General features: G+C 66.8%; 44 protein-coding genes and 2 tRNA genes. 29 read left to right on the top strand and 17 right to left on the bottom strand.

The window, feature by feature from the left end:
* The 3 genes from BB334_RS07625 to BB334_RS07615 form a co-directional block, all read left to right on the top strand.
* The coding region (locus BB334_RS07625; protein ID WP_332835032.1) for a UDP binding domain-containing protein at positions 1-473 on the top strand (473 nt) is incomplete at its 5' end.
* 46 nt (positions 474-519) lie between these two features.
* Positions 520-1,455, top strand: coding sequence for a transglycosylase SLT domain-containing protein (locus BB334_RS07620; RefSeq protein WP_068806681.1), 936 nt, complete (start codon positions 520-522; stop codon positions 1,453-1,455).
* Positions 1,452-2,273, top strand: a complete 822-nt coding sequence (locus tag BB334_RS07615; RefSeq protein ID WP_232756684.1) for a S1 family peptidase — start codon at positions 1,452-1,454, stop codon at positions 2,271-2,273. Before BB334_RS07620 ends, BB334_RS07615 begins: the two co-directional genes overlap by 4 nt.
* A 45-nt stretch (positions 2,274-2,318) precedes the next feature.
* Here the strand turns inward: BB334_RS07615 and BB334_RS07610 are convergent.
* Positions 2,319-2,393 (bottom strand) — tRNA-Arg (locus tag BB334_RS07610).
* 70 nt (positions 2,394-2,463) lie between these two features.
* Complete coding sequence (locus BB334_RS07605; RefSeq protein ID WP_083200339.1) at positions 2,464-4,665, bottom strand: site-specific recombinase; 2,202 nt, start codon at positions 4,663-4,665, stop codon at positions 2,464-2,466.
* Between the two features lie 117 nt (positions 4,666-4,782).
* Here BB334_RS07605 and BB334_RS07600 point away from each other — a divergent pair, with 117 nt between their 5' ends.
* Complete coding sequence (locus BB334_RS07600) at positions 4,783-6,699, top strand: ATP-binding cassette domain-containing protein (protein WP_068806678.1); 1,917 nt, start codon at positions 4,783-4,785, stop codon at positions 6,697-6,699.
* Here the strand turns inward: BB334_RS07600 and BB334_RS07595 are convergent.
* Positions 6,696-7,601 (bottom strand): hypothetical protein, encoded by a 906-nt coding sequence (locus tag BB334_RS07595; protein WP_068806674.1) that lies wholly within the window; start codon positions 7,599-7,601, stop codon positions 6,696-6,698. The genes BB334_RS07600 and BB334_RS07595 overlap by 4 nt on opposite strands.
* 22 nt (positions 7,602-7,623) lie before the next feature.
* Entirely contained in the window at positions 7,624-8,199 is a 576-nt protein-coding gene (locus BB334_RS07590) for a LemA family protein (protein ID WP_068806671.1), read from the bottom strand.
* 156 nt (positions 8,200-8,355) lie between these two features.
* Here BB334_RS07590 and BB334_RS18785 point away from each other — a divergent pair, with 156 nt between their 5' ends.
* From BB334_RS18785 to BB334_RS07575, 4 genes are all read left to right on the top strand, one after another.
* Positions 8,356-8,487, top strand: coding sequence for a hypothetical protein (locus BB334_RS18785; RefSeq protein ID WP_269798996.1), 132 nt, complete (start codon positions 8,356-8,358; stop codon positions 8,485-8,487).
* A 90-nt stretch (positions 8,488-8,577) separates the two neighbouring features.
* The gene (locus tag BB334_RS07585) at positions 8,578-9,573 is read left to right on the top strand and encodes an oxidoreductase (protein WP_068806668.1); all 996 of its coding nucleotides are present in this window, start codon (positions 8,578-8,580) and stop codon (positions 9,571-9,573) included.
* Entirely contained in the window at positions 9,566-10,747 is a 1,182-nt protein-coding gene (locus tag BB334_RS07580; protein WP_068806665.1) for a GGDEF domain-containing response regulator, read from the top strand. Before BB334_RS07585 ends, BB334_RS07580 begins: the two co-directional genes overlap by 8 nt.
* 75 nt (positions 10,748-10,822) lie before the next feature.
* Positions 10,823-12,715, top strand: coding sequence for a propionate--CoA ligase (locus tag BB334_RS07575; protein WP_068806662.1), 1,893 nt, complete (start codon positions 10,823-10,825; stop codon positions 12,713-12,715).
* Positions 12,716-12,819: 104 nt separating this feature from the next.
* Here the strand turns inward: BB334_RS07575 and BB334_RS07570 are convergent, their stop codons facing one another.
* Both BB334_RS07570 and BB334_RS07565 read right to left on the bottom strand, forming a co-directional pair.
* Positions 12,820-13,569 (bottom strand): PEP-CTERM/exosortase system-associated acyltransferase, encoded by a 750-nt coding sequence (locus tag BB334_RS07570; RefSeq protein WP_068806659.1) that lies wholly within the window; start codon positions 13,567-13,569, stop codon positions 12,820-12,822.
* A 185-nt stretch (positions 13,570-13,754) separates the two neighbouring features.
* A complete protein-coding gene (locus BB334_RS07565; protein WP_158014376.1) occupies positions 13,755-15,311 on the bottom strand; it encodes an FAD-binding oxidoreductase in 1,557 nt (518 codons plus the stop codon).
* 387 nt (positions 15,312-15,698) lie between these two features.
* Here BB334_RS07565 and pepA point away from each other — a divergent pair, with 387 nt between their 5' ends.
* A complete protein-coding gene (pepA, locus tag BB334_RS07560; RefSeq protein WP_068806652.1) occupies positions 15,699-16,529 on the top strand; it encodes a flocculation-associated PEP-CTERM protein PepA in 831 nt (276 codons plus the stop codon).
* 87 nt (positions 16,530-16,616) lie between these two features.
* Here pepA and proB read toward each other — a convergent pair whose 3' ends face one another.
* The 5 genes from proB to BB334_RS07535 form a co-directional block, all read right to left on the bottom strand.
* Positions 16,617-17,732 (bottom strand): glutamate 5-kinase, encoded by a 1,116-nt coding sequence (gene proB, locus BB334_RS07555; protein ID WP_068806649.1) that lies wholly within the window; start codon positions 17,730-17,732, stop codon positions 16,617-16,619.
* Between the two features lie 34 nt (positions 17,733-17,766).
* Positions 17,767-18,975: an Obg family GTPase CgtA gene (gene cgtA / locus BB334_RS07550; RefSeq protein ID WP_068806646.1), complete on the bottom strand. Its 1,209-nt coding sequence runs from the start codon at positions 18,973-18,975 to the stop codon at positions 17,767-17,769.
* 120 nt (positions 18,976-19,095) lie between these two features.
* Complete coding sequence (gene rpmA / locus BB334_RS07545; RefSeq protein ID WP_068806643.1) at positions 19,096-19,359, bottom strand: 50S ribosomal protein L27; 264 nt, start codon at positions 19,357-19,359, stop codon at positions 19,096-19,098.
* 20 nt (positions 19,360-19,379) lie between these two features.
* A complete protein-coding gene (gene rplU / locus BB334_RS07540) occupies positions 19,380-19,691 on the bottom strand; it encodes a 50S ribosomal protein L21 (RefSeq protein ID WP_068806640.1) in 312 nt (103 codons plus the stop codon).
* 63 nt (positions 19,692-19,754) lie between these two features.
* Positions 19,755-21,482: a SulP family inorganic anion transporter gene (locus BB334_RS07535; protein ID WP_068806637.1), complete on the bottom strand. Its 1,728-nt coding sequence runs from the start codon at positions 21,480-21,482 to the stop codon at positions 19,755-19,757.
* A gap of 197 nt (positions 21,483-21,679) precedes the next feature.
* Here BB334_RS07535 and BB334_RS07530 point away from each other — a divergent pair, with 197 nt between their 5' ends.
* From BB334_RS07530 to BB334_RS07515, 4 genes are all read left to right on the top strand, one after another.
* On the top strand, positions 21,680-22,462 hold the full coding sequence (locus BB334_RS07530) for a PP2C family protein-serine/threonine phosphatase (RefSeq protein ID WP_068806634.1): 783 nt from the start codon (positions 21,680-21,682) through the stop codon (positions 22,460-22,462).
* Between the two features lie 204 nt (positions 22,463-22,666).
* Positions 22,667-23,791 (top strand): NAD(P) transhydrogenase subunit alpha, encoded by a 1,125-nt coding sequence (locus BB334_RS07525; protein ID WP_068806631.1) that lies wholly within the window; start codon positions 22,667-22,669, stop codon positions 23,789-23,791.
* Between the two features lie 14 nt (positions 23,792-23,805).
* Entirely contained in the window at positions 23,806-24,114 is a 309-nt protein-coding gene (locus tag BB334_RS07520) for an NAD(P) transhydrogenase subunit alpha (RefSeq protein WP_068806627.1), read from the top strand.
* Positions 24,111-25,490 carry an NAD(P)(+) transhydrogenase (Re/Si-specific) subunit beta gene (locus BB334_RS07515; protein ID WP_068806623.1) on the top strand — a complete coding sequence of 460 codons (1,380 nt, stop codon included), beginning with the start codon at positions 24,111-24,113 and terminating at the stop codon, positions 25,488-25,490. The genes BB334_RS07520 and BB334_RS07515 overlap by 4 nt, the downstream gene beginning before the upstream one ends.
* A gap of 151 nt (positions 25,491-25,641) precedes the next feature.
* Here the strand turns inward: BB334_RS07515 and BB334_RS07510 are convergent, their stop codons facing one another.
* Both BB334_RS07510 and rlmM read right to left on the bottom strand, forming a co-directional pair.
* Entirely contained in the window at positions 25,642-27,147 is a 1,506-nt protein-coding gene (locus tag BB334_RS07510) for a DEAD/DEAH box helicase (protein ID WP_068806620.1), read from the bottom strand.
* Between the two features lie 113 nt (positions 27,148-27,260).
* A complete protein-coding gene (gene rlmM / locus BB334_RS07505; protein WP_068806618.1) occupies positions 27,261-28,358 on the bottom strand; it encodes a 23S rRNA (cytidine(2498)-2'-O)-methyltransferase RlmM in 1,098 nt (365 codons plus the stop codon).
* Between the two features lie 136 nt (positions 28,359-28,494).
* On the opposite strand from rlmM, the gene BB334_RS07500 reads away from it, so the two are divergent.
* From BB334_RS07500 to BB334_RS07450, 11 genes are all read left to right on the top strand, one after another.
* Positions 28,495-29,532, top strand: coding sequence for an aldo/keto reductase (locus tag BB334_RS07500; RefSeq protein ID WP_068807909.1), 1,038 nt, complete (start codon positions 28,495-28,497; stop codon positions 29,530-29,532).
* A 115-nt stretch (positions 29,533-29,647) separates the two neighbouring features.
* A complete protein-coding gene (locus tag BB334_RS07495) occupies positions 29,648-30,922 on the top strand; it encodes an extracellular solute-binding protein (protein WP_068806615.1) in 1,275 nt (424 codons plus the stop codon).
* A gap of 79 nt (positions 30,923-31,001) precedes the next feature.
* The gene (gene ispB / locus BB334_RS07490) at positions 31,002-31,970 is read left to right on the top strand and encodes an octaprenyl diphosphate synthase (protein ID WP_068807906.1); all 969 of its coding nucleotides are present in this window, start codon (positions 31,002-31,004) and stop codon (positions 31,968-31,970) included.
* 28 nt (positions 31,971-31,998) lie between these two features.
* A tRNA-Pro gene (locus BB334_RS07485) sits at positions 31,999-32,075 on the top strand.
* A gap of 299 nt (positions 32,076-32,374) precedes the next feature.
* Positions 32,375-33,805: a cytochrome-c oxidase, cbb3-type subunit I gene (gene ccoN, locus BB334_RS07480; RefSeq protein WP_068806610.1), complete on the top strand. Its 1,431-nt coding sequence runs from the start codon at positions 32,375-32,377 to the stop codon at positions 33,803-33,805.
* An 18-nt stretch (positions 33,806-33,823) separates the two neighbouring features.
* A complete protein-coding gene (gene ccoO, locus BB334_RS07475) occupies positions 33,824-34,456 on the top strand; it encodes a cytochrome-c oxidase, cbb3-type subunit II (RefSeq protein WP_068806606.1) in 633 nt (210 codons plus the stop codon).
* A 13-nt stretch (positions 34,457-34,469) separates the two neighbouring features.
* Positions 34,470-34,637 carry a CcoQ/FixQ family Cbb3-type cytochrome c oxidase assembly chaperone gene (locus BB334_RS07470; protein WP_068806603.1) on the top strand — a complete coding sequence of 56 codons (168 nt, stop codon included), beginning with the start codon at positions 34,470-34,472 and terminating at the stop codon, positions 34,635-34,637.
* Positions 34,638-34,649: 12 nt separating this feature from the next.
* Positions 34,650-35,540, top strand: coding sequence for a cytochrome-c oxidase, cbb3-type subunit III (gene ccoP / locus BB334_RS07465; protein WP_068806600.1), 891 nt, complete (start codon positions 34,650-34,652; stop codon positions 35,538-35,540).
* Positions 35,541-35,640: 100 nt separating this feature from the next.
* Positions 35,641-37,065, top strand: a complete 1,425-nt coding sequence (ccoG, locus tag BB334_RS07460) for a cytochrome c oxidase accessory protein CcoG (RefSeq protein WP_068806597.1) — start codon at positions 35,641-35,643, stop codon at positions 37,063-37,065.
* 1 nt (position 37,066) lies between these two features.
* Complete coding sequence (locus BB334_RS07455) at positions 37,067-37,579, top strand: FixH family protein (RefSeq protein WP_068806594.1); 513 nt, start codon at positions 37,067-37,069, stop codon at positions 37,577-37,579.
* 37 nt (positions 37,580-37,616) lie between these two features.
* Positions 37,617-37,853, top strand: a complete 237-nt coding sequence (locus tag BB334_RS07450) for a hypothetical protein (RefSeq protein WP_068806590.1) — start codon at positions 37,617-37,619, stop codon at positions 37,851-37,853.
* A gap of 62 nt (positions 37,854-37,915) precedes the next feature.
* Here BB334_RS07450 and BB334_RS07445 read toward each other — a convergent pair whose 3' ends face one another.
* Complete coding sequence (locus BB334_RS07445) at positions 37,916-38,359, bottom strand: universal stress protein (protein ID WP_068806587.1); 444 nt, start codon at positions 38,357-38,359, stop codon at positions 37,916-37,918.
* 123 nt (positions 38,360-38,482) lie between these two features.
* Here BB334_RS07445 and BB334_RS07440 point away from each other — a divergent pair, with 123 nt between their 5' ends.
* Positions 38,483-39,892, top strand: coding sequence for an MBL fold metallo-hydrolase RNA specificity domain-containing protein (locus tag BB334_RS07440; protein WP_068806583.1), 1,410 nt, complete (start codon positions 38,483-38,485; stop codon positions 39,890-39,892).
* A gap of 15 nt (positions 39,893-39,907) precedes the next feature.
* Here BB334_RS07440 and BB334_RS07435 read toward each other — a convergent pair whose 3' ends face one another.
* The gene (locus BB334_RS07435) at positions 39,908-40,588 is read right to left on the bottom strand and encodes a Crp/Fnr family transcriptional regulator (RefSeq protein ID WP_068806580.1); all 681 of its coding nucleotides are present in this window, start codon (positions 40,586-40,588) and stop codon (positions 39,908-39,910) included.
* 98 nt (positions 40,589-40,686) lie between these two features.
* Between BB334_RS07435 and BB334_RS07430 the strand changes: the two genes are divergently transcribed.
* Positions 40,687-41,073, top strand: a complete 387-nt coding sequence (locus BB334_RS07430) for a SirB2 family protein (RefSeq protein WP_068806577.1) — start codon at positions 40,687-40,689, stop codon at positions 41,071-41,073.
* Between the two features lie 15 nt (positions 41,074-41,088).
* Here the strand turns inward: BB334_RS07430 and fnr are convergent, their stop codons facing one another.
* Positions 41,089-41,829, bottom strand: coding sequence for a fumarate/nitrate reduction transcriptional regulator Fnr (fnr, locus tag BB334_RS07425; RefSeq protein WP_068806574.1), 741 nt, complete (start codon positions 41,827-41,829; stop codon positions 41,089-41,091).
* Positions 41,830-41,957: 128 nt separating this feature from the next.
* Between fnr and hemN the strand changes: the two genes are divergently transcribed.
* Complete coding sequence (gene hemN / locus BB334_RS07420) at positions 41,958-43,349, top strand: oxygen-independent coproporphyrinogen III oxidase (protein WP_068806571.1); 1,392 nt, start codon at positions 41,958-41,960, stop codon at positions 43,347-43,349.
* Positions 43,350-43,428: 79 nt separating this feature from the next.
* Entirely contained in the window at positions 43,429-44,142 is a 714-nt protein-coding gene (locus BB334_RS07415; RefSeq protein ID WP_068806568.1) for a sulfite exporter TauE/SafE family protein, read from the top strand.
* A gap of 22 nt (positions 44,143-44,164) precedes the next feature.
* On the opposite strand, the gene BB334_RS07410 is transcribed toward BB334_RS07415, so the two are convergent.
* On the bottom strand, positions 44,165-44,575 hold the full coding sequence (locus tag BB334_RS07410; protein ID WP_068806565.1) for a MerR family transcriptional regulator: 411 nt from the start codon (positions 44,573-44,575) through the stop codon (positions 44,165-44,167).
* Positions 44,576-44,644: 69 nt separating this feature from the next.
* Between BB334_RS07410 and BB334_RS07405 the strand changes: the two genes are divergently transcribed.
* The coding region (locus BB334_RS07405; RefSeq protein ID WP_198531204.1) for a cation transporter at positions 44,645-45,045 on the top strand (401 nt) is incomplete at its 3' end.

The raw sequence follows: 45,045 nt of genomic DNA, 5'->3' as shown, positions 1-45,045 counted from the left end.
TGATCGGTTACCAGCCGCAGGTCATCCTGGCCGGGCGACGCATCAACGACAGCATGGGCAAGTACATCGCCGAGCAGACCGTGAAGCAGATGATCGCCGCCGGTTCGAGCATCAAGGGTGCCGACGTGATCGTGCTCGGCCTCACCTTCAAGGAGAACTGTCCCGACTTGCGCAACAGCAAGGTCGTGGATGTCATCCGCGAACTCGAGAGCTACGGCTGCCGGGTCCACGTTCACGATCCGGTCGCCGCTGCGGACGAGGCGATGCACGAATACGGCGTGCAGTTGCGCGACTGGGACGAGTTGCCCGTGGCCGCCGCGATCGTCGCCGCGGTGGGTCACCAGGCCTATCTCGACATGCCGCCGCAGCAGCTGCTTGCCAGGCTCGAGCCCGGCGGTGTGTTCGCAGATGTAAAGTCGTGCCATGATAAGAAGGCACTCGCGGCGGGAGGGGCCTCGGTCTGGCGCCTGTGAAGCACGTCCGAGCCGGCCGGGTGCGCATGTCGCAAGGGAGGCGAGGATGGTGCGAGACCGGGTGGTGAAGGGCTTCGGGAGTTTTCTCGGCGGCTTTGCTCTGGCGTTGTTCGTTGCAGCGCCGGCGCAGGCGGAGCCGCTCAGGAAGGCGGAAGCAACCGGCGGGCAGGGCGAGGCGCTGTTGCGACAGGCGCTCGCTCTCGAACACGGGGAAGGCGTGCCGCAGGACATGGCGCGTGCGGCAACGATCTACTGCGAATCCGCCCGCCACGGCCATCCGGAAGCGATGTATTCGCTCGGCTGGATGTACGCCAACGGGCGCGGCATGGACCGCAACGACGCCTACGCAGGCACACTGTTCGCGATGGCGGCCTTCCTCGGCCATCCCCAGGCGGCCCGCATGACGCGCTTCACCGGCCCCTATACCGGTGCCTTGCCCGACTGCATGCACCCCGTTCCCGGCCGCACCCCGGGCACGCTTTCGCCGGAAAAGCTCATCGGTTCGATGTCGCCTTCCCGGCGCGAGGTCGCCCGTTTGCTCGTGCAGCTTGCGCCCAAGTACGGCATCCAGCCCGAGTTCGCGCTCGCGATCGCGCTCACAGAGTCCAACCTCAATCCGCAGGCGCTCTCGCCCAAGAGCGCGATGGGGGTCATGCAGCTGATTCCCGCGACCGCCGAGCGTTTCAACGTCACCAAGCCCTACGACCCGGAGCAGAACATCCGTGGCGGCCTGGCCTATCTGCGCTGGCTGCTCGCCTATTTCGAAGGCGACATCCGGCTTGCCGCGGCGGCCTACAACGCCGGCGAAGGCGCGGTCAATCGCCACGGCGGCGTCCCTCCCTACCGTGAGACCCGCGCCTACGTCGAGCGCATCGTGGGCTTCGTCGGCGATGCGCTTCATCCCTTCGATCACCGGGTCACTGCGCCCAGCCCGGCCCTGCGAAAACTGCGTGCGATCAGCGAAGAGGAAATGGGGTCGTGAGATGGATCGTCGGCGAGGGCGTGCGCCAATGTGAAACGAAGTCTTCGCGCCGCGGGCTGCTGGCGGCGTTGCTGGCGGGCATCTGCCTCGCGGTCCTGCCGTCCCCCACGCGGGCTCAACTGAGCGACACCCTGCTCAAGGTCAAGCCGTCCGTGGTGGCGGTCGGGACCTATCAGCGCACCCGCAGCCCGGCCTTCCGCTTCCGTGGCACCGGCTTCGTCGTCGGCAGCGGCATGGAGGTTGCCACCAATGCCCACGTCGTCCCGGACAAGCTCGATGCCGGAGGAATGGAGCAGCTGGTGGTGGTGGTGCCGGGAAATGCGCACAGCGGGACGGTGCGACCGGCGTCGACCGTCGCCACCGATCGCGGCCGGGACCTGGCGGTGCTCAGGCTGCAGGGCGGTCCTCCACTGGCGGCGTTGCGGCTGGGACGGCCGAACGGCGTGCGCGAGGGCCAGGAGGTGGCGTTCACCGGCTTCCCGATCGGGAACGTCATTGGGCTCACCCCGGTGACGCATCGCGGCATCGTGTCCGCGATCACGCCGATCGGCATCCCGCAGGGCAGCGCCCGCGATCTCAATCCCGCCCTGGTGCGTCGGCTGTCCGGCGAGGCGTTTCGGGTGTATCAGCTCGACGCCACTGCCTATCCCGGCAACAGCGGCAGTCCCCTGTTCGATCCGGCCTCCGGCGAGGTGATCGGCGTGATGAACATGGTGTTCGTCAAATCGACCAAGGAGAATGTGCTGAGCGACCCGTCGGGCATCAGCTACGCGATTCCGGTGGAGCATCTGCGCGCGCTGCTCGCCACCGTGCGCTGAGACGGCGGAAAGGATGACGGCCTGCACGTGTGCAGGCCGTCGGTCTGGCCTCGCCACCGGGAATCGAACCCAGATCTAGCGCTTAGGAGGCGCTTGTTCTATCCATTGAACCATGGCGAGCGAGGGCGACATTCTAGCCCGGAGGGCCGTCGCCGACCAAGTGCCTTCGCGCGCCTTGCCGCGTCCGTGCTCATTGCCCGCCGGGGCGGGGTTTGCGTTCGCCATTCCCGCCGGGGACCTGCTTTTCCGTCGCCGCGCTGGCCGCCTTCTGCTCCGCGGCCGGCCTCGCGTCGGTGCGCTCCGGCTTGCTTGCCGGCGCGGTCTGGGTGGCGCCCTTGCCGTTGGCTTCCTTCGTTGGTGCCGGCGCCGGTGCGCGCGAGCCGAGCAGCGGCGGCATCAGGAACTCGAGCGGGCGCGTCAGCAGGCGCATGCCCAGGATGCGGAACAGCGTCCGGCTCTGGGCGAAGCTGATGCGGCGGGCGCGCATCGCCATCGTGAGCGTCAGCGAGAAGCTGATCGTCAGGTTGACGATGCCGATCAGGATCACGCCGCCGAAGGTGAGAAGGGCGTACTCCCACGGCAGTCCGAAGTCGAGCGCGGTGTTGGCGTAGCCGAAGTAGGCTGAGGAGAATGCGATGTGGCGGATGTCCAGCGGCAGGCCGAACAGCACGCCGAGCGCGGTCGTGCCGCCGAGCAGGAAGCCGAAGAAGAAGTTCCCCGCGAGCGCGCCAAGGTTGTTCTCGACGTAGGCCGCCACCGCGCGCATGCGCCGCTCGCCGAGCAGGCGGCGCGGCCACTGGAGCTGCAGCAGGCGCTCGGGGATGCGCTTGTAGGCCGACAGGTTGTCGTAGTAGCCGGCGATCAGGCCCGACAGGAACAGGCATACGCCGGCGATCGCCGCATACACCGGCGCGGCGCTGAGCGGGTGGATCTCACCGAGCAGTTCCTGGGCCTTGTAGGGCGGCACGAAGTGGGCGCCGGTCGCCTCGTGGATCGCCAGCCCGACCAGGATCGCGACCGGGATCGCCAGGCCGATGTTGCCGAGGATCGCCGCGATCTGGCTGCGCACCGTGCGCACCACGATGTCGGCGAGCGAGTCGAGGTCGCGCGTCTTGCCGCTCGCCTCGCCGATCGAGGCCGCGATTGCGTTCGCGGTCATCGCCGGCTGCTTGGTCGCCACCGTGCCGCCGAGGATGTGGATCAGTACGAAGCCGAGCCCGTAGTTGAGGCAGATCGCGAGGGTCTCGTTGAGCGGAGCGAAGCCCTGGTTGCCGATCAGGATCTTCAGCGCCGACATTAGCGCGATGATCGCGCCACCCAGCGCCGCCGACGCGAACATCATGAAATACTCGCTGCGCGTGCTGGTGATGTAGTGCTCGCCGGTCTTGCTCGCGCTCTCGGTCATGCGCAGCGAGAGCAGCTCGACGTTCTTGCCGAGATAGTCGGACAGGTTGTTCTTGCGGCACTCGGCGCGCACCAGCTCCTTGAACAGGCTTACCAGGCCGGGCGCGATGTCGATCAGTACGCGTCGCCGGCGTAGTCCGTTGAGGAGGGCGAGGAGCTTGATCATGCGCGCCAGGTGCTGTTGCAGGCGCTCGAGCTTGAAGGTGAGCGTGAGGCTGGTGCCGAGCTTCATCGAGCGCCGGCGGACCCGGTTCAGGACCTCGGAGCACTGGTCGAGCATCACCGTCAGGTGGCGTTCGTCCTCGATGAGCGCGCCGGGCGTGCTCCACCAGCTGGTGTAGTGGCCGATGTAGGTCAGCAGCTCCGCGTTCTGGGCGAGGAAGGGCGACTCGTGCTCTTCGAGGTTGGGGTCGATCCGCACCAGCTCGGGATCGAGGCCGATCGCCGCGATGTGGTAGGACAGCACGCGCAGGCTCTCGAGGATCTCGGTGACGCCGTGGGGCAGATCGCTGGCGTCGGTCTCGTCCATCGGCTGCTGCTCGGCGAGCAGCACGCCGAGGAAGGCCAGCCACACCTCGTCGTCGATGCCCGTGACCCAGACTTCGTCGTCGCGGCGCGGAAAGATCGCCGACAACATGTCCTTCAGGTAATCGGTGTCGATCACCTCGGGCAACAAGCGGTTGGAGATTCGCCGCCCCATCTCGGAGAAAAAGCCGGTCGACGGCAGCAGCCCGGAGGAGGCATACAACGACACCTGGGCGCGCTCGCGGAACAGGCGCGCGAGCGACGTCTGCATGCGCTCGCGCAGCTCCGGGTGGCGTCCGAGATGCTCGGTGAGCTCGCGCAGGCGCGCCGCGGCGCAGGCGACGTCCGTCGCCCGTCGCGGCCGCAGGTGGTCGACGATCGCCGCCCACTTCAGGGCGGGGTCGATATCGGCGTCTGCGATGCGTGGAAGAAACTCGTCGAGCGTGCGGGCGATCTTTTTCATGGCGTGAATTGTACGGCAAATGATGCAGTGCAATATCCGCGCCGGCCCGCGGGAAGGCCGGCTCGGCTAAAATGCAAGGTTCCCTTGCAAGGGCCGGCCGTGTGCCGGCATTCGCTCATGCCGCTGCTCTCCGTAGAAAATGCCTGTCTCGCGTTCGGCCATGTCGACCTGCTCGACCACGCCTCGTTCCAGCTCGACGCCGGCGAACGCGTCGCCCTCATCGGGCGCAACGGTTCGGGCAAATCCAGCCTGCTGCGTGCAATCGCCGGGCAGGCGAGCCTGGACGACGGCCGCGTCTGGCGCGAGACCGGGCTGGTCACCGCCTATGTGCCGCAGGAACCCGATTTCGAGCTCGACGGCGATGTGTTCTCGACCGTGGCCGATGGCCTGGGCGACGCGGCGCGCCTGCTGGTCGATTACCACGCGGCAATGGTCGCGGTGTCCGAGCATGCCGGGCCGGAAGCGATGGCGCGCCTCGACACCCTGCAGCACGCGGTCGAGGCGGCCGACGCCTGGCGGCTGAACCAGCGCGTGGAGCAGATGCTCGAAAAGCTCGCGCTCCCGAGCGACGCGAGAGTGTCCAGCCTTTCGGGGGGTGGAATCAAGCGCGTCGCGCTCGCGCGCGCGCTGGTCGCCGAGCCCGACCTGCTGCTGCTCGACGAGCCGACCAATCATCTCGACCTCGACGGCATCGTCTGGCTCGAGGGGCTGATCCGTGATTTCCGCGGCGCGGTCATCGTCATCACCCACGATCGCGTCTTCCTCGACAACGTCGCCACCCGCATCATCGAGCTCGACCGCGGCCAGCTCGCCAGCTATCCTGGCCGCTTCGCCGACTACCTGCGGCGCAAGGCCGAGGAGCTCGAGGCCGAGGCGAAGTTCGCCGCGCGCTTCGACAAGCTGCTGGCGCAGGAGGAAGTGTGGATCCGCAAGGGCGTCGAGGCGCGACGCACGCGCAACGAGGGTCGGGTGCGCCGACTCGAGGCCCTGCGCCGCGAGCGTGCGGCACGGCGCGACCGACTCGGTAACGTCAGCCTCGCGGTGGACCGCGGCGACCAGGGCGGGCAGATGGTCGCCGAGCTCCAGCACGTGACCAAGCGCTACGGCGACCGCGTCGTCGTGCGCGACTTCTCCACCCGCATCCTGCGTGGCGACCGCATCGGCTTCATCGGCCCCAACGGCGCGGGCAAGACCACGCTGCTGAAGCTGATCCTCGGCGAGATCGCAGCCGACGAGGGCACGGTGCGGCGCGGCACGCGGCAGACGGTGGCCTATTTCGACCAGATGCGCGCCCAGCTCGACCCCGAGCTGCCGCTCACCGAGGTGATCAGCCCGGGTTCGGAATACGTCGAGATCGCCGGTGAGCGCAAGCACGTGATCGGCTACCTCGGCGACTTCCTGTTCGCCCCGCAGCGGGCGCGCTCGCCGGTGAAGTCGCTCTCCGGCGGCGAGCGCAACCGCTTGCTGCTGGCGCGGCTGTTCGCCCGCCCCGCCAACGTGCTGGTGCTCGACGAGCCCACCAACGACCTCGACATCGAGACCCTCGATCTGCTCGAGGAGCTGCTCGCCGGCTACGACGGCACGCTGTTCCTGGTCAGCCACGACCGCGCCTTCCTCGACAACGTCGTCACCCAGGTGATCGCCGCCGAAGGCGACGGCCGCTGGGGCGAATATGCGGGCGGCTATCAGGAGTGGCAGCGGGTGCAGGCCGAGCGAACCGCCGAGCGCGAGCTCGCGCGCGAGGCGGCCCGCCGCGCCCAGCCGGCGGCCGCCGCGGCGGCGAAGGCCACACCCGCGCGCAGCAACAAGCTGTCCTTCAACGAGAAGCGCGAGCTCGAGGCGCTGCCCGAGCGCATCGCCGCGCTCGAAGAGGAGCAGGCGACACTGCAGGCACGCCTCGGCGACCCTGCCCTCTATCAGCAGGCGCCGCAGGACGTGCCGCAGGTGAAGGCGCGCCTGGAGGCGGTTGAAGGCGAGATCGAGGCGGCGCTGGCGCGCTGGGAGGTGCTCGAGACGCGCGCCGACGCGGGCTAGAAGGCGCCGACGCGGTGCAGCCAGGCCGCCGCGGCAGCAGCGGTGACGACGACCGCCGCCTGGAACCCCGCCCATAGCCGATAGCGGCGGGCGATGCGGGCCGGATCGAGGTCGGAGATCAGGAAGAGCCGGCGGCGATCGGCGGGCCGACGCACCACGTGCGCCTCGAGCGCCTGCAGGGCCTCGGCCTGCTCGCGGCCCGCCTGGCGCTTCGCCTCGGCGCGCGCGAGCTCCCATTCGCGCAGGTCGATCTCGCCGTTGCCGTCGACATCGAAGCGGGCGAGCAGGCCGGCGCGGTCGGCCTTCCATTCCGCCAGCAGCGCCCGCATGCGCGTCGCGCGGTCGAGTCCGGGCGTGACGCTGCCCAAGGTGTGGAATTCGCCGAGCACGTAGATCGCATCGCCGCGGATCAGCGACCACTGGGTCTGGCGCAGCTCGCCGCGACGGAAGACATCGCGCCGGCGTACCAGCATCTCCGCGCCGTCGGGATCGACCGCGCACACGCCGCTGCCGTCCTCGAGCAGGAAGGAGGCGTCGCTCTCGTGGCTGCGCTCGCGCCGCCACTTGCCGTCGGCGCCGCGGCATTCGGTCACCAGCCGGTACCAGAGCACCGGCAAGCCATTGACCGGCGACAGCAGCGGCGTGCCGTCGAGCGGGCGGCCGCGGCCGCGCAGTTCGCCGTAGCCCTGGGGCGCGGAGGCAATGCGGGCGGTCGGCGTGTCCGCGATCAGGCGCGCGTGACCGAGCGCGTGGAACCAGCCGAGGAGGCCGCTCGCGAGCAGCGCCCCGAGCGCGACGAGAGTGCCGAGCGTGATGTCGGCGCGTAGCGCAAAGGCGAGCAGGCCGAGCTGCGCGAGCGGCAGCAGCGCAACGAGCCGGTCGCGTCGCAGGCGGACGAGCATCGGGGCGGGGCGGGTGCGGGGTTCAGCCGCCGAACAGCGCCCTCAGGTCCACGTCGGCCTTTTCGGCGCTGGCGAACTGCAGCAGGGGCTGGCGCGTGTAGCCGAGCAGCCGGGCGACGACGAGGTCGGGGAACTGCTCGATCCGCACGTTATGCACATTCACGGCCTCGTTGAGCCACTCGCGGCGGTCGGCGATCGCATTCTCGAGTGCGGTGATGCGGCTCTGCAACTGCATGAAGTGCTCGTTGGCGCGCAGCTCGGGGTAGGCCTCGACGACCGCGAAGATCTGCCCGAGACCGCTGCGCAGCGCGCCTTCGGCGGCCCCGAGCGCGGCGACGTCGTGGGCCGCGCGGGCCTTCGCGACGCTGGCGCGGGCCTCGGTCACGCGCGCGAGGGTGGCCTGCTCGAACTGGGCGTACTGGCGGCACACCTCGACCAGCTTGGGCAGCTCGTCGTGTCGCTGCTTGAGCAGCACGTCGATGTTCGCCCACGCGCGGTCGACCGCATGGCGCAGGCGCACCAGCGCGTTGTAGATCACGACGCCGTAGAGCAGGACGAGGAGGACGAGGGCGAGCAGGACGGCTGCGCTGATGCTCATGAAGCGGACTCCGGGTGCGATCCGCGCATCTTATACTTGCGGCATCGGCTCCCCACAGCGCTGCCGCCGCGGCAGCGTGAGCTTGCGCACAGGCTTGCCCGAATTGATCGCCATGACCCTCCATCCCGTCAGCACCCCCGGCAGCGCGAGCGGCTCATGAAGCTGCTCCGTGTCCTGCTGATCCTCGCCGCCGCGGCCCTCGCGGGCACGGTGCTCGCGCTCGCCTTCCTCGCCTACCAGCACCCCTCGATGCTGATCGATTTCACCAACCTGGTCTTCTGTGGCTGAGGGCGGGGCGGGCTTCGCTATACTTTCGTCGAGGCAGGCCCGGCGCGGAGGTCGCGTCGTGGCGGTGCGAAATCCAGGGAGACAGACCGCATGAACCCGTTCAAGGCCTTCGTGATCAACCAGGGCGACGACCGCAAGGTCGTCAGCGCCATGACGACGATGACGTCCGCGGAGCTCGACGCCGGCGAGGTGCTGATCCGGGTCCATTACTCGAGCATCAACTACAAGGATGCGCTCGCCGCCACCGGCGCGGGCAAGATCATCCGGCGCTTCCCCTGCGTGGGCGGCATCGACCTGTCGGGCGAGGTGGTGGAGAGCGCAGATCCGCGCTTCAAGCCGGGCGACAAGGTCATCGTCACCAGCTTCGACATCGGCGTCGCCCACCACGGCGGCTATGCGGAGTACGCTCGCGTGCCGGCAGGCTGGGTGGTGCCGCTGCCCGCGGGGCTCGACCTCTTCGAGGCGATGGCGCTCGGCACCGCCGGCTTCACCGCGGCGCTCGGCATCGTACGGATGGAGGACAACGGCCTCGCGCCCGCCAACGGTCCGGTGATCGTCACCGGCGCCACCGGCGGCGTCGGCGGCCTGGCAATCGACATGCTCGCGCGCCTCGGCTACCACGTGGTCGCGCTGACCGGCAAGGAGGCCGAGAGCGACTACCTGAAGATGCTCGGCGCGGCCGAGATCAAGCTGCGCGCCTCGATCGATTTCGACAAGGTGCGCCCGCTCGAAGCGGCGCAGTGGGCGGGCGCGGTCGACAACGTCGGCGGTCAGATCCTGCACTGGGTGCTGGCGACGATGAAGCAGGCGGGCACGGTGGCGAGCATCGGCAATGCCGCCAGCTTCAACATCAACACCACGGTGTTCCCCTTCATCCTGCGCGGCGTCAGCCTGCTCGGCGTCGATTCGGGCTACATGGGCTTTCCCACCCGGCAGCGCGTGTGGGACCGGCTCGCCACCGACCTCAAGCCGCGCCACCTGGCCGAAGTCACCCGCACCATCGCCTTCGACGAGCTGCCCGCCGCGTTCGACGCCTTCATCGCCGGCAAGGCGAAGGGCCGCACGGTGGTGCGGATCCATGACTGAGGCGCTGCCGCGGATCCTCGTGGTCGACGACTCGCGCATGGTGCGCTCGTCGATCATCAAGCACATCCGCGGCCGCTTCGAGGTGAGGGAGGAGGGCGACGGTGAGGCGGCGTGGGAGGCGCTGCTGGTCGACCCGGCGGTGCAGCTCGTGCTCACCGACATCGGCATGCCGAGGCTCGACGGCTACGGCCTGCTCGAGCGCATCCGCAGCGCGCGGGTGGCGCGGATCAGCAGCCTGCCGGTGCTGATCATTTCCGGTGAGGAAGACGATTCCGCGCGCGAGCGTGCGGCCGCGCTCGGCGCCAACGGCTTCATCACCAAGGGCTCGGGCAGCGCCGAGCTGCTGTCGGCGCTCGAGTCGCTGCTGCGCCTGGCGCAGACCGAGCGCGAGCTCGAGGCCAGCCGCGCCGCGCTCGCCCGCCAGAGCGCGATCGATCCGGTGAGCGGCCTGGTGAACGAGTCCTACCTCAAGTGGCGCGCCGAGCAGGACCTCGCCTACGCCCGCCGCCATGGGGCGAACCTGTCGGTGCTCGTGGTCGAGATCGATCGCTTTCGCGAACTCGTGGAGCGGCACGGGGCGCAGGTCGCCGGACTGGTGGGACGCAAGCTCTCCGAGATTCTCGCCTCCCGGGTGCGGAGCGAGGATTCGGTGGCCCAGCTGTCGCCGGCGCAGTTCGTCCTGCTCGCCCACGGCAGCGAACTCGCGGCGAGCTGTGCCTTCGCCCTGCGCCTGCAGCAGGCCCTGGAGAAGCTGGTGCTGAGCTATCGCGGCGAGCGGATCGGCATCACCGTCACCATCGGTGTCGCCAATTCCGCGGTGGATGGCCTCGCCTCGGTCAGCGAGCTGATCGGCGTCGCGGTGGGGCGCGCCGAGAACGGCCGGGCGGCGGGCGGAAACCGGGTGTTCGCCGATCGGGGCGAGGTCAGCGAGGTTTCGCTGGCGAGCGCGAGGCGTGAGCTCACCAGCATCGACGCGGTGCTCAGGCAGTTGCAACGTGGCGACACGGAGGCGGTCGCCGCGCGGCTGCCGGCGGTGATCGCGGCCCTCGCGCCGCTGCTCGACTTGATAGAATCGCGGCTTGGCTGCGACATCCCGTTGAGCAGACTCAAACAGATCGACAAGGAGGCGGGAGTCGCCGGGGTGAACGGCGGAGCCGTGCACCCGATGCCATAGCGGCGACCGGGCGGGGACGCCCCGCGCTGTCGCCTTCATCGTGGATTGAGGGAATCTGAAAGGGAGAGGAGGGCTATGACCACGTACAAGGAATTCCACCGTCGCTCGATCGAGGATCGCGACGCCTTCTGGGCCGAGCAGGCGCAGCTGGTGCACTGGAACAAGCAGCCGGAGCAGATCTGCGATTTCTCGCACCCTCCCTTCGTCAAGTGGTTCAAGGGCGGCGAGACCAACCTCTGCTACAACGCGGTCGATCGCCACGCCGCCGAGCGCCCGGACGATCGCGCGCTGATCTACCTGTCGACCGAGACCGACGAGGAGCGGATCTACACCTTCGCGGAGCTTCAGCGCGAGGTCGAGCGCATGGCGGCGATCTACCAGGAGTTCGGCGTCAAGAAGGGCGACCGCGTCCTGATCTACATGCCGATGATTCCCGAGGCCTGCTTCGCGATGCTCGCCTGCGCCCGCATCGGTGCGATCCACTCGGTGGTGTTCGGCGGCTTCGCCGCGCACTCGCTGGCGACCCGCATCGACGACGCCAAGCCGGTGCTGATGGTGTGCGCCGATGCGGGCATGCGCAATGGCAAGCCGGTGCCGTACAAGCACCTGGTGGACGAGGCCTGCAAGCTGGCCGAATTCCCACCCGCGCGCGTCCTCATCGTCGATCGCGGCCTGGACAAGGATTTCCCCCGCGTCGAGGGCCGTGACCTCGACTATGCCACGCTGCGCGAGAAGCACATCGACGCGCGCGTCCCGGTCACCTGGCTGGAGTCCTCCGAGCCGAGCTACATCCTCTACACCTCGGGCACCACCGGCAAGCCGAAGGGCGTGCAGCGCGATGTCGGCGGCTACTGTGTCGCACTCGCCTCGTCGATCCCGCTCATCTTCATGGGCAAGCCGGGCGAGACCTTCTTCTGCACCTCCGACATCGGCTGGGTGGTCGGCCACAGCTACATCATCTACGGCCCGCTGATTGGCGGCATGGCCACGATCATGTACGAAGGCACGCCGCTGCGCCCCGACGCGGGCATCTGGTGGCAGATCGTCGAGAAGTACAAGGTCAGCGTGATGTTCTCCGCGCCGACCGCCGCCCGCGTGCTGAAGAAGCAGGACCCCGCCTACCTCAGCAAGTACGACCTGTCGTCGCTGCGCCACCTCTTCCTCGCCGGCGAGCCGCTCGACCAGCCGACACACGAGTGGATCATGAGTGCGCTCAAGGTGCCGGTGATCGACAACTACTGGCAGACCGAGACCGGCTGGCCGATGATGGCCGCGGTGCGCGGCGTCGAGGACACCCCGGTCAAGTACGGCTCGCCGAGCTTCCCGGTGTATGGCTACGACCTGCGCATCTTCCGCGAGGACGGCAGCGAATGCGGTCCCAACGAGAAGGGCATCGTCGGCGTCGTGCCGCCGCTGCCGCCGGGCTGCCTGAGCACCGTCTGGGGCCAGGACGAGCGCTTCGTATCCACCTACTTCAGCCTGTTCACCAACCCGGTGGTGTATTCGTCCTCCGACTGGGGCATCAAGGACGAGGAGGGCTACCACACCATCCTCGGCCGCATGGACGACGTCATCAACGTCGCCGGCCACCGGCTCGGCACGCGCGAGATCGAGGAGGCGGTGCAGGCACATCCGGCGATCGCCGAAGTCGCGGTGGTCGGCGTGCAGGACGAGCTCAAGGGCCAGATGCCGATGGCCTTCGCCGTGGTGAAGGACGCCAGCCGCACCGACACCGCCGAGAAGCGCGCCGCGCTCGAGAAGGAGGTCATGAAGACGGTCGACGACCAGCTCGGCGCCATCGCCCGCCCGAGCCGGGTGCATTTCGTCACCGCCCTGCCCAAGACCCGCTCCGGCAAGATGCTTCGCCGCTCGATCCAGGCCATGGCCGAAGGACGCGACGCGGGCGACGTCGCCACCATCGACGACGCCAGCACGCTGGAGCAGATCAGGAACGTGTTGAAGAGCTGAGCCAGCCCTCGCGTAAGGTGAAGAAGGCCCGCGGTCGCGGGCCTTTTTGCTTTCCAAAGGGTCTGGGGGCTGGGAGATGAGGCGTGGGAGGCGATCTCGACCGATCAGACCGGACCGGAGCCCTCCCGGATCTGCTGGCGGACGATCTCCCAGAGGGGCCTGATCAGGCTGCGCATGTTGCGGATGATCTCTTCGATATGCATCACCGAGGGCACGCGGGTGCCCCGATGAGAGATCGCGGCGCCGATCTGCCGGACCTCCACGCCAAGGTGTGAGAAGTGCGCCGCGAGCCTCGGCTCGGTCAGGACGAATATGGTTTCGACATCGTTGTGCTCGGCGAGTGCGACCGCGCCCAGCAGCAGGCTGGTGGGGATGAAGGGGAAACGCTGTTGCGCGCCGAAGGCGGTGAAGTCCTGTTCCTGAATCGCGACGGCGGTGTGTTCTTCGCCCTTGCGGCGGCGGTATTGGGCGCGGACGGCGAGGCGGGAGATCTCGGCGATGCTTCCGCGCGGCAGCCTTGCCGGGTCGACGATCGAACGGTCGAGCGTCGCGGCGCAGGAGCGCTCGAAAGGCAGGGGCGCGTATGGGTCGGCGGGATCCGTCAGCACGATCCGGGTACAGCCAACCCGTGTATGCGGGGCGGCGGCCGTACGCAACAGGCAATGCACGCTGTGGGCGTCGTAGGGATCCACCTCGCGGCGATCCGGTCGCTCGGGTTCGAAGCCGAGATCCTCGCAATAGACCTCGTGACGCACATGGAACACTTCGTCGAGCAAGGGGCCTTCCACAACCCGATCGATGCGGAAATAGTTGTTGAAGCCCTGGCTGAGGTCGCGACGTGCGGAGGTCTGCATGGTCCGGGCTGTTGAGTGTTCTGACATGGGCGGAGGGGTACGTCTATCGCGAAGGAAAAAGGGGGGCAAGTCAGCGCAACGGGCGAAGGTAATCGCGGGAGGTCACTTGGCGCCTTCGGTGCGTCCAGGCCGTCGTATCTCGGCGCAACTGCAGGACCGGGTGCGTGAAACGCGCGGTTACAAGATCATCGCTCCTTATCCATGCCGGATGCAAGGCCGTAGCGCCCCGGCGCGATGACATTGTCAGGGTCGAAGACGGTTTTCAGCTTGTGGATCAGGCGCCAGTACTCCGGGTCGGCCGCCACGATCTTCTCCATCATGTCGGCCCGCGCGCGGTAGGGCTCGAGTCCCCGCCCGCGCATGTAATCGAGAAGATCGTCGGCACAGCGGTGTGCGCGTTCGATCTCCTCGGGCACGCTACGGTCGAACAGCAGGTTGATCACCGCGACCAGAGAAGTTTCGGTTTCGATGTTGAGCGTCATGTAGAGGATGTGGCCGTGACGCGCTGCAACCTCCTGCAGGCCGTTGACCACCTCGCAGGCGAGTCGGCCGTCGAGGGGCAGGGCGGGGCTGATGAACAGCAGTCCGCAACGCGAGGCGTCGAGCTCCACTGCGCGGTCGTTCGGGTGGCCGAATTTCCACAGCAGGTTCTGGATGGGAATGTCGGTCGGCACGCCGAGCGCCAGGCGATGCAGCGGTCGCGTGGCCGCGATTGCGGCAGCGTTGGCGCGCATGAAGGGAATCGAGCGAAGGCGGTGGGTCACGGCGTAGCCGACGTCGAGCAGGCGCTCGGTGATGACCATGAGGCGGGCGATCCTGCGGGTCCGCTGGCGGATTTCGCGAATCGCCGCCCTGACCTGTCCCGGATTCCCGGAAACCGAGGCCAGGCTGGTCCATTCGTGCGGGGCGACCACCTTCATCGCCCGGTCCGCCTCGGCGGCTGCGGCAGTGGGGTCGAAGCCGCACTCGTCCTCGAGGTAGCGGGTGACGCCGTAGCTCAGCGTGGATACCGTGCGGGCACGGTTGCCGATGTGCGTTACCGAGGTCAGCAGGCCCTCGCGCTTGAGGCGTGCCAGTGCGTCGATGAAGGCCGGCAAATCCTCGTCGCGACGCAGCGCCAGCGACACCGCGACCTCGCGCGGGCGGCGCGGGCGCAGGCGGAAGCAGGCGCTGGTGACGATGCCGAAGTTGCTCTGGAAGAAGAGACCGTCGAGCATCGGGCCGAGGCCGAAGGGGTGGCTGTGGGCGAGCGGGGACTCGTCCCCCAGGCGCCTGAAGCCGGTGCGCACGATCTCGCCGGTGCCGGTGACGACCTCCAGGCCGAAGAGGTCGTCCTTGCGCGGCCCGAAGTAGCCGACGCCGCGGTCGAGGGCGTTGCCGATGATGCTGGTGTCACGACCGGCGCCGGTGACGTTGAAGGTCAGGGCGGGGCAGTGCTCCTGAAGGAAGTCGGAAAGCTGGCCCTGCGTCACGCCGGGCTCGACGATGGCCACCGGGTTGTCAACTGAGATGTCGTCTGCATTGAGGATGCGGTTCATGCCGCTCATATCCAGCAAGGTGCATCCCGGTACGACGGGGGACCAGGAGCCATAACCCCAGTTCAAGCCGGTGGAGACAGGATACAAGGGCGTGTTCTTCTGGCGTGCGCGCTCGACCAGTCCGAGGACATCCTCCCTGGAGGTGACGGCCACGCGCTCGACCACCGCATTTGCACGACCTGTGACGTTTGTTCCTTGCTGCAAGGTGTTCTCCTCGGATCTCGGCACCACCAATAGCGGTGGATAGCTTAGCGGCGGGGCGAGGCGTTCGAAAAGCGGCCTCGGCATTGCCCTGTGCTGCCCGACACGGAAGCATGGATTCTCAATGTGTCGGTATTTCTTACATGATGACAAAAATTCAGCGGTCGTACGCCACCGATTAACCAAAAAAATACAATATAAACAATGTAGTGAGGTGATTTTGAGTTTTATGGCATCCGACTTGCTTAGTATGGCTTGCAGCAGTCTGAAGCAAGCTGTCTTGTGATCCCGGCCTCGTGTGGTTCGCTGTGGTGGGGGAGCAAGGAGCAGAAGAGTTTGAAGGGGGGTTCCCCTCGTTGAAACAAAACCCTGGACTATTCGGAGATCGCCATGAAAGTCTTGAAGAAACTCGTTCTCGCCGGTGCGGTTGGTGCGGCCTTCGCCTCGGGTGCCGCCAACGCAGCCTTCCTCAGCAACTGGACCTTTGACACCAATGGTGCTGCTGCGGGTGGCACTATTCTCGTAAGTGAGTTTTTGGACATGGTCGGGGCCAGCTACGTCGAGAACACCTTCTCTGATGCCACGAACTTCACCTTCGAGAACGCTGGCGCATACGTTGTTCCTACCGCTGACGGCACGAACGTGATGCCGAGCGAGGCGCAGATCACCGCGATCTTCTCGGGAACCGGCTCGGGTCAGCTGGGTGGGTCACTCGCGTTCAATGCGGGCTCCTTCCAGATGTACTCGGACACCACTGCCAATTTCGGTTCGACCACCGGCATCTTCGGCGCCGACGACGGCACGCTGATCGCCGATTTCCTGCTGACGGAAGGTACCGGGCAGATCGGATCCGCCGGTCTCCCGAACGGTGAAATTTCGCTGACCTTCAAGGCGACGAACCTTGCCGCGGGGTATTTCTTCAATGAGGACGGTATCGACCTGTCGACCATGGTGGGATCGGAGCTACTGTTCGGCTTCGTCACCACCAACGCTTCGCAAGTTGCTAATCCGTCGCCTAACGTCATAACTGAAATCATGGGCGAACTGTACACGCAGGAGTTTGGTGGTGTCGCGGCGGGTACCAACACCCCGCCGGGAGACTTCATCCTCAGCAACAACGGTCAGTATCGCTTCAGCGAGGTCCCCGAGCCGGGTACCATCGCGCTGGCTGGACTCGGCCTGCTGGGTCTGGGTCTCTCACGTCGCCGCAAGAGCGCCTGAACGCGCTAGGTTCCTCAGCGAAATGCCTGCGACATTGTCGCAGGCATTTTTTTGCGCTGGTGCCCTTGTGAATCCGCGCCGAAGCGTCTAACACTTCACCATATTGTCCCGATGCACCACCTCCGGCGCATCCACATACCCCAGCAGCTTCTCGATCTCCGCCGTCGGCCGGCGCGCGATGCGGCGGCACTCGGCCGCGCTGTAGTTGACCAGCCCGCGCGCGACCTCTTCGCCGCTGACGCTGCGGCAGGCCACCGCCGCACCGCGCTTGAAGTCGCCGCGCACCTCGATCACGCCCACCGGCAGCAGGCTGCGGCCGTGGCGCAGGGCCTCGACCGCGCCGTCGTCGATGACGAGATCGCCGGCGAGCTGCAGGTGGTCGGCGATCCACTGCTTGCGCGCCTGCAGCGGGGTGCTGGTGGCGTAGAGCAGGGTGCCGAGGGGTTCGCCGGCGGCCAGTCGCAGCAGGGGGTCGGGCTCGCGGCCGCTGGCGATGCAGGTGTGGGCGCCGCTGCGCGCCGCGCGCTGGGCGGCGCGGATCTTGGTGATCATGCCGCCCTTGCTGATGCCGCTGCCGGCGCCGCCCGCCATCGCCTCATAGCGGCGGTCCTCGGCGCGGCCCTCGGAGATCAGGGTGGCGTCGGGGTTGCTGCGCGGGTCGGAAGTGTACAGGCCCTGCTGGTCGGTGAGGATGATCAGGGCCTCGGCCTCGACCAGGTTCGCGACCAGCGCGCCGAGGGTGTCGTTGTCGCCGAACTTGATCTCGTCGGTGACCACGGTGTCGTTCTCGTTGATGATCGGCACCACGCCGAGTTCGAGGAGGGTATGCAGCGTCGAGCGGCCGTTGAGGTAGCGGGTGCGGTCGCTGAGGTCTTCGTGGGTCAGCAGGATCTGCGCCGTCTGCAGACCCTCGGCGGCGAAGGCCTTCTCGTAGGCCTCGACCAGGCCCATCTGGCCCACCGCCGCGGCGGCCTGCAGCCTGTGGATCTCGTGCGGACGCTTCTTCCAGCCCAGGCGCTGGATGCCGGCCGCGATCGAGCCCGAGGAGACGAGCAGGATCTCGCGGCCTTCGGCGCGCAACGCGGCGATCTGGCGCGCCCAGTCGGCGAGCGCCGCCTTGTCGAGACCGGCGCCGTTGTTGGTGACCAGCGCGCTGCCCACCTTGACGACGAGGCGACGCGCGTTCTTGATGCGATTTCTCATGATGGCTGGGGCGGTGGGCGGCAGGGCGCGGCGCTCAGTGGCCGCGGCTTTCGTCGTTGTCGAATTCGCTGTCTTCGTCCTCGGGCAGGGCGTCGGACGCGTCGGCCAGACCCGGCTCTTCCTCGTCGTTCTCGGTGAGCGCGAGCTCGGCGGCGGCACGCGCGGCGGCTGCGGCGGCGAGGCGTTCCTCTTCCTCGGCCTTGCGCGCGGCGCGTTCGGCTTCGATGCGGTCACGCTCGGCGTCGAGATAGTCCTGCACCGCGAACACGATCTCGCGACAGCCTTCGCCGTTGATCGCCGAGATCTCGAAGTGGCGCTCGACCGGGCCGTAGGCCTCGAGGAAGGCTGCGACGCGCTCTGCACGCTCCTCCTCGGGGATGAGGTCGAGCTTGTTCAGCACCAGCCAGCGCGGCTTGGCGTGGAGCGATTCGTCGTACTTGCGCAGTTCCTCGACGATCGCCTTCGCCTCACGCACCGGGTCGACCTCGGGGTCGAAGGGGGCGAGATCCACCAGGTGCAGCAGCAGGTGGGTGCGCGACAGGTGGCGCAGGAACTGGTGGCCGAGCCCGGCGCCTTCGGCCGCGCCCTCGATCAGGCCGGGGATGTCGGCGATCACGAAGCTGCGCGACTCGGCGGTGCGCACCACGCCGAGGTTGGGCGCCAGTGTGGTGAAGGGATAGTCCGCGACCTTCGGTTTGGCCGCCGATACCGCGCGGATGAAGGTGGACTTGCCGGCGTTCGGCATGCCGAGCAGGCCGACGTCGGCGAGCACCTTGAGCTCCAGCTGGAGGTTGCGGCGCTCGCCCTCCTGGCCCATCGTCTTCTGCCGCGGCGCGCGGTTGACGCTCGACTTGAAGTGGATGTTGCCCAGGCCGCCGCGGCCGCCGTGGGCGAGGGTGACCTGCTTGCCGTCCTCGTCGAGGTCGGCGATCAGCTCGCCGGTGTCCTGGTCGGTGATCACCGTGCCGACCGGGAAGCGCAGCGTGATGTCCTCGCCGGCCTTGCCGTAGCAGTCGCGGCTGCGCCCGTTCTCGCCGCGCTCTGCGCGGTGGACGCGCGTGTAGCGGTAGTCGATCAGGGTGTTGAGGTTGCGGTCGGCGACCGCGTGGATGCTGCCGCCGCGACCGCCGTCGCCGCCGTCGGGGCCGCCCTTGGGGATGTATTTCTCGCGGCGGAAGGTCGCCACGCCATTGCCGCCGTCACCGGCGATGACCTCGATGCGGGCTTCGTCGAAAAATTTCATGCCTGGAGAATCCCCTGGAAAAGCTGCTGCGCGCTGCGCAAAAACAAAAAAGCCCTACCGCAAGGATAGGGCTTTTCGTACAACTGCCGAAGCAGCCGTGTCACGTGCCGGAAGCGACGATCAGGCCGCTTCGGGAACGATGGTGACGGTACGGCGCTTGAACGGGCCCTTGACCGCGAACTGCACGGTGCCGTTGGTCAGCGCGAACAGGGTGTGGTCCTTACCGATGCCGACGTTGTCGCCCGGGTGGTATTCGGTGCCGCGCTGGCGAACGATGATGTTGCCGGCGAGCACGAACTGGCCACCGTAGCGCTTCACGCCGAGGCGTTTCGATTCCGAGTCGCGGCCGTTACGCGAACTACCGCCAGCTTTTTTGTGTGCCATGTCGGATTACCTCCTGCGCCTTAGGCCGAGATCGCTTCGATGCGAAGCTCGGTGTAGTTCTGACGATGCCCCTGGTGCTTCTGGTAGTGCTTGCGGCGGCGCATCTTGAAAATCTTGACCTTGTCGTGACGGCCGTGGGAAACCACGGTCGCCGTGACAGAAGCTCCGGCAACCACGGGCGAGCCGATCTTCACCGACTCGCCTTCGCCGACCATGAAGACCTGGTCAAGCGTGATTTCGGAACCCACGTCGGCCGGTATCTGTTCTACCTTGATCTTTTCGCCAGCGGCAACGCGATACTGCTTGCCACCGGTTTTTATCACCGCGTACATGGTGTTGCTCCAGTTGATGGGTTTGGAAAGAATCGCGCACCTTACGACGAACGTGCGGCAAAGTCAAGGCGAATCAGGCGCCTGGGGCCCGTCGGCCTTCGGTTTCGACAGCGTCGCCAGCAGCGCCTCGATCGCCTGGTGCTCGGTGCGGTAGCCGCCGTGCTCGGCAATGCGGGCCCACAGCCCGGCGCGCTGCATCGCGTCGATCGCCTGCTTCTTCAGGCCGCAGAAGGCGATCGCCTGGCCTTGGGCGCGGAAGCGCTCGATCAGGCCGGCCAGGGTGTGCAGTCCGGTCGCATCGACCTCGTTGATCCCCGCCGCCGACACCAGCACGACCTTGACGTCGGGCTGAGCACGTGCGGCGCGCAGCATGGCCTCGTCGAACGTGGCGGCGGTGACGAAGCTCAGCGGACTGTCGAAGCGCAGCACCACCAGGCCGGGGTGGGGATGGGCGAGGCCGAAGCGCTCGAGGTCGCGGTAGGTGCCGTCCGGATGCAGGCCGAGCAGGGCGACGCGTGGATACATGCCGCGATACACCATCAGGCCGAGCGACAGCATGAGCCCGGTGAAGATGCCGTTCTGGATCGCGGGTGCGAAGGCCAGTGTGGCGGCGAAGGTCACCACCGCGCCGAGGCCGTCGTCGCGGCTGGCGCGCCAGGCGCGGCCGAGCGCCTTGAGGTCGATGAGGCCGACCACCGCCTGCAGGATCACGGCGGCGAGCACCGGCTTGGGCAGGTGCCACACCAGCGGCGTCAGGTAGAGCACGGTGACGAGCACGAGCGCCGCGGTGACCAGCGAGGACATCCCGCTGCGCGCCTCCAGCGTGTAGTTCAGTGCGGAGCGCGAGAAGGAGGCGCTGACCGGCATGCCGCCGGCGAAGGAGGCCGCGATCTTCGCCAGGCCCTGGCCGATCAGTTCCTGGTTCTGGCGCCAGGCCTGCCGGGTGCGGCCGGAGATCAGCTTGGCGCTCGAGGCCGCCTCCATGAAGCTCACCAGGGCGATCACGAAGGCGGCGGGCAGCAGAGCGATGAGTTCGCCGAGCGACAGCGCGGGGAAGGCGAAATCCGGCAGGCCGAGCGGGATCGCGCCGACCACGGCGCCGCCGCTGCGCTCGAAGCCCGTCGCCGCCGACAGGGCGGTCGCACCGGCGACCACCAGGGGCACGCCCGGCAGCCGGGGCAGGTGGTGCTTGAGCGCGAGGAGCAGGCCGAGGCTGCCGAGGCCGAAGGCGACCGAGGGCGGATGCAGGAGCTCGCCGCCGCTGAGCAGGCGCAGGAAGTCGATCACCAGCTGGCCCGAATGCTGGAGGTCGAGGCCGAACAGCGGCGGGACCTGGGTGAGGCAGATGATCAGCGCGGACGCATTGACGAAACCGCTCAGTACCGGCACCGACAGCAGGTTGAGCAGCCAGCCCAGCTTGAGCGCGCCGAGCGCGAACTGGATCAGGCCCGAGAGCAGCGCGAGGCCGATCGCGAGTTCGAGCAGATGGGGTGAGCCGGGCGCGGCGAGGCCGATGATGCTGGCGCCGGTGAGCAGACTGGTGAGGGCCACCGGGCCGGTGGATAGCTGGCCGCAGGAGCCGAACAGCGCTGCCACCACGGTCGGCAGCAGGGCACAATAGAGCCCGATGTGCGGCGGCAGGCCGGCGAGCTTGGCGTAGGCGAGTGCCTGCGGAATCATCACCAGCGCCACCGTGAGCCCGGCGGTGGCGTCGTCGCGCAGGCTGGCCGCGGTCCACTGGCGGCGCCAGGCGAGGAAGGGGAACAAGCGTTCCAGGGTGGCTTGACGCATGAGCGAGTCGCGCAGGTGTGGAGCCGAATGGTAGCAAATAGCGGTCGACGGCATCGTCCGCCGCCTGCCCGGCGGCGCCTCCCGGGTCGCGAGTGTTTCATTTGTCACGGTCGCATGCGAGTCGCGCACGGTCTTCGGCCGGTCGCACGGCCGCGTTGCTAATATGCTGCGTCATTAATGACAGGGCCGCACCCCAGATGCCTCTCATCGCCGAAACCTGTGTCGCCACCCATCGGGGCGATCGTCCCGAGCAGCAGGACCGCGTCGCAATGTTTCGCCATCCGACGCGTTCGGGGCTGCTGCTCGCGGTTCTCGCTGACGGCATGGGCGGGCATGCGGGCGGCGCGATGGCGGCCGACCAGGTGGTAATTCGCGCGCGCCAGAACTTCGAGGCCTACATGCCGAACGCCGAGAGCCCGCGGGAGCTCCTCGGTGGCGTGCTCGACGAGGCGCACAGGGTGATGCGGCTGACGCGCTTCACCTCGGAGCAGGATCCGCACAGCACCGCGGTGCTCTTCCTGCTGCAGCGCGACCATGCGAGCTGGGCGCACTGCGGCGACTCCCGCCTCTACCACGTGCGCGGGGGGCGCGTGCTGCATCGCACCGAGGATCATTCGCTGGTCGGCGCGCTCGAGCGCAGCGGGCGCATCGATGGCGAGGCGGCGGTTCGCCATCCGCGCCGCAATGTGCTTCTGTCATGCCTCGGCGGCGATCTCGATCCGGAGATCGTTCATGGCGAGGCGGGGCCGCTGCCCGGAGGCGATGTCTTCGTGCTGTGCACCGATGGCCTGTGGTCCTGCATTCCGGAACACGAAGTGGCGGCGCTCGTGCAGTCGCTGCCGCCGAGGGCGGCCGCCGCGCGACTCATCGAGCTCGGGCGCACGCGCGCCAGCGGCCTCGGCGACAACATCTCGGTGGCCATCGTGAAACTGGTCGAGCGGATGCCGGCTGCACCGCATTTCGTGCCGGGCCTGCGCTGACAATCCGGGAAATCCCGCGAGAATATCCGGACGTTTGCATTTCGCCCGAGGGGCGAATGCCGTTAATATCGTCCGGTGAGGCTCGCTCACCGGACCGGTGCGGGCAGGGAGAAGACAAAACCAGAAGCGTGCGAACCGCAACGTCTTCGATTCGATCATCTTCATGGTGCATTTTGCAGTGAATCATTTGGGAGGATTGCCCTCATGCCTCTGACCCTCGGAGTGCTTGCGGAGATGCTTCCGGGCGAACGGCGCTTGTCCGTCGTGCCGGATGTCGTCAAGAGATACCTGGGCCTGGGGGCCCGGGTGCTGATGCAGAAAGGAGCGGGCGCGCCGGCGCACTTCCGCGACGAGGATTTCGCCGAGGTGACGCTGGTCGACAGCGCCGCCGAGGTGGCGGCGCAGGCGGACGTGCTGCTGTGCGTGCAGGCACCGTCGGCCGAGCTGATCGGTGCGATGAAGCCGGGCGCGGTGCTGATCGGGCTGCTGCAGCCGTGGAGCGACGCCGAGCGCGCGAAGCGGCTCGCGGACAAGCAGATCACCGCCTTCGCGATGGAGCTGCTGCCGCGCATCTCGCGCGCGCAGAGCATGGACGTGCTGTCCTCGCAGGGCGCGGTGGCGGGTTACGAGTGCGCGCTGATCGCCGCCGACCACTCGCCGAAGTTCTTCCCGATGCTGACCTACGCGGCGGGCACCATCCGCCCGGCCAAGGTGCTGGTGATCGGCGCCGGCGTGGCCGGCCTGCAGGCGATCGCCACCGCGCGCCGGATCGGCGCGATGGTCGAGGCCTACGACGTGCGCCCGGAGACGCGCGAGCAGATCGAGTCGCTCGGTGCCAAATTCGTCGACACCGGGGTGTCGGCGGCGGGCACCGGCGGCTATGCGCGCGAACTCACCGAGGAAGAGAAGGGCAAGCAGGCCGAGCGCCTGGCGAAGGCGGTGGCGCAGTGCGACGCGCTCATCACCACCGCGGCGATTCCGGGCAAGCAGGCGCCGAAGATCATCACCGCCGACATGATCGCGCGCATGAAGCCGGGCGCGGTGGTGGTCGACATGGCCGCCGAGACCGGCGGCAACGTCGAGGGCACGGTGGCCGGCGAGAAGACGCGGGTCGGCGACGTGCTGGTGATCGGCCCCACCCACATCGCCAGCCGCATGCCGGTGCATGCCTCGGAGATGATCGCCAAGAACCTGTTCAACTTCATCTCGCCCTTCATCCAGGACGGCGCGCTCGCGCTCGACTGGGAAGACGAGGTGCTGGCCGGGACCTGTCTCACGCATGCGGGCGAAGTTCGCCACGCGGGCGTGAAGCAGGTGCTGGGCCTGTAAGGGAGGATCGAGCCATGGAAGGCTTTACCGCACTGTACATTTTCATGCTGGCCGCATTCACCGGATACGAGGTGATCTCGCGCGTGCCGGTGATCCTGCACACGCCGCTGATGTCGGGTTCGAACTTCATCCACGGCGTGGTGCTGATCGGCGCGATGGTCGCGCTCGGCCACGCCGATCCGGACGAACCGCTGCAACTGGTGATCGGCTTCTTCGCGGTCCTGCTGGGCGCGGCCAACGCCGCCGGCGGCTACGTGGTGACCGAGCGCATGCTGGGCATGTTCAAGACGGGTAATGTGAAGAAAGAAGGGGGCGCGCAATGACGTCGAACTGGTTTGTGAGCATGGCCTACTTCGTCGTCACGGTCGTGTTCATCCTCGGCCTGAAGGCGATGGCCTCGCCGGTGACCGCACGGCGCGGCATCGTATGGGCGGGTTTCGCGATGGTGGCCGCGACGGTGGTGACCTTCTTCATCCCGGGGCTGAACAACGTCGGCCTGATGGTGGCGGCGATCGTGCTGGGCGGCGGCGCCGCGTGGTGGAGCGGCAAGGTGGTCAAGATGACCGACATGCCGCAGATGGTCGCGATCTACAACGGCATGGGCGGCGGCGCGGCCGCCGGCATTGCCGCGGTCGAGCTGGTGCGCGGGGCCGAGCACGATGCGGTGACCTCCACCCTGCTGGTGCTGGGCGCGATCATCGGCTCGGTGGCGTTCTCGGGCTCGTGCGTGGCGTTCGCCAAGCTGCAGGGCCTGCTGAACAAGGCGATCCGGCTGCCGGCGCAGAACAACGTGAACTTCTTCCTCGCGCTGGCGACCTTCGGCATCGGCCTCACCGTGGGCTACTCGGCCGCGCCGAGCGGCTTCGAGATCTTCCTGTTCTTCGTGCTGGCGCTGGCGCTGGGCGTGGTGCTGGTGCTGCCGATCGGGGGCGCCGACATGCCGGTGGTGATCTCGCTGCTGAACGCCTTCACCGGCCTGGCGGTGGGCTTCAAGGGCTTCGTCATCGGCAACCCGGCGCTGATCGTGGCCGGCATCGTGGTGGGCGCCTCGGGCATGCTGCTCACGCAGCTGATGGCCAAGGCGATGAATCGCCCGATCAAGAACATCATCTTCGCGCCGATCACCGGTGCGGCGGCCGAAGGCGGCGAGGCGGTCGAGGGCACGATGCGCGAGCTCTCGGCGATGGATGCCGCCTCGCTGATGCGCTACGGCCAGAAGGTCATCATCGTGCCGGGCTACGGCATGGCGGTGGCCGGTGCGCAGCACAAGGTGTGGGAGATGGCGCAGCTGCTCGAGGAGGCCGGCGTCGAGGTGGTGTTCGCCATCCACCCGGTGGCGGGCCGCATGCCGGGCCACATGAACGTGCTGCTGGCCGAGGCGGGCGTGCCCTACGACAAGATCTTCGACCTCGAGGAGATCAACGCCGACTTCGCGCAGGCCGACGTGGCGCTGGTGATCGGGGCCAACGACGTGGTCAACCCGGTGGCGCGCACCGACAAGTCGAGCCCGATCTACGGCATGCCGATCCTCAACGCGGACATGGCGCAGAACGTGATCGTGGTCAAGCGCGGCAAGGGCGCGGGCTACTCGGGCATCGAGAATGCGCTGTTCTACAAGGACAACTGCCGCATGCTGTACGGCAGCGCGCAGCAGGTCGTCGGCGAGGTCATCCAGAACGTCAAGGCGCTCGAAGGCTGATCGCACTTCGGACCGCCGTTCGCGAAAGCGGGCGGCGGGTCGCGAAAAAGGGCGGCAGTGCGGGAATGTGTTTCCCGGACTGCCGCCCTTTCCTTTGGCGGCTCACCCTGCCGCGCACGGCAGGGAGGCGGGCCCAGTGGCTCTGTGCCGCTTATTGCTGCGCGTCGGGCCGGCGGCCGAGGCCACCGAGCAGGACCGCGAGCGGGCGCTGATGCCGGCGCGAGTGCGGCGGCTTTCCACCGGCGCGCGCGCTCGGCTCGTCGGCGCTGCGCGCGACGGCCTCGGCGCTCGGCTGATACGGCTTGCTGAAGTCGAAGCCGTCGGCGGCGATGCTGGATTTGCCGCCGCGACGCCGGGGAGCGGCGGCGCGCTCCACTGCCGGCTTGGCTGCCGGTGCGGGGCGCGCGACGGCGGTGGATGCGGGCACCGCGGCGGGAGCGTCGCGACGGCTGCCGCCCTCCGAGCCCTGGCGGCGGCTCCGGCCGCCACGGCTGCCGGCTTCGAAGAAGTCAGGGTCGGGGTCGAAGCCGGGCACCACCTCGTGCGGAATCTCGAGCTTGATCAGCTTCTGGATCTCGCTCAGCCAGTGCTTCTCCTCCGCGCACACCAGCGACACCGCATTGCCCAGGTTGCCGGCGCGGCCGGTGCGACCGATCCGGTGCACGTAGTCCTCGGCGGTGTGCGGCAGCTCGAAGTTGATGACGTAGGGCAGGTCGTCGATGTCGAGGCCGCGCGCGGCGACGTCGGTGGCGACCAGCACGCGCAACCTGCCAGTCTTGAACGCCTCCAGCGTCTCGGTGCGCTGCTGCTGGCTCTTGTCGCCGTGGATCGCGTCGGCGGAGATGCCGCTGCGCTCCAGGAAGTGCGCCAGCCGGCTGCAGACCAGCTTGGTATCGACGAAGACCAGGGCCTGGGTGTCGGGCTTGTGGCGCAGCAGGTGCGCGAGCAGGTTGCGCTTCATGCCCGCCGACACCGGATGCACCACGTGCGTGATCGTCTCCGACACCATGTTGCGGCGCGCCACCTCGATCAGCTGCGGGTTCTTCAGCATCTGGTCGGCGAGCTTCTTGATCTCTTCCGAAAAGGTCGCCGAGAACAGCAGGCTCTGCCGGTTCGCCGGCAGCAGCGCGAGAATGCGCTTGATGTCGGGGATGAAGCCCATGTCGAGCATGCGGTCGGCCTCGTCCAGCACCAGCACTTCGACCTGACCGAGGTTGATCGACTTCTGCTCGACGTGGTCGAGGAGGCGGCCGGGGGTCGCGATCACGACCTCGATGCCGCGCCGCATCTCCGCCTGCTGGGGGCGGATATCGACCCCGCCGTAGAGGCAGATCGCGCGCAGCGGCAGGTGCTTGCTGTAGGTCTTGACCGACTCGTAGACCTGCATCGCCAGCTCGCGGGTCGGGGCGAGGATCAGCGCGCGGGTCTGGTGGCGGGCCGGCGAGGTGCTGGCGCTGGCGTGGCGCGCGATGCGATGCAGCAGCGGCAGGGTGAAGCCGGCGGTCTTGCCGGTGCCGGTCTGGGCGCCGCCCAGGACGTCATGGCCGGCGATGATGATCGGGATCGCCTGGCGCTGGATCGGTGTCGGTTCGCTGTAGCCGGCATCGGCGACAGCTTTCTGCAGTTCGGGAATGAGGCCGAGGTCGGCAAAGCTCATGGGGGCCTTTCTGGTTCCGCGTGACGCGCGAGGCGGCCGCGGAAAAATTGAAAAGGCGGATTATACACCCCTGCGGAAAACCGATTCATTACAGGGGTTTCGGTGCGCCGGCCTCAGCGCTTCAGGCTGAGATAGGCGGTGACCTCCTCGCGGTCGTGGTACAGGTGCTTGATGCGCAACTCGTAAGGGCCGACGCTGTTGAGGCGCTTGCGGATCAGCTCGCGGCACTGCTCGACCGCATCGAGCCGGCGCTTCATCGGCAGTTTCAGGTTGAATACCGCGTGTCGGCAGCGTCCGGTGGCGATCCATTCGGCCATCAGCGAGGCGATCCGGGAGGGCTGCTCGACCATGTCGCACACCATCCAGTCGACCGGTCGCGCCGGCCGCCAGGTGAAGCCGTCGGCGCGGACGTGCTCGACCATCTCGGTCGCCATGACGTTGTCGCGGAGCGGGCCGTTGTCGATCGCGGTCACGCGCAGTCCGCGCCCGACCAGCTGCCAGGTCCAGCCACCCGGCGCGGCGCCGAGATCGACCGCGCGCTGTCCGGCACGCAGCTGCTGTTCGCGCTCCTCGTCGGTCATGAGCGTGATGAAGGCTTCGGCGAGCTTGAGGGTCGAGCGGCTGGGGGCGTTGGTGGGCATGCGCAGGCGCGGAATCCCCATCGGCCAGGGCGCGACCATGCCGGGCAGGGCGGCGGCGAGCCAGGCGGTCTGCGCGTCGCTGAACAGCACGTGCAGCACCGGCAGTCCGGTGCGGCTGGTGCGCAGGGTCCCTGCCTTCTCCAGCTCGCGGCTCAGCGGTTCGGTGAAGCGCCGGCAGAAGCCCGAGCGCTGCTTGGCCTCGTCGGTGTCCGGCGTCTCGAGCAGGACCCCCGAGAAGCGCTGGCCGCTTGCCTTGACCGCGGCGACGATCGGCGTCGCACGGTCGCGTTCCGGCAGATCGTCCACCCGTGCGAACCAGGGCAGCAGCTGGCGGGCGAACACCGGGCGGCGCCAGTCGAGGGTCTCTTCCGGAATCTCGCGCAGCGGCACCGGTTCGAAACACGCGTAGACCACCAAGCCCGAGTCCGGGTCGGCGCGAACAAAGCCGATCATGCCGGCCTCGGCGGCGATGTCGTCGAGCTCGGCGGCGAGTTCCTTCTCGAAGCCGGCACGGCAATAGGCGATCAGGCCGGAAACGGCGAGCGAGGCGGCGGGTGCGGATTGAGTCATCGGATGGGGCGTTCTCGCGTTGAAGTATCATCGGACGTAACCCGCGATGATAAGCCGAGGTGGCGGCCCAGGCGAGGACGTTCGTGCGCAGCGCCAGCGCCACCGGTAAAGGAGAGGAGCGAAGATGAAGCGTGCGATGGAATACCGGCAGCTCGGCGAGGGCGGCCCCGAGGTCTCGGCGATCTGCCTGGGGACGATGACCTTCGGGCAGCAGAACACCGAGGCAGAAGCGCATGCCCAGCTCGATCATGCCTTCGAGCGGGGTGTCAATTTTTTCGACACCGCGGAAATGTATCCGGTGCCGGCGCGCGCGGAGACGAGCGGCGCGACCGAGCGCTTCGTCGGCAGCTGGCTCGCGCGCCAGCCGCGCGACAAGGTGATCCTGGCGACTAAGGTGGCCGGCCCGTCGCGCAACCTGGACTGGATCCGCGGCGGCCCACCCGCGCTCGATCGCGCGAATATCCGTGCGGCGGTCGAGGGCAGCCTGCGCCGGCTGCGCACCGAGTACATCGACCTCTATCAGCTGCACTGGCCGGCCCGCAACCAGCCGATGTTCGGCCAGTGGCAGTACGATCCCTCGCGGGAGCGCGAATCCACGCCCATTCGCGCGCAGCTCGAGGCGCTCGCCGAACTGGTGGAGGAAGGGAAGGTCCGTCGCATCGGACTCTCCAACGAGCATCCGTGGGGCGTGATGGAGTTCGTCCGCCTGGCCGAGGCGCACGGCCTGCCGCGCGTGGTGAGCACGCAAAATGCGTACAGCCTGATCAACCGGGTGTTCGAGTATGGCTTGCAGGAAGTCTGCCACCGCGAGCGGGTGGGCCTGCTGGCCTACTCGCCGCTCGCCTTCGGGCATCTCAGCGGCAAGTACCTCGCCGACCCAGCGGCCTCGGGACGCATCACGCTTTTCGAGAATTTCGGACAACGCTACGCCAAGCCGGGCGTCGTGCCGGCCAGCGAGGCCTATCAGGCGCTGGCGCGCAGCCGGGGCATGACGCCGACCGAACTCGCGCTGGGCTTCGTCTATTCCCGCAGCTTTGCCCTCAGCACGATCATCGGCGCGACATCGCTCGCTCAGCTCGAACAGAATCTGGCCGCCTGGGACTGCGTACCGGACGCGGAGCTGCTCCAGGCGATCGACGAAGTCCACCTGCGCTTCACGAATCCGGCGCCCTGAAGCGGGAGAGCGCGCTGTCGGCGTCAATTCCTTTCCATCTGCCGAGGGCGGCGGGACTATAATCGCGCGCCGCCTCGCCGTTGTCGCGGCACTTCAGATTGGTGCAAATAAATCCATGAATCAAAAGCGTTTCAAGAGTCTTGCGGCGAGCCTCGGGATCGGCTTGGGACTCGCGTTTTCGTTGCCGCTCGCGGCGGCGGCGAGCAAGCAGGCGACGGTGCAGGAAATCGGTCTGTATCACCGCCTTCCGGCGTCCAAGGCCGCGGCATTGACCGACTTGGTGGACCGCTTCAACGCACAGGGTGGCAAGGTGCGGGTTGTGCTGTCGGAACTGGACTGGCGCGCGCCGTCGGTTCCGCACCTGCTGATCCTCGAGGGCGACGAGGAAGAGGCCTTTCTCGTCGGCAAGCCCCGCTTCAAGCCCCTTCACGCGGTGATGAAGGAAGGTGGCGTGCCGCTGCAGACCTTGCGTCCGCCAGCGATGATGACGCGCACGCCGGTGGATGCGAAGGGCCGCCTGCTCGCATTGCCAGTCGGGCTATCCACCCCGGTGCTGTACCTGAACCGCGATGCCCTGCGCCGGGCCGGGGTCAATCCGGACGCGGCGGCGGTCGCGACCTGGTTCGGATTGCAGGACGTGCTCGGCCGCCTCGCCGACACCGGGCACGCCTGCCCCTATACCGTGGCCCAGCCGGGCCGGGTGATGGTCGAGAATCTCAGCGCCTGGCACAACCAGCCGGTTGCGGTGAAGCGCGGCAAGGCCGACGCGCCGTCCTTCAACGGGATGTTCCAGGTCAAGCACGTGGCGATGATGGCGAGCTGGTCGCGAGCGCGCTACCTGCACATGTTCGAGCGGGAGGCCGAGGCCGAGGAGCGCTTCGCTGCCGGCGAGTGCGCGGTGCTCGCCGCCCCCTCCGCGAGCTGGCCGGAGTTCCGCCGCAAGGGGGCCGTCGATGTCGGCGTGGTGCGGCTTCCTTATCACGAGGATTTCCCCGGCGCACCCCAGAACACCCTCGCCGACGGTCCGGCGCTGTGGGTCTCGGCCGGCAAGAAGGCAGCGGAGTACAAGGCAGTGGCACGTTTCGTCGGCTTCTGGCTGCAGCCCGAGAATCAGGTCGCCTGGCAGCGCGAGACCGGCTACCTGCCGCTCAACCGTGCCGGTCTGTTCGCCTCTGCGAGCGAGCTGCTCGGCGAGGACCTCGAGAACGTACGCGTGGCGGTGGGGCAACTGACGAACAAGCCGGTCACCGGGACCTCCGCCGCCCAGCCCGTGGTCGAGCGCGAGAAAGTGCGCCGCATCATCGACGAGGAACTGTCCGGTGTGTGGGCAGACACCAAGGCCGCCAAGGAAGCGCTGGACAAGGCGGTCGAGCGGGCGTCGGGTCGTTGATCACGCCCGCGCCCACCGCGGTTGACGGCGCTCGCCGCCGCCGCCTAACATCGCCGCTTTTCCAATGAGCGCCACCGTCTTGTCCGTCAAGCAGCTTTTTGCGCCGATCGCCGCCGACATGCAGGCGGTCGATGCGGTGATCCGCGACCGTCTGCACTCCGACGTGGTCCTGATCCGTCAGGTGGCGGAATACATCATCCACAGCGGCGGCAAGCGCCTGCGGCCGGCGCTCGTGCTGTTTGCTGCCGGCGCGACCGGCTACCACGGCACGCAGCACCACGAACTCGCGGCGGTGGTGGAATTCATTCACACGGCGACGCTGCTTCACGACGATGTCGTGGACGAATCCGAGCTGCGTCGCGGCAGGGAAACCGCGAACGCGCTGTTCGGCAATGCGGCCTCGGTGTTGGTGGGCGACTTCCTTTACTCGCGAACCTTCCAGATGATGGTCGAGACCGGGAACATGCGGGTGATGGAGGTTCTGTCCGAGGCGACCAATGTGATTGCCGAGGGCGAGGTCCTGCAGCTCCTGAACTGCCACGATGCCGATGTCGACGTGGAGGATTACCTCCGCGTGATCCGCTACAAGACGGCGAAATTGTTCGAGGCCGCAGCGCGGGTCGGCGGGATCGTCGCCGGGGTCGATCGCGACGTCGAAGACCGGCTCGGCGCCTTCGGAACCCACCTGGGGACTGCCTTTCAGCTGGTCGACGACGTGCTCGACTACTCGGCCGACGAGGCCGAGACAGGCAAGCATCTGGGCGACGACCTCGCCGAGGGCAAGCCCACTTTGCCTCTGATCCATGTGATGAAACACGGTACCGCCGAGCAGGCCGCCCTGGTGCGGCGGGCGATCGAGGAAGGCGGGCGGGACGATTTCGCCGCGGTGCTCGGGGCGATCCGCGCGACCGGTGCGCTCGAGGTGACGCGCACCCATGCGCGAGCCGAAGCGGACAAGGCGATCGAAGCGATTTCTTCACTTCCCGCTTCCATTTTCAAGAATGCGCTGCTACAATTGTCGGACTTTGCAGTTGAGAGAAATCATTAAGGTTTTTTCTCGAGAAAGCGGGTAGTGTCGGGGAATAGCTCAGCCTGGTAGAGCACTGCGTTCGGGACGCAGGGGCCGGAGGTTCGAATCCTCTTTCCCCGACCAATGAATTCAAGAAAGCCGTCCGTAATGGGCGGCTTTCTTGCGTCCACGCTGCGGCCTCTACTGGCGCCCGCAGCCGTGACCGCTCGTCCGACTGTTGCGGAGATGCAATTCAGGGCGGGATCCTGCCCCGAACCGGGGCATGTCGGCTTCCGCGTGGTGACACGCTGCAATACAATGTTGACTCAAGTCAAATTGGCCAGATGCTCGACAGGTAATCTTGCCGCGCTGACGATCCCGGGAATCTTCGGTGCCCCTGGGAGTGCGACACGATGGGTTTTTCAAACTAAGGGGTGACTTACATGCAATCGCAAGCGACTTATAACTATAAAGTCGTGCGCCAGTTCTCCATCATGACGGTGGTATGGGGTATCGTGGGCATGCTGGTCGGCGTCATCGCCGCGGCACAGCTCGTATGGCCCGAACTGAACGTGCACGAATTCCTGCATTTCGGCAGGATCCGTCCGCTGCACACCAACGCGGTGATCTTCGCGTTCGGTGGCTGTGCACTTTTCGCGACGTCCTACTACGTCGTCCAGCGCACCTGCCACACGCGGCTGTTCGCGCCCGGCCTTGCCGCCTTCACCTTCTGGGGCTGGCAACTGGTGATCGTGCTGGCGGCCATCACCCTGCCGCTCGGCTACACCTCCTCGAAGGAATACGCCGAGCTCGAGTGGCCGATCGACATCCTGATCGCGATCGTGTGGGTGTCCTACGCGATCGTGTTCTTCGGCACCATCGCGAAGCGCAAGGTGTCGCACATCTATGTCGCGAACTGGTTCTTCGGTGCCTTCATCATCACGGTCGCGCTGCTGCACATCGTCAATAGCGCCGCGATCCCGGTTTCCTGGACCGGCATGAAGTCTTACTCTGCCTATGCGGGCGTGCAGGACGCGATGGTCCAGTGGTGGTACGGCCACAATGCGGTCGGCTTCTTCCTGACCGCGGGCTTCCTCGGAATGATGTACTACTTCGTGCCGAAGCAGGCCGAGCGCCCGGTGTACTCGTATCGCCTGTCGGTGGTCCACTTCTGGGCCCTGATCTTCACCTACATGTGGGCGGGTCCGCACCACCTGCACTACACCGCGCTTCCCGACTGGACCCAGTCGGTCGGCATGATCTTCTCGCTGATTCTGCTCGCGCCCTCCTGGGGCGGCATGATCAACGGCATCATGACGCTGTCGGGCGCCTGGCATAAGCTGCGTACCGATCCGATCCTGAAGTTCCTCATCACCGCGCTGTCCTTCTACGGCATGTCGACCTTCGAAGGGCCGATGATGGCGGTGAAGACCGTGAATGCGCTGTCGCACTACACCGACTGGACCGTCGGCCACGTCCATTCCGGCGCGCTCGGCTGGGTGGCGATGATCTCGATCGGCTCGGTGTACTTCATGATTCCGCGGCTCTACGGCAGGACGGAGATGTACAGCATCAAGCTGGTCAACGCGCACTTCTGGATCGCGACGATCGGCGTCGTGCTCTACATCGCCTCGATGTGGATCGCCGGCGTGATGCAGGGCCTGATGTGGCGCGCGACCAACGCCGATGGCACGCTGACCTACTCCTTCGTCGAGAGCGTGAAGGCCAGCTACCCGTTCTGGACCATCCGTCTGGTCGGCGGCATCCTGTTCCTCACCGGCATGCTTCTCATGTTCTACAACATGGTGAAGACGATCGCCGGCCAGAAGGCCTATGACGCGCCGGTGCTCGCACCTGCGGCTGCCCACGCCTAAGCGGAGAGATTCGAGAAAATGGCTCAATCCAAGCACGAAAAAATCGAGCGCAACGTATTTCTGCTGATCGTGCTCACGCTGATGACGGTCAGCGTGGGCGGTCTGGTGGAAATCGTGCCGCTGTTCTTCCAGCACTCCACCATGAAGGCGATCGACCAGAAGGGGAACGAGCTTCAGGTCAAGCCGTACAGCCCGCTGCGCCTGGCTGGTCGCGACATCTACATCCGCGAGGGCTGCAGCAACTGCCACTCGCAGATGATCCGTCCGTTCCGCGCGGAGACCGAGCGCTACGGCCACTACTCGGTCGCCGGCGAGTCGATCTACGACCACCCCTTCCTGTGGGGTTCGAAGCGCACCGGCCCGGATCTGGCGCGTGTCGGCGGCCGCTACTCGGACGAGTGGCAGCGGGTCCACCTGATCAACCCGCGCGACGTCGTGCCCGAGTCGAACATGCCCGCCTTCCCCTGGCTCGATCGTCCGCTCAACGATGACATCCAGGCCAAGATGCGCGCGCTGAACAAGGTCGGGCAGCACAAGTACAGCGACGAGGAGATTGCCGCGGCACCGGCCGAGCTCGAGGGCATGACCGAACTCGACGCCGTGGTCGCCTATCTCCAGGGGCTGGGCCTCGCACTGCAGAACGTAAGGTAGGGAGGAGCGCGCCGTGGATATCAACGACATGAGGGTCATCGTCACCGTGGTGGCGTTCGCATGCTTTCTCGGGATCTGCCTCTGGGCCTACAGCAAGCACGCGAAGGCCGGCTTCGACGAAGCGGCGCGCCTGCCCCTGACCGACGACGACCTGCCGGCCGCCAGCGGCCGGCGCGAATGAGAAGGAAGACAAATGGCTGACTTTATCAGCGGTTTCTGGAACATGTATGTGATGGTCCTGGTGGTACTGTCCATCCTGTTCTGCGTCTATGTGCTTGCCTCGAACATGACCAAGCGCACCAAGGGGCCGGCCGAACTGCACGGGCACGTGTGGGACGAAACGCTCGCTGAATACAACAACCCGCTCCCGCGCTGGTGGCTGTACCTCTTCTGGGGCACCATCGTGTTCTCCGTGGCCTACCTCGTGATCTATCCCGGCTTCGGCGACCGTAACCAGCATCGGGGCCAGATCGCCCAGTACGAGGCGGAGATGCAGACGGCCGACGAGAAGTACGGTCCGATCTTCGCCAAGTACCGCGATATGGACCTGATGGCCGTGGCTGCCGATCCGGAGGCCAACGCTATGGGTCAGCGGCTGTTCCTGACCTATTGCGCGCAATGCCACGGCTCCGCTGCGCAGGGCGCGAAAGGCTTTCCCAACCTGACCGACGACGAATGGCAGTGGGGCGGCGAGCCCGAAGTGGTCAAGACCACGATCATGGAAGGCCGCATGGGGGTAATGACCCCGTTCGGCCAGGCGCTCGGCGCGGAGGGCGTGAAGGACGTCGCCAGCTATGTTCGATCGCTGACGGGTCTCGCCCATGATTCGCTGCGCGCGCAGCGTGGTGCGGAGCTGTTCGCCCAGCAATGCGTGGCCTGCCACGGCGCCGACGGCACCGGCAACCCGATGATGGGAGCCCCCAACCTGACCAACAAGAGCTGGCTGTACGGCTCGAGCGAGGCGACGATCATCGAGACCGTGACCCACGGTCGCACCAACCAGATGCCGGCCTTCGGTGACTTCCTCGGCGAGGACAAGGTTCATCTGCTTGCAGCTTACGTCCTGAGCCTGCCGAAGAAGTAAGCAAGACGCAAAGTCGGACCGCAGTATCATGCCCGGGAGGAGGGGGGCCTCCCGGGCTTCCATTTGAAGGTGGCAACAAGAATGGACAGGCATAGTTGACATGAGCAACACATCCCCGAAGCCGCAAGGCGCGGACGCCGACGCGTCGGCTCAGGACACCCTCTACGCATCCCGTCGCAAGCTCTATGTACGCGCGGTCAGCGGCATCTTCGACAACTGGCGCTGGGCGCTGGTGTGGATCACCCAGCTCATCTTCTATGGGCTTCCCTGGCTGCAGTGGAACGACCGTCAGGCCGTTCTCCTGCATCTCGTCGAGCGCAAGTTCTACATCTTCGGTTGGGTGTTCTGGCCGCAGGACGTCATCTTCCTGGCGCTGCTGCTGATCATCTCGGCCTACGCGCTGTTCTTCTTCACCGCCATCGCTGGTCGCCTCTGGTGCGGCTACGCCTGTCCGCAGACGGTCTATACCGAGATCTTCATGTGGATAGAGCGCAAGATCGAGGGCGACCACGTCAGGCGCCAGAAGCTTGACCAGGCGCCGATGAGTGGCGAGAAGGCGGCGCGGCGCGGCCTCAAGTTTCTCGCCTGGGGTTTGGTGGCACTGTGGACCGGCTTCACCTTCGTGGCCTACTTTTCCCCGCTTGAGGAACTGCTGCAGGCGGCAAGGACGCTCAGTTTCGGTCCGTGGGAACTGTTCTGGATCCTGTTCTACGGCGGATTCACCTATCTGTTCGCCGGTGTGATGCGCGAGCAGGTGTGCAAGTACATGTGCCCGTACGCGCGCTTCCAGGGCGTGATGTTCGATCCCGACACCTTGGTCATTACCTATGACGAGGGCCGCGGAGAACCGCGCGGGGCGCGCAAGAAGGGGATCGATCCCCGCTCGGTCAACAAGGGCGATTGCATCGACTGTGGCATCTGCGTTCAGGTCTGCCCGACCGGGATCGACATCCGCGACGGGCTGCAGTACGAGTGCATCGGCTGTGCCGCCTGTATCGATGCCTGCGACCAGGTGATGGACAGGATGAACTACCCGCGCGGCCTGATCCGCTACTCGACCGAGAATGCGATCAAGAAGCACTGGGGCGCCAAGGACATCCTCGTCCACGTGCTGCGCCCGCGCACGCTGATCTATGGCACGATCCTCGCGTTGCTATGCGCCGGCTTCGTCTGGGGACTCGCCACCCGCGAGCCGCTCCGTGTGGACGTGATCCGCGACCGCGCCGCGCTCGCGCGCGAGGTCGAGGGAGGGATGATCGAGAACGTCTACAGCCTGCAGGTAATGAACATGAGCGAGCAGGCGCGCAGCTTCCACTTCTCGGTATCCGGCCTGCCCGGCGTCACGGTCGACGGTGAGAACCTGATCGAGATCGGCCCGGCAGCGACGCAGTCGGTGACCTTGCGAGTCCTCGTCCCCTACGATTCGGGCAAGCCGGGCGCGAACCCCATCGAGTTCGAAGTGCGTGCCGACGACGATCCCTCGTTGTCGCTGCGCGAAGAAACCACTTTCCTTTTCCCGCGCTGACATGAGTACGACCTTGACCGACCGAGATACGAAACCCTGGTACAAGCACGGCTGGCCGTGGTTCCTGATGCTCTTTCCGGCGATCGCCGTGGTGGCGGGCACCATCACCCTGGTGATCGCCGTGCGGACCTTCGACGGGATGGTCGTCGACGACTACCAGAAGGAGGGCAGGGCGATCGTGCAGACGCTCGGACGTGCGGAGCATGCCCGCGAGCTCGGCCTCATTGCACGCCTGCAGGTCCGCAGCGAGTCGGTGCGGATCGACCTTTCTGCAGCCGACCGGGCGTCCTTGCCCGAAGGCGTGGTGCTGACGGTGGTCCACCCGACCCGCGATGGCTTCGATCAGGTCGTGCGCATGACCGGCGGGGACGGCGTTTTCGAAGCGCGGCTGGCGCCATTGTCGACCGGGCGCTGGTTGTTCCAGCTGGAAGACGAGTCGCGGAGCTGGCGCATGAACGGCGCGGCCTATCTCCCGACGGAGTCGGACATCCGCATCGATTATTCCGGCTCGTGATCGACATCAGCCCGGATCAGGCGAAAGGAGTGACGCAATGCTGAAATGGATACAGGTGCTCTGGCCTTCCTTTCTGATCGCAGCGGTAGCGGAAGCCGTGTTCTTCACCGTGATCGATCCGCAGGAGCTCTACCTGTTCGGCGAGCCGGTGGATTACAGCCGGATCGCGACCTATTCGATCGGCTTCCTCGGCTTCTGGCTGGTTTGCGCAGCGTCCAGCCTCAGCACGATCTTCCTCCAGCGACCGGCGAAGGAGATCAACCGGCGAACTTGAGTCCGCCGTAAAGGACGACGGCCCCTTCCGGGCCGTCGTCGCGTTCAGGGTGCGCTCGCGCTTCAACGATAGACCAGTACCGGCGTCTTGCTGTGGGTGAGCACCTTCTGCGTCTCGCTGCCCAGCAGCAGCCCGGCGATACCGCGCCGGCCATGCGAGGCCATGAAGATGAGGTCGCAGCCATGGCGGTCGGCGGCATCGATGATCGCCTCGTAGGGGACCTCGCTGACCACGCTATCGGTGTCTGCATTCACCCCTTCGGCATTGGCCATCTCCTTGGCCTTGGCGAGAATGCGGTCGGATTCCGCCGCCGCCGACTTGGCGAACTGTTCCGGGGTGGTCGGGTCGATCAGCGCGCCCTCGCCATAGATCGGCATCGGGAAGTCGGGCTGGGCATAGAAGAAGGTGATGCGGGCCCCGGTTTCCTTGGCGAGCGAGACGGCCCTGGCGACCGTTCCTTCGGAAAGGTCGGAGCCGTCGGTGGGAACGAGGAAGTGCTTGAACATGGCTTGTCTCCGATGCGCGATGGGTTCGTGATTCATTATAGCGACGACCGGCGCCGCTTCGGGCTTGACCGCAGTCAAGCATTGGGAGGATAAGGGGAACATTACCATCGCGAAGGATGTGCCATGCAACTCACATTCCTCGGCGCGGCGGGCGAGGTCACCGGATCGTGCACCCGCGTCGATCACGATCATGGCAGCTTCCTGGTCGATTGCGGCATGTTCCAGGGTGGGCGCGAGGCCGACGCGAAGAATTTCCGCGCATTCGATTTCGACCTCCGCGAGATCGACTTCGTTCTCCTCACCCATGCCCACCTCGACCACTCCGGCCTGATTCCGCGACTCGTCGCCCTTGGCTATCGTGGCCCGATCTATGCCACTGAAGCGACGGTCGAACTCTTGGGCGTGATGTTGCTCGATTCGGGTTTCATTCAGGAGAAGGAGGCGGAGTGGGCGAACCGGCAGGAGCGCGCGCGTCGCAGCCGGCGCGGCTGGAGTGCGGTGCCGCTCTATACGGTCGAGCAGGCGCGCGCCAGCCTCGGCAGCTTGCGTCCGGTCGCGTATGACGAGACGGTGCATCCGGGGGCGGGGATCCGCTGCCGCTTCCGCGATGCGGGGCACATCCTGGGCTCGGCGATCATCGAGATCGACCTCGATGCCGGCGGCGCCGAGCACCGACTCGTGTTCTCGGGCGATCTCGGACAGCCGATGCGCCCGGTGTTGTGTGACCCGGTGCGGGTCGAGCGCGCGGACGTCCTGTGCATCGAATCGACCTATGGCAACCGGCTTCACCGTCCGATCGACGAGACCTGCGACGAGCTGGTCGCCATCCTCAACGACACCCTGTTTCGCCGTCGCGGCAACGTGATCATTCCCGCGTTTGCGGTCGGTCGAACGCAGGAAATGCTTTTCCTGCTCGCCGAGCTGGTGCGTGACGGGCGGGTCGAACGCCTTGAGGTGGTGGTCGATTCGCCGATGGCGGCGGCGGTGACCGAGCTGACTGCCCGCTTCGAGCGGCTGTGGGACGACGAGACGCGTGAACTCTACCGCTGGTTCATGGCGGGCACGGACCGCTTCAAGCTCAGGCTGGTGGCCGACGTCGAGGAGTCGATGGCCCTCAACGAACAGAGCGAAGGCCTGGTGATCATCTCCGCGAGCGGCATGTGTGACGCGGGTCGCATCAAGCATCACCTGCGGCATAACATCGACCGCCCGCAGAATGCGATCGTGATCGTCGGCTTCCAGGCAGCGGGCACCCTCGGACGGCGACTGGTCGACGGGGCGCGGCACGTCACCCTGTTCGGCACGCGGCTGCCGGTGAGGGCCTCGATCCATACGATCGGCGGGCTGTCGGCCCACGCCGACCAGGCCGCGCTCATCGAATGGATGCGTCACATCCAGCCCCCGCCGCAGCACACCTTCGTGATGCATGGTGAGGCGGAAACCGCGGCGAGCTTCGCGAAAACGGTGAGCGAGCGCCTCGGCTGGCGTTCGGTGAAAGTGGCCGCCGCCGGCCAGCCGTGGCGGCTGCCCTGACCGAAGCGGGCGGATTCAGCCCTGGTGACGCGACAGGCGAAGCGGGTCGTGCAGGGTGATGCGCTTGCCGTGCACCGTGATGAGGCCGCTCTCGGAAAGGTCGTGAAAGATGCGGGAGAGCGTCTCGGGCGAGAGATTAAGGCGGGAGGCGATCACCTGCTTGCTCGTCGGCAGCGCGATATCGCAGGGGGCGTCGCCCTCCGCCTGCTGCAGCAGGTAGCCGATCACCCGCTGGGTGCTCGAACGCAGCGAGTAGGTCTCGACATCCTGGATCAGGCCGTGCAGGCGGATCGCCATGCCGGCCAGCAGCTTCTTGGAGAAACTCGGATCCTGCTCGATCAGTTCGGTGACGACCGCCTGGCCGATATGCAGGAGACGGGTTTCGGCAAGCGCTTCCGCAAACACCGGGTAGGGGTGCTCGAGGAACAGCACCGCCTCGCCGAAGCTCTGCATCGGGCCGATGATCTCCACCACCTTCTCCGTGCCCTGGGGTGAGGAGAAGGCGAGCTTGATCTGGCCGCTGATGACGAAATAGAACCCGTGCGGGTGGTCGCCGCGCTGAAACAGGACCTCGCCGCGTGCCAGCACGCGCTCGCGCGCGTAGCGGGTGACGCGCTCGATGTCACTGTCGGTGAGTTCGCCGAAAAGCGGTATCCTCCGCACCAGGGAGGGGATATCGGCGTTGTGCGCTGGCATCGGGGATTCACTCCTGTGTTTCTTGACTGACATCAATTCTAGCGCGCTGCGGCGCATCGACCGCTTCGGCGGTGCGCCGCGGACGGACGATTCGTTCCATGTACCTAGCGATCAAGCACCTCCACGTCACCTGCGTCGTTCTCAGCGCAGCCGGCTTCCTGCTGCGCGGCTTCTGGATGCTGAGCGGCAGCGCGCTGCTGCGGCACCGCCTCACCCGCGTGCTGCCGCACCTCGTCGACACTTTCCTGCTGGGCAGTGCGATCGCGCTGGCGGTGATGATCGGACAGTATCCGTTCGAGGCCGGCTGGGTCACGGCGAAGGTGCTCGGCCTGCTCGCCTACATCCTGCTAGGCACCGTCGCGTTGAAGCGGGGGCGCACCCTCGCGGTGCGCCTTGCAGCCTTCGGGGCGGCCGTCCTCACCTATGCGTGGATCGTGTCGGTCGCGCTGACGAAGGATGTCGCCGGCTTCCTCAGCATTGTCTGAGCGGCTGCCGCCGGCTCAGCGCCCGCCTGCCTGGTGCTGGAGGATCTTCTTCAGGCGTCCCGGGTCGAGGATCCGGATGTGCTTCTGCTGCACGGCGACGATGCCTTCCTCCTGGAAGCGGGAGAAGGCGCGCGACACCGTCTCGAGTTTCAGGCCGAGATAGGAGCCGATCTCCTCGCGCGTCATCCGTAGATTGAACTCGGCGGCGGAGAAGCCGCGCGCGGTGAAGCGCTGCGAGAGGTTGAGCAGGAAGGCGGCAAGCCGCTCCTCTGCGCGCATCGAGCCCAGCAACATCATCACGCCATGGTCGCGCACGATCTCGCGACTCATGACCTTGTGGAACTGGTGCTGGAGTCCCTCGACCTCTCGTGACAGTTCCTCGAGTCGCGCGTAGCCGATCACGCACACTTCGCTGTCCTCGAGCGCGACCGCATTGCAGGAATGGCTCTCGGCGCTGATGCCGTCCAGGCCGAGAATCTCGCCGGTCATCTGGAAGCCGGTGACCTGCTCGCGGCCGTCCTCGAGCAGCACGTCGGTCTTGAACGAGCCGGCGCGAATGGCGTAGATCGCCTCGAAGGGATCGCCGGCACGGTAGAGGTTCTGCTGGCGCTTGATCTTGCGGCGCGCGCCGACGAGGTCGTCCAGGCGGTTCAACTCATGCTCGGACATCCCGAACGGCAGGCACAGCTCCAGCAGGTTACACTGCGAACAAGCCGACTTCAGGCCGTTCACAGTGACGGGCACTGTCACCTTCATTTGCACGTCGCTCTCGCTCCCTTGTCCGTTCATGACGATCCGGGCCGCCGGGGCGCGCCGTTGATCCACGTCAACCACATCAATAAGTCGATCTGCCATTGTTCGGCTCACGTAACCGCACCACGACCATGACCAGCCAGACCGATCTCATTTTCGACCCGCAACTCATCCGCCGCTTCGACATCAACGGGCCGCGCTATACGTCGTATCCGACGGCAGACCGTTTCGTCGAGGCCTTCAACGCGGATGCGTTGAAGCACTGGCTGGCCAACCGATCCGTTGGAGGCGTGAGCAAACCGCTTTCATTATACTTCCACATCCCCTTCTGTAACACGATCTGCTACTACTGCGCCTGCAACAAGATCATCACCAAGGACCACGGGCGCTCTGCCAAGTACCTGAAATATCTGGCGAAAGAGATCGCGATGCAGGCGGCCTGCCTGGAGGGCAGTCGGCAGGCGACCCAGCTACACCTCGGGGGCGGCACGCCCACCTTCCTGTCGCACGACGAGATGCGCGAGCTGATGGATTCGGTGCGCGAGCACTTCACGCTGGTGCCCAACGGCGAGTATTCGATCGAGGTCGACCCGCGCAAGGTCGATTTCGACACGGTCGAGCTGCTCGCCCAGCTCGGCTTCAACCGCATGAGCGTCGGCGTGCAGGATTTCGCCGAGGACGTGCAGCAGGCGGTGAACCGCATCCAGAGTTACGACGAGACCAAGCTCGTCATCGACGCGGCGCGCGCCAACGGCTTCAAGTCCGTCAGCCTCGACCTGATCTACGGCCTGCCGCGGCAGAACGTGATCAGCTTCAACCGTACCCTGGAGCAGGTGCTCGAGATCTCGCCCGACCGCATCTCGCTCTACAGCTATGCCCACCTGCCCGGGCTGTTCAAGCCGCAGCGCCGGATCTCGGTCAACGACATGCCGAGCGCCGACACCAAGCTGCAGCTGTTGCAGCTCGGCATTCGTCGCCTCACCGAGGCCGGCTACGTCTATATCGGCATGGACCACTTCGCGAAGCCCGACGACGAGCTCACGATCGCCCAGCGTCAGGGCCGGTTGCACCGCAACTTCCAGGGCTATTCCACGCATGCGGAGTGCGACATGCTGTCGTTCGGCGTCTCCGCGATCGCGAAGATCGGACCGATCTACTCGCAGAACGTGAAGACGCTCGACGAGTACTACGACGCCCTCGACCGCGATGAGCTGCCGGTGCTGCGCGGCATCGAACTCACGCCCGACGACCTGCTGCGCCGCGCGGTCATCCAGGCGCTGATGTGCCATTTCGAGCTGTCGATGCAGTCCTTCGAGATCGCCCACCTGATCGACTTCCGCGAATATTTCGCCGCCGAGCTCGCCGACCTGAAGGAGATGGAGGCCGCCGGGCTGGTGAAGGTCGACGGCGACTGGATCAGCGTGCAGCCGGCCGGGCGCCTGCTGGTGCGCGGGATCGCGATGGTGTTCGATCGCTACCTGCGGTCCGATCGTGAGCGCGCACGCTACTCCCGGGTGATCTGAGCGGACCCGGGCTGCGCCCTCTTGCGGTGCAGCGTAGAATGAGTCTCTTCTCAATCGGCCCCACGCCCATGGAATCACGATGTTCGAAACGGGCTATCTCGCCGTCTTCCTGATCGGTTTGCTCGGCGGCACCCACTGCGTGTCGATGTGCGGCGGTATCGTCGGCGCGCTCAGCGTGCAGATTCATCCTGCGGACGCCAGCCGGCGCCAGTGGCCGATCCATCTCTCGTACAACCTCGGTCGCATCACCACCTACACCGCGCTCGGCGGCCTGCTGGGCGCGCTCGGCTCGGTCGGCATGCTCTACGACGGCATGCTGCCGGTGCAGATGACCCTGTACGTCCTCGCGAACCTGATGCTGGTCGCGCTCGGTCTCTACCTCACCGGCTTCACCCGGCTGCTCGCTCCGATCGAGCGCGCAGGTCATCATCTATGGCGCAGGATCCAGCCGGCGACGCGTCGCTTCCTGCCCGCGCGATCGGTGAAGCAGGCACTGCCGCTCGGCCTGTTGTGGGGCTTCCTGCCCTGCGGGCTGGTGTATTCGGTGCTGGCGACGGCGCTGGTGACCGGTTCCGCCACGCGCGGTGCGGGCCTCATGCTTGCGTTCGGTCTCGGCACCCTGCCCAACCTGATGCTCGCGGGCATGGTCTTCAAGCGCTTCCGCGACCTTACCCGCAACAGCAAGGTGCGCTTCGCGTCCGGCCTGCTGGTGCTCGGGTTCGGCGTGTTCGGCCTGTACCACGCGCCGACTCTCGGCGGACAGCTGTGGAACGGCGTGCTGTGCGTGACCTGAGCGCCGCGCGCACCCCGACGCGCTAGTCGTTCGAAAGCGCCCGCAGGATCGGGCACGGCGAGGGCGCGCTGGTGTGGCGGCAGCAATCCACCAGCTCGGCGAGCGCGTCGCGCATCTCCTCCAACTGGCGGATGCGTGAATCGATCAGCGCGATCTTGGCCTGCGCCGCCTCGCGCGCGTGCTCGCGGTCGCGGTCCGCGTTGAGCGCGAGCAGGCCGTCGATCTCCTCCAGCGAAAAGCCGAGTTGCTGGGCGCGGCGGATTGCGCGCAGGCGGGCGAGCTCGGCCTCGCCATACACCCGATAGGCGCCGCGCGTCTGCTGCGGCTCGGCGAGCAGCCCGCGACGCTGGTAGTAACGTACCGTTTCCACGCCGACCCCCGCTCGGCGCGCCAGCGCGCCGATCGTGAATTCGCCCGTCTTTTCTTTGTCCATGGGTTGACTCCGTACTTGAGTACGGGGTTTACACTGCGCTTCACTCAGGAATCCCGCAAGGGGGCGACCATGCAGAAAAAGGATTCGGAAGGCCGGCGGCAGGATGAGCTCGACACGCTGGAACTCGCGATCGAGGGAATGACCTGCGCCGCCTGCTCGACCCGGCTCGAGAAGGTGCTCAACCGCTTGCCGGGCGTCGAGGCCAGCGTCAACCTTGCCACCGAGCGCGCCACCCTGCGTTTCGCACCCGGGGCGCTGAGCGTTGATGCCGCCGCCGCGGCAGTCGAGCGTGCGGGCTTCCGCGCCATCGAAGCCTCTGCGCGCGCCCGCGAGGAGGCGCGCGCCAGGCATGCGCAGGAGTGGCGGCGGGAACTGCGTCATTTCTGGATTGCAGCGCTGCTCACGCTGCCGCTGGCGGCACAGATGCCGGCGATGTTCGGCGGGGGATGGGCGGCCGAGGGCCATCATGA

The sequence above is a fragment of the Thauera phenolivorans genome (genome assembly GCF_001696715.1).
In the GTDB taxonomy this organism is placed as follows: Bacteria; Pseudomonadota; Gammaproteobacteria; order Burkholderiales; family Rhodocyclaceae; genus Thauera; species Thauera phenolivorans.
Note: the sequence above shows the minus strand (reverse complement) of the source record. Positions and strands in the feature narration are given on the sequence as shown.

Excerpts from the sequence above, each read along its gene's own strand:
- cgtA (WP_068806646.1), bottom strand. The coding sequence starts at position 18,975 with ATGAAATTTTTCGACGAAGCCCGCATCGAGGTCATCGCCGGTGACGGC.
- rlmM (WP_068806618.1), bottom strand. The coding sequence starts at position 28,358 with ATGACTCAATCCGCACCCGCCGCCTCGCTCGCCGTTTCCGGCCTGATC.
- hemN (WP_068806571.1), top strand. The coding sequence starts at position 41,958 with ATGACCAGCCAGACCGATCTCATTTTCGACCCGCAACTCATCCGCCGC.
- ccoO (WP_068806606.1), top strand. The coding sequence starts at position 33,824 with ATGGCTCAATCCAAGCACGAAAAAATCGAGCGCAACGTATTTCTGCTG.
- BB334_RS07525 (WP_068806631.1), top strand. The coding sequence starts at position 22,667 with ATGCCTCTGACCCTCGGAGTGCTTGCGGAGATGCTTCCGGGCGAACGG.
- BB334_RS07500 (WP_068807909.1), top strand. The coding sequence starts at position 28,495 with ATGGAATACCGGCAGCTCGGCGAGGGCGGCCCCGAGGTCTCGGCGATC.
- rplU (WP_068806640.1), bottom strand. The coding sequence starts at position 19,691 with ATGTACGCGGTGATAAAAACCGGTGGCAAGCAGTATCGCGTTGCCGCT.
- BB334_RS07580 (WP_068806665.1), top strand. The coding sequence starts at position 9,566 with ATGACTGAGGCGCTGCCGCGGATCCTCGTGGTCGACGACTCGCGCATG.
- ccoP (WP_068806600.1), top strand. The coding sequence starts at position 34,650 with ATGGCTGACTTTATCAGCGGTTTCTGGAACATGTATGTGATGGTCCTG.
- BB334_RS07495 (WP_068806615.1), top strand. The coding sequence starts at position 29,648 with ATGAATCAAAAGCGTTTCAAGAGTCTTGCGGCGAGCCTCGGGATCGGC.
- BB334_RS07570 (WP_068806659.1), bottom strand. The coding sequence starts at position 13,569 with ATGCAGACCTCCGCACGTCGCGACCTCAGCCAGGGCTTCAACAACTAT.
- BB334_RS07585 (WP_068806668.1), top strand. The coding sequence starts at position 8,578 with ATGAACCCGTTCAAGGCCTTCGTGATCAACCAGGGCGACGACCGCAAG.
- BB334_RS07410 (WP_068806565.1), bottom strand. The coding sequence starts at position 44,575 with ATGGACAAAGAAAAGACGGGCGAATTCACGATCGGCGCGCTGGCGCGC.
- BB334_RS07620 (WP_068806681.1), top strand. The coding sequence starts at position 520 with ATGGTGCGAGACCGGGTGGTGAAGGGCTTCGGGAGTTTTCTCGGCGGC.
- ccoN (WP_068806610.1), top strand. The coding sequence starts at position 32,375 with ATGCAATCGCAAGCGACTTATAACTATAAAGTCGTGCGCCAGTTCTCC.
- BB334_RS07435 (WP_068806580.1), bottom strand. The coding sequence starts at position 40,588 with ATGCCAGCGCACAACGCCGATATCCCCTCCCTGGTGCGGAGGATACCG.
- ccoG (WP_068806597.1), top strand. The coding sequence starts at position 35,641 with ATGAGCAACACATCCCCGAAGCCGCAAGGCGCGGACGCCGACGCGTCG.
- BB334_RS07595 (WP_068806674.1), bottom strand. The coding sequence starts at position 7,601 with ATGCTCGTCCGCCTGCGACGCGACCGGCTCGTTGCGCTGCTGCCGCTC.
- BB334_RS07530 (WP_068806634.1), top strand. The coding sequence starts at position 21,680 with ATGCCTCTCATCGCCGAAACCTGTGTCGCCACCCATCGGGGCGATCGT.
- BB334_RS07590 (WP_068806671.1), bottom strand. The coding sequence starts at position 8,199 with ATGAGCATCAGCGCAGCCGTCCTGCTCGCCCTCGTCCTCCTCGTCCTG.
- proB (WP_068806649.1), bottom strand. The coding sequence starts at position 17,732 with ATGAGAAATCGCATCAAGAACGCGCGTCGCCTCGTCGTCAAGGTGGGC.
- BB334_RS07510 (WP_068806620.1), bottom strand. The coding sequence starts at position 27,147 with ATGAGCTTTGCCGACCTCGGCCTCATTCCCGAACTGCAGAAAGCTGTC.
- BB334_RS07415 (WP_068806568.1), top strand. The coding sequence starts at position 43,429 with ATGTTCGAAACGGGCTATCTCGCCGTCTTCCTGATCGGTTTGCTCGGC.
- BB334_RS07575 (WP_068806662.1), top strand. The coding sequence starts at position 10,823 with ATGACCACGTACAAGGAATTCCACCGTCGCTCGATCGAGGATCGCGAC.
- BB334_RS07600 (WP_068806678.1), top strand. The coding sequence starts at position 4,783 with ATGCCGCTGCTCTCCGTAGAAAATGCCTGTCTCGCGTTCGGCCATGTC.
- BB334_RS07515 (WP_068806623.1), top strand. The coding sequence starts at position 24,111 with ATGACGTCGAACTGGTTTGTGAGCATGGCCTACTTCGTCGTCACGGTC.
- BB334_RS07535 (WP_068806637.1), bottom strand. The coding sequence starts at position 21,482 with ATGCGTCAAGCCACCCTGGAACGCTTGTTCCCCTTCCTCGCCTGGCGC.
- BB334_RS07450 (WP_068806590.1), top strand. The coding sequence starts at position 37,617 with ATGCTGAAATGGATACAGGTGCTCTGGCCTTCCTTTCTGATCGCAGCG.
- pepA (WP_068806652.1), top strand. The coding sequence starts at position 15,699 with ATGAAAGTCTTGAAGAAACTCGTTCTCGCCGGTGCGGTTGGTGCGGCC.
- rpmA (WP_068806643.1), bottom strand. The coding sequence starts at position 19,359 with ATGGCACACAAAAAAGCTGGCGGTAGTTCGCGTAACGGCCGCGACTCG.
- BB334_RS07445 (WP_068806587.1), bottom strand. The coding sequence starts at position 38,359 with ATGTTCAAGCACTTCCTCGTTCCCACCGACGGCTCCGACCTTTCCGAA.
- BB334_RS07455 (WP_068806594.1), top strand. The coding sequence starts at position 37,067 with ATGAGTACGACCTTGACCGACCGAGATACGAAACCCTGGTACAAGCAC.
- BB334_RS07440 (WP_068806583.1), top strand. The coding sequence starts at position 38,483 with ATGCAACTCACATTCCTCGGCGCGGCGGGCGAGGTCACCGGATCGTGC.
- fnr (WP_068806574.1), bottom strand. The coding sequence starts at position 41,829 with ATGAAGGTGACAGTGCCCGTCACTGTGAACGGCCTGAAGTCGGCTTGT.
- BB334_RS18785 (WP_269798996.1), top strand. The coding sequence starts at position 8,356 with ATGAAGCTGCTCCGTGTCCTGCTGATCCTCGCCGCCGCGGCCCTCGCG.
- BB334_RS07605 (WP_083200339.1), bottom strand. The coding sequence starts at position 4,665 with ATGAAAAAGATCGCCCGCACGCTCGACGAGTTTCTTCCACGCATCGCA.
- BB334_RS07520 (WP_068806627.1), top strand. The coding sequence starts at position 23,806 with ATGGAAGGCTTTACCGCACTGTACATTTTCATGCTGGCCGCATTCACC.
- BB334_RS07430 (WP_068806577.1), top strand. The coding sequence starts at position 40,687 with ATGTACCTAGCGATCAAGCACCTCCACGTCACCTGCGTCGTTCTCAGC.